This is a genomic window from Legionella sp. PC1000, assembly GCF_014109805.1.
Taxonomy (GTDB): Bacteria; Pseudomonadota; Gammaproteobacteria; order Legionellales; family Legionellaceae; genus Legionella; species Legionella resiliens.
On record NZ_CP059400.1, the window covers coordinates 2,875,212 to 2,932,882 of the forward strand.

The following is a 57,671-nucleotide window of genomic DNA, read 5'->3' on the forward strand; positions in this document are numbered from 1 at the left end:
AATTGATAATACAGTCTCTGTCTTTATGCAGAAAAACAATGTTCCTGGATTAGCATTAGCAGTACTCAAAGATGGCCAACCGATTCTCATAAAGGGATATGGTTATGCCAATATTGAAACAAAAGACCCTGTAAATTCACAAACCCTATTTGGTATTGGCTCCGTATCTAAAGTCATCACTGCTTTTGCACTCATGACGTTAGTCCAGGAAGGAAAAGTAAATTTAAATAGTTCTGTATTGGACTACGTGCCCAAAGCACCGGAACAGTGGCAGAATGTTACCATTCAACAATTACTTTCACATTCAAGTGGTATTCCTCAACATCATGGGCCACATCTCCCTTGGATTAAAGTATGGGACGACTTAGCAAAAAAACCCATGCAATTTCCACCAGGATCTGCAATTACCTATAATAATTTCGCCTATAGCGTGTTAGGACGTGTTATTGAAAATGTGAGCCATCAAACATTAGGTGATTATTTATCAAATACCATTTTTGAGCCGTTGGGGATGAATCATACAGGTTTCCCTAAATCGCTCTTTCCTCCAAATTTGGCAACAGGCTATCAATCGAAAAAAGGTAAAGTAGCTCTTAACCCAAATCAAAACCCATGGAGTCAAATGTGGGGTTCGGGAGGAATCGTATCGAATATCAGTGATATGGCTAAATGGGATAACGCCATGTCTTCCGGGAAAATATTAGCACCAGCAGTCTATCGTCAAATGTGGACACCCGTCTTTTTAAACAATGGAGCGCTTGCAGGCAACAAAAACTGGGCATGGTCTTTAGGATGGCAAGTTTCTTCTATCAATGGTAAACGTCTTGCCTTCAAAAACGGTGCTATAAGAGGCTATAGCAGTTGGATAGAACGTCATATTGATGATCATGTGAGTATCATCATACTTACAAATACGAATCATGTGCCATTAAAACGACTGGCAAAGCGTATTTTCAATCAAATCATGGATGGCACAATAATATCAGTAAAAAAATTCCCTTCTTATACCGTAAATAAGTGATTTTCTAAACCTAGTTAACCTATTGCAAGTACTAATAAAAATCCTTTATTAAGTGCTCAAATAAAACTTTCTTCTCCATAATTTGGATAATGCAGTAGATATTTACTTCTTGATTAAAAAAATTGCGAAGTTACAATAATCTTTTTGTTTTTCGAGCAATGATTATGGGATTTTACTTTAATACCTTCAGACAACAACAAGGCGATAAGGCTTATAATGAACAAAGATATGAAGAAGCACTTATGCATTACTCAGAAGCGTTAAAAACTCTGAATTTGCATGCTGCTTCCAATAGTGTTCGACACAATGATTTTTACGATGCCTTGGTTTATGTACTTTCCGAAATTGTAACAACCAGACTTCAGCTAATCCGTCGTGAAGCTCAAGACTTGCACTTTGATGCCATTGCAAAATATTGGCAAGATATTCCCGGTTTACTGCAAGAAATGGAACTTACTTATAAAGAGCATCTTACCGGACTTACGCATTTTTTTAGCAATAAAGAGCAAGTGATTAAGAAAACTCATAAATTGCTCGCCGTCGTTTGTGAAGAAATAAGTGATGAATTAATGGATCAATTAGAAGATAAGGACGAAATAAATCTTAATTCGCAAGAAGTACGTTCACAAGCGATTGAATGGATGAATCGAGCCATTACCTTTCAGGTAAAAACAAAAGATAGTCCCAAGCTCTCAAGCAGTCTAGGCTATTTAAATTTACTTGAGCAACAGTATAAAGAGACGGAAAGTGAGACCAGCCTTCACGTCATGTCTGAGTTCATAGGTAAATACAAGCTCTTGGAAATGCCTATTCAATCTCCCTTGCGTAAATTGGAGCTGCTAAGCTACGTAGCACGATTAGCGATTTTTAATCTTGAGGATATCAGCGAACTTGTTCATGAATGTAAAGCGCTCTATGACTTACTTTCTGAAGAAGAAAAGGAAAATCCCATTCTCGATGATCTGCAAAGTTTAGTTAATCTAATACCCCAGGAAGAAGAAGAGGAAAAAGAAGAAAATCAACTAACAGACATGGTGCTCACAGAAGAAACGCCTCCTTTTTCAAATTTAGATGAAAACGCAGATTATTCAAAAGAAGTTTCCGTTGCATCAGAAAAATTTAATTTCAGCACTGACCATCTCGATAGTTCGATGGAAGTTCAAAATCCCAGCTCTGAAACCACTCCACTTTTTATTCCCACACTTCCTTCAACAAGTCCATTTGAGACATCAGATCCGGTAATAACACCACAACCTTTGTCAATCCAGTCCAGTAGTCAGGGAAGTGCTCAAACTTCACAAAGTTTTTTTAATACCTCGTCTCAGACATCATCATCAGAAGAGTTTCACCCTTATAGCAAAGCCTTTCAATCAGCCCTGGACAAAATAATCTCTGACACATCCAATCCAAAATTTTTGGCAAATTTACTTTCTCTTATAGCCGATTTCTTCGGTAAATATAAAGCGGCTGGGATTCAAAAACAAAATGCTATTGTGTTAGCTTTTGATCTGTATCAACAAGTACTTAAAATAGATCCTACGCATAATAGAGCCTGTATCAAATTGCAGGAGTCGTCTATTCAACATCGCAGTTTGATTGGACCCTATAAATTTTTTAATGGGGCTCAAAACCATACAGCTGTTGCCACTCAAATATCGGCAGCAAAAGCTTGTTTTAAGCAGACACTCGAAGAATTAACCGTTCAGTTAGAAAGTCTACTAATGAATCAACCTGGCAAGATGCGGATAACAATAGATCTATTAATCTGCTTTATTGAAGAGCAATTAAGGAAAGGCGCGATTACCTTAACACCGAATCTTGAACTGGCAAAAATGCTTACGGACACTTTTGAGATTGAGCTTAAAAATTCAGCCTACCCAGGAGCTATCCTGGAAAAGTTTTAGCAGCTCCAAGTTCATATTTTGGAGTTTAACCCTTTGAAGAGCAATGGTACTATATATTATGGTTGTAGACTTTTACCTGATCTTTACCTGCCCGTTTCGCTGCATAAAGTGCATGGTCAGCAGCCTTTACAATCTCGTCGATAGTGGCACCATGTTTGGGTGCTTCTGCTACACCAATTGAGATGGTAATGTTATGCAATGGATTGCCTTTATAATAAATGGATATCGCTTTTATCTCTTCACGGAGTTCTTCCATTCTACTTACAGCATTGTTCAATGTCGCATTTAACAATACCACAACAAATTCCTCGCCACCGAAGCGAAAAGAAACGTCGCTTTCCCGGAAATTTTCCTTTAGTAATTTCCCTATCGATTTAAGAACTTCGTCTCCGGCTAAATGGCTGTAAGTATCATTAAATCTCTTGAAATCATCGATATCCAACATCGCCACGCATAATGTCTTTTTTTCCCGGGCAATTCGAATCAATTCCCGTGACAAAATATCATTTAAATAACGTCGATTATATAAATTAGTTAATGGATCATGTAATGACAACTCACTCAATGACACGCGCAGATTAATATTGGCAATTGCGAGCTTCACAATATTGCCAAATGAATTTGCCATATCTTGTTGGTGTTGCGTCAACTTTTTACTTTTTGACGCGAGCAAATGGATAACGCCTATTAATTCATTTTGGACCATGAGGGGCAACGCCATATTTCCACCTTGGGGTGGAGCCAGATAATGGGCACAAGGTACTGATTTATTGGGATCATCAACCACATTAGTAGTCGCCTCACGGATTGAAAAACAATCCATGGGGAAGAATGTTTTTGGCAGGAGCTGTTCCTTTCCCCACTGAACTACTGTTTCCATTTGTTTCATTCCCTGATTATAAATGGATAAGCCGCCGCTTAAGTCAGAAAATAAGTCTTGGGCAATTATGTTAATGCGTGGATAAGCCTCTTCTGCTGTGATGCAAATTTGCAGTGAACGGTTTAATTTATTTAATAAGCTTTCATCATGTTCAAGTAATTTTAACTCGTTCAAGGTTTCCATCGTTTTCTCATTCAGTTCTCGCATTTTTTCTTCATTCTGAACGCGATCACTCACATCTTTCATTTGGGTAATAAAATTAATCGGTTCCCCCTGCTCATTCCGGATCAGGGTCGCGCTGACCATTGCCCAGATAATACTGCCATCTTTTCGTACATAACGTTTTTCCATATGTGAAATACGCAATTTGCCCGAAAGGAGTTGTTTCATGGCATCTTGAGTCATAGGTACGTCATCAACATAAGTGATTTCCAGCATATTTTTATTACGCAACTCCTCATCAGTGTAGCCTAGGATCTCTTGTAGCGTACGATTGGCATGGATGCATATTCCTTCAGGTGAAACAATAGCCATGCCAATTGGTGCATTTTCAATAGTATTGCGAAAACTCTCTTCACTACGCCTTAAATCAGATAAAAGATTGGAGCTGTATATTTCCAGATAAACTGATTTCAGTAAAAATCGATTTACTTCTAGGGTGGCATAGATCACAATCGTAACGTAAAGTATTGTCGCAAAAAGCAAGGCAACCGAAAGCGAGGGTGCAATAGATACTGATAAAAAAATCAACATTATCCAAATGGGGATCATAAATGCGGCATAAGCGCTATAAATTGTTAATAACTTAGCTGCAGGCGCCGCAAGCAGACCAATAAGATAGACAAAAATTGCCATGCGATGAAGGGGATCGTCTATATAGAGGAACAATAATCCCCCTAAACTCCATAAAACACCTGATTGCAGGTTATTAACTATAAAATATTTCTTCCAAAAACCCAGGTGAATCAAGGTACCTTTTTTTTTATGACGATGATAATGAATTAAAAAAAGCCCTCTTAGTATGTGATTGAAAACAAACATCACGAGAACCCATATTATTAACAGAAGCTGGTTAGTAACTTGATTCCAAATCAGAATAGAGAAGAAGATCGTTGCAAAAAAATCAGCAATAATCATAACATAAAATTTTTTATATGACTCGCCTATCAGCTTGTTTTCTATTTGAGTGCTCGTCACGCCCGGAAAGTCCATTAAAAATTTCCTATTCTTATAAAGAATCGTCCTATTTATTAAAATAATAATAGTATTATATTGATCTTATTGCACAATTAAAGCTTACCACTATATTAAGTTACTTTGATATGCTCTGAGCAATCTTAGTTAAGATAAGTATCTATTTAATTTACAAAATAAAATTTTTAGGCTACATAATATAAACAAAGGGATTTTAATGTGAGTATTCATGAAAAAATGGATCGGTATCATCATAGCTTTGGTAGTGCTTATTCTTGTTGCTTACTTTGCTATTGGTTTCTCAATTGAGAATACCTTAAGTAAAAATATAAATTCGATTCCTAAAACCTCTTCATTTAGTGTCCATTTAGATAAATACCACCGCGGCTGGTTTTCCTCACAAGCGAACTTAAGATTTAAGATGCATATCCCTGCACAAAATATAACAGATAAAAATGGGATCACTAAAACGGAACCACCAGCAGATTTTGATGTAGACATCCCTATTTATATCAAACATGGACCTTTTATAGCTACAGATCACGGGATTCGTTTTGGAATAGGTCTTGTCACAACTCAACCTGAAACCCATTATGAAGCATTTATTAATTATCTGAATAAAACCATTTTTAGATATACGCTTCCCTCCTTCGCCATAGAGGGTACGATTGGACAAAATGAAGGAGACTTCAAGTTAAATTGGCAGGGCTTATCTTCTTTGCTCTGTGTTTCTTCTAATCTTGATTATATAGATGGTAATTTAAGATTATTGGGAGTCAAGGGAGCTGCTAATAATCCATCCAATGCGAAGAATAATCTTGTCTTCGATATTGGTGAGATCGCCTATGACTATAAATTTAAACGGCATCAGGACTGGTTATGGCTTGGACACGCTCGTTTTGATATTCCTTCTGTTGCAGTCAATCTCGGTGGTCAAAAGGCATTCGAACTCGCAGGATTTGACTTATCGGCCGGTTCTAATGTTCATGATGGTGTAATGAATATTGATTTTAAACTGTCATTACAAAAGCTATTTACTAATAATCAAAATTATGGACCAGGCACTTTTCACTTGAGTTTTAGAAATCTGGATCCAGAAGTTGCAGCGAAAATCAATCAGCAACAATCAAATATGATTCAAAATAATAGCGACCCCAATCAAGTTACGCTTGCGTTCGTAACGGAACTACCCAAACTCCTTGCCAAAGGGGCAGTATTAGAACTTTCGGAAATGGCTTTGAATGTACCGGAGGGGAAAATTACAGGCAATTTTAAAATGTCACTGCCAAAAAACGAAGGAGGGGACTTGTCTCAGATGATGCAAAAGATGAATGGCGAAGGTCACTTTAAAGCGCCGATAACAACTGTAAAAGCACTTGTGACCGCATCACTTAAGAATAACCTTGCCAACCAGACTCAAGCCACTCCAGATGCCCCAGGAACATTGCCTAACGCAACAAGTCCGGCACAAATCCTCACTAATCCGGATAATGAAGCTGCATCCCAAGCGGACAAAATGTTACAAGATTTTGTTAGTAAAGGATTTTTAAAAATTGAAGGTAGTGATTATGTCCTTACTTTCAAGATAGAAAATCAAAAGATTTTTGTGAATGGACAACCTTTTAATCCTGAGATGTTGAAATAATTTTAGAATAGTTTGCACCCACATTAACATCCAATTTTAGGATAGTGCAGAAAAGCCCATATAACGCATTGATATGGGCTTAGAAATTTTATGAGATCATTGGCATTCTACTGGGCGTATCCTTCGGATCCATGCGTTTAACATAAGTCTCAACCAGTTCAGCCAAAAAATCGATCTTATCTTGCGCAGGAAGATCTGTAGCTAAAACTCCTTGGGTAATGCCTTCAAATATTTGTGTCAGTGGAGTTGTTTGTAAGCGTTTTTCTAATCTACCCTTCTGAGAAGAAGGTTGATTCTCTAGAGCATGACTAATTCCTTGAACTATTGAGGAAATAATGCTCTCTTTTTTAGGCACAAACTGCAATACTACGCCATCATCCTCTACAGAGATTATCTCTGTCTTTTGGTTTTCAGGTACTTTTCTAGAAGGAACTATGACGGTTTTGCTTGGGCTGAAAAATGTAATGACACCCCTTTCTTTTGTAGTTTCTTGTTTTGGAGCTTCAACTTCTTGTTTTGTAGTTCCTTGTTTTGTAACCTCTTCTGTTTTTGCAGGTTTATGGCTTCGAGTAAAGTTAACTTCTAACCAATTGACTAAGCGAGAAGGATTCGCAGTGTGAAGACAAAATTTATTATGAGTACACGGGTCTTCGATATTTTTACCTCTCTCAATGCGAGCAACGTGGTTATCAACAATAAAATATTCTCTTGTTGCTTCAAAAGGAGGCAAAATAGCACCTGGATAAATAACAAAATTATAACCTAACTGCGCTGCCAATAGCATAATAGAAGGACTTTCTTCTTTGAGATAACCTCGAGAACGTTCAATCCATACTCCACGATCCTCATCTTGTTTCGCATGACGCTTCACAAAATCAGTAACTGAGTTATCAATAGCCACTCTAAGGCCATTAACTTCGTCATAATAAGGTAAAATCTCTTTTAATGTTTTATCAAAATCACGCTGAGTTACCCACGTATTCCAACGAACGATCTCGAAATTCTTTCCTTGTTCCAAAGCAAGTTGATTGATAATAGAAATTTTTTCATCCGTTGATGCATGAGGAAACTTGCTTTTGAACTCATCAATATTCATACCTAAAGGACCTAGGAAAGCAGCTAAATTTTTCTCAAAATACGCTTCACCTTCATCTAAAGCACGCCTCTTAAGACTCATTTCTTCGGCGGGAATTGGAGTTTTATCCTTAAGATTATGCCAATAAATCTCATCAGCAATTAAAAAAGTTGTTTTACCTTTAGGACCAGAATAATCAACAGGAGTTTGATGAGTTGCAACAGCTTGTTGCACAATAGCTCCTAAATACTCACCAGCGCAAAACTCATTTCCTACAATACTTAAAAGGACTAAATCTTTTGTAGTCTTTAGAGAAGGGAAACGACTTTTACTATTATCTTTTTTATTTGCTGGATCAAAACTTGCGGTAACAATTTTACCGTCTTTGGGACCTCTAACTTTTGGCATCTACATATTTCCTTCGCGTTTATTTTATCACTTCTGTACGCTATCGATTCATTCATCTTTAAAATTATCTAAAATTATGATATTACGTACGTAAATTAGTGTTTTTTAGATTACTAAAATCAAAATCATTAAATTTCCAATCGAAAATAGCTATAGTATAATTCATTTTGAAGAAAAAATAACCATTTTTTTTCATAAATAGTTTATAATATCCTCACATATTATTTATAAGAGACAGCTCATTTGACGGTGTACTATACTCTTCTCAAGGAAGTCCATTATTATACTGTCTACAGAAGTTACAAGAATATTTCTACTTAATAATGCATCATCTCGCTTATTAAGATTATTTATACGGTGAAAAATGGATTCTAAAAAGATAAAAGAATTACACGACATTATTAATCAAAAAAATGCGGAAATTCATCAATTAACGCTTTCTCTCGAAGAGGAAAGATTAAAATTTAATCATGAATTACAAGCTGTTCATGATTATTATGAAAATATAATTGCTTTAATGCCAGGACATGTTTATTGGTTAGATAAGAATAATATATTTTTAGGTTGTAACGACGCACAAGCTAAAAGTGCACGTTTGAAATCAAGAAAAGATATCGTTGGAAAGACCAATTATGACATGCCGTGGAAAGATCAGGCAGAAGAGTTAAATAAACTCAATACGTTAGTAATGGAAACTGGCATACCCCATACGGCTGAAGAATATGCGGTCATGACTAATGGAATGGGCATTTATTATTCCCAAAAAGTTCCTCTACGCAATCAAAAAAATGAGATTATTGGTGTTTTAGGTATTTCGCTTGATATCACAGAGCGAAAAAAAATGGAAGTCGCGTTGCGTCGTGCCAAGGAAAACGCGGAAGTTGCTAACCAGGCGAAAACTGAATTCATAGAAAATATGAGCCATGATATTTATACTCCATTAAGCGGTATTGTTGGGATGTCGCGACTTTTAGAAGAGAAAGCCGAAGATCCTGAAAGAAAACAATATGCACGCTGGATTCATGAAAGTAGTGAACAATTACTGGATTTGCTCAACGGAGTAATGGAGATCGTTACCGCAGATAACCTCAGAGAAAGTGATGTACATGAGGAGTTATTCGAATTACGCAAGAACATTAAAGATATTGCACATCTTGTTCAACCAACCCTGGAAATGAAGAAAATTCAATTGAATATTGAAATTGATGAAACAACGCCAAATAGTTTTATCACTGATGGTACGAAATTACATCGAGTTTTGTTAAATCTTGTAGGAAATGCAATTAAATTCACTGACACCGGTGTCGTTACAATTAAAGTAGAAACCCTTTCTCACGAAAACAGTTATGCACAAATTCGATTTAGTGTAATCGATACAGGAATTGGTATACCTCCTGAATTGAAAAATAAGATTTTTGATCGTTTCTTCCGCGCTATCCCTTCTTATAAAAGCCAGCATAGCGGTTATGGGGTCGGCCTTCACGTGGCCCAAAAATACTTAAGCCTATTAGGTGGAGAAATAAATCTAGAAAGTGAAGTTGGAAAAGGCTCCTCTTTTTATTTTACCCTTACCATGAAAATTGGATACAATGAGAGCAATTCCTCTCTCTATGGGACGAGTGAAGCTAAATTACAGCAAGAGAAAACAGGAGCCAATTCACCGCTAATTTTACTTGTAGAAGATAATATTATCTCCCTGCATATGCTTGAAAATGTTGCAGAGCAAGCTAATTATCCGTTTTACTCAGCGATTGATGGTGAACATGCTTTAGAGTTGCTGGAAACAAATGATTTTGACTTAATCATTACAGATATAGGCATATCCAACAGTGAAGATAAGAACCTCATTCAATGCATTCGCGAGCTAGAAAAACAAACGCAGAGAAATGCTATACCAATCATTGGCCTAACTACCAATACCTCGGGTAAGGTAGAAGATGAACTTTTGCGTTCTGAAATGAATAAAGTGTTGACCAAACCCATTCATTTAAAAATGCTACAGGAAGTAGTCAATGGTCTCAATTTATCCTCTTCAAAAGAAGAAAATAATTTTAGCTAAAAATCTAAAAATGCGGCCCGTATGCAGCACCGAGGCAACATCCAAAATCCTGCGTTATACCCGCCTAGGATCGGTGACACGTTGCAAGATTGACCAAAATGGTGTGATTTTAGCGCACCGAAACCAGCATACATGTAGTATGCGAGTACAGAGCACAACAAATCACACCCTGTTCACCAAGCGAGTAGAATTGTCTACAGGTCTTAGCTTATTTTTATGGGATTACAAAATAATTAGAATCGAACGGATAACAAACCCAAGTCAACGATGAACCATGGTAATTAACTTCAAGTGTTGATGTATCTAAAGCAGATAATTCTGGTTGCTTATCTATATAACACACTTGACGTTTTCCATTTACGCTTACATAGTAATAAGATTGTGTGGATTGATAATCACTGGGCACATAGTAAATATTACCTTGTTTTTCCAAGATAATTGGCTGGCCGGTAATTATTATTTTTTCTGCGAAGGAAACTGCATTAAACAGTGTAAGCGAACAAATGATTAATAATAATTTTTTCATAATAATTTCACTCCATGAAATGATTTGAGTCGCCATGAGTAAGTATAGAACAATAATAGTGTGTCCATAATCTATTTTTCATTCATCATAATCACTGAGCGAAATCGCACTTTATTTGACATCATCGCTTCAAAAGCTTTTTCCGCTTGTGCAAGTGGATACTTTTGAATCATAGGACGAATCCCGACCAAAGCACAAAACTTCAATGTTTCTTCGGTGTCGATTGCGCTTCCAGATGGCCATCCTCTAATCGAACGTCTGTTGCCAATAAGCTGAGTCGATATCACTTCAATTGGATCATTAGAAGCTCCTACAATCAGGAGCTCCCCTTTATTTCCAAGACCATTAATTAAAGGAGCAATCGATTTACCACTTGGTGCTGTTGCCAAAATAGCTCGAGCACCACCTAATTTTTGCAATTCAAGAACCACATCATGCTCATCAGAATTTAAATAAATATGAGCCCCTAACTTTTTGGCAAGTTCTTCTTTGTCAGCCCCTGAGGATAGAGCAACTGTTTTAAAACCCATTTTATTAGCAAATTGAATTCCCAGATGCCCTAGTCCCCCCACGCCCTGTATGGCAACCAAATCCCCCGGACGAGCAACACTATGGCGTAGCGCATTAAACGTGGTTACACCGGCACACATTAATGGCGCCGCATCAGCAAAAGAGAGTTCATCAGGGATTGCAACAAGCGCTTCAACTGGAGCTATCATATACTGGGCATATCCACCATCATAATGTAATCCTGTGATTTGATGGTTTTCACATAGAATAAAATCACCATGGCGGCAGGAAAGACATTGGCCGCATAAAGCACCTGCCCAGCCTACTCCAACACGCTGACCTGGTTTCCATTGAGTAATATTAGTCCCAACCTCATCAATTACCCCTGCCACCTCATGTCCTGGGATTCTTGGGAATTGAAGATTAGGCCACAAATTTTCTTTCACGAAGACATCCGAATGACAGACACCGCACGCTTCAACTTTGATGCGTACTTGCTTTGCTGTAGGCATCACAATATCTTTTTCAATAGACTCCCATTCTCCTGACTTATTTACTTGCACTGCCTTCATCGTTTTCATTGTTCATTTCCTTATGTAGATCCAATGACATTAATCAATAATTAAAAATTCCCCTTTCCAGATTGTAGATGATTCATGCAAAATGTCACAATCAGGTAGGCTTGTGCTGTTTGGTGTTTTATACATTGAGAAAGTTTATAATCCTTTAATCGCGCCGTGCATTCATGACACACTGCCACTTAATTTAAAAGGAATATTATAATGAATACCCTGGATTGGCTGACAAAACTTATCGCCTTTGATACTACCTCGCGTAATTCCAATTTATCTCTAATAGAAACTTTGGCGAATGCTTTGAATGATTATCAGATTAATCCCATTTTAATCCATGACAACAAAGGGCTTAAAGCAAATTTACTCGCCTCTATCCCCGATCATCAGGGTCGACTTGAGGGGGGACTTATTTTGTCGGGTCATACAGATGTAGTGCCTGTTGACGGGCAAACTTGGGCTAGCGATCCATTTCAGGCAACAATTAAAGACAAAAAAATATATGGAAGAGGGGCATGTGACATGAAAGGTTTCATTGCAGTAGTGATGAACCTTATTCCCCAATTGAAAGCACTTAACCTCAAATTCCCAGTGCATTTTGCTTTCTCATATGATGAAGAAATTGGTTGCCTTGGCGCACCGAGTCTCATTGAAAAAATGACGCAATTAAATTATAAACCCAAGGCATGTATTGTGGGTGAACCAACCTCCATGCAACCTGTAATTGGACATAAGGGAATACAATGCTATCGTTGTCAGATTCACGGCGTGGCCGCTCATTCATCACTGACGCCTCAAGGATGTAATGCAATAGAGCATGCCGCATCATTTATTACTTATCTTCGTAACATGGCTCACCAGTTTAAATCTCAAGGAAATCGGGATGAATCATATGATGTGCCTTATACTACGGTATCCACCAATCTCATTCAGGGCGGCAATGCGTACAATACGATTCCCAGTTTGTGTGAATTTGTTTTTGAAATTAGAAATTTAGTGGTTGATAATCCCGAGGATCTTCATCAACAAATAGTTGATTTCATAGATACTGATCTACTCCCTACACTACGTAAAGAGCAATTAAATACGAACGTGATTTTGGAAGCCCTCGCTAAAGCACCTGGATTGGATACGCCCCTCTCAGAACCAATCGTTCGCGCTGCCCAATCAATTTGTCACAATGAAAAAAAATTAAAGGTTGCTTATGCCACTGAAGCAGGCTTATTTCAACAAGCAAAAATACCCACAATTGTTTGTGGTCCAGGCAGCATTGAGCAGGCTCATCGTGCTAATGAATTCGTTGCTCTTGAACAACTGCATCAGTGTGAACAATTTATTATCAAAATGCTGCAATCATCATTCCTTAAGAACTCAGAATAAACCACGAATCGTTACTGGCCATTATGACATGATAATCCTTTATATCCCATTCCATGAAGAAAATGATCTAATGGTCCATGCACTGCAGTGGAAAGAAATACTTAATGATCAAAAGATACTTATTGTACAACATGGTGAGGCAATTAATTATAAATTAATGGAACATGAACACCTCACCATCTATGTACTTGCTCATGGAATCGATAATTTATTGGAACATTTTCATCTGGCAAGCGCTATTACAAATCAATCTACCCATCTGGGTATCGATAAGATAGCAGAGCGCTTTAACTATGATTTTGTCTATCTACATCACAGGATTGGCAAAATAAAGCTTTATTTTTGTAATAATAAAGGAAACCAACAAACCATAGCACAAAAATTTCACAGACATTTAGTCTTATTCGATGCATTTATTGATTATTATGCCGGAACCCTTTTTTCTCCTTCAGCGGATAAAAAAAAATATTCCCATTGCAATGGCAAATGGTATTCCAGCTCAAATGTGCGCACGACACTGCATAAAAATAAAATTTGCCAAGAAGCGTATGACGAAATAAGTATAAAACAACTGAGTATGCTTAATTTTTTAGCAAGCGCAAAACAAAAACGTATTGATTTAATGCTAAATAGACAAAAAAAGGCACGCCAACAACTTTTTATGCAAAGAAGAAATGAATATCAGAAATCAGATAGTGAAGAGGAAGAGATGCAAACCACAGAATCAAAGCAGCTATCCAGTCGCTACAGATAATCCGGCATTTGCATTAATGCCAATTTATTATCAGCACCGAGTACGTTAACTACTTACCCATACTGTGTGCTTGCGGTAGAAAATCATAAAGTTTTTTATGGTTTATTTTTCCGCTATGGGTCAATGGTATCTTTTCAATAAAATATATTTTTACTGGGATTTTATATTTTGCTATAAATTGGGTTAGATATTGGCTAAGTTCTGCGTCGGTCAATTTCTTTCCCTTTTTTAGTACCACAAATGCGACGGGCACCTCCCCTTCATGAGGATCAGGAATACCTATTACTCCCGCTGCTTCAATTGCGGGATGTTGATAAATCGCAGCCTCAACTTCACCTGGCATTATATTTGAAGTGTTCCGAATGATTATATCTTTAATGCGACCGCTAAAATAATAAATTCCTTGGCTATCTTGCTTTGCACTATCACCCGTTTTAAACCAACCGTCTATAAATGCTTTTTGTGATTCGCCAGGATTATGCCAATAATTCAGCATGAGTATATTTCCCCTTACCAAGATTTCTCCATCTTCCCCTTGCGCTACTTCTTTGCCTGATTTATCCACCAAACGCAGTTGTACTCCGGGAAGAGGTTTACCAATACAGCCACTTTTAGGATTCTCCTCTCGGCAAACTGCCATCCAAATACCCTCGGTCATCCCATAACCAACGTGAATTGGCTTGCCGGCACAGGCAATAAATCGCTTTTGAACTGAGTCAGGCAATACATCCCCCCCGGTATACACCCCACGTAGTGAAGCAAAAGTATCTGAGGTACAACGGCCGGAATCCAAAAGTTTCATCAGCGTATCAATGTGGGGGACAGCCAAAGTGGGTCTGTGTTTCGTTAACCCCTCTAAATAACTATCCAATTGAAAACCATCATAGACCAGAACAGTGCCGCCTCGCGATAAAGTAGAAAAGGTTTCCATAAAGCCGCTTATATGACATTGTGGTTCGCACACGATTATTTTATCTTGCGCAGTAATCGTATCTAAAGCATCCGAAGTTGTGTCTAATATTGCCTCTATTGAGTTCAGCGTATGAACTACCCCTTTGGGCTGCCCAGTGGAGCCTGAAGTATAAAAAATAACCGCAGGGTTATTATTGGTAAGCGCGGATACCTGAAACTCAGTCGATGCATTCATAATTTCTTGAAACAATGAGTATTTATTGGGCGTCTTGTTGCCGCCAACAACAAACACCTCTTTAATACGTGTTGCGGCCAAATTAAGGTCTTCCAATAAAAATAATTTTTCCTCTTCAATAATCAAATAATAAGGCTCTGCATCATGAAGCACTCTTTCCAGTTCAGGTTGGGCATAACGGCGATTTATGGGCATTGCAATACAACCCGTCTTAAAACAGCCTAGATAAATAGAAATGATTTCAACGCTATTAGGAAGCATAAACGCGATACGTTCACCCTTAATGTCTTTTTGAGACAAAAAATTGGCAAAGCGATTTGCTGCATGCTCAAGCTCCTCATAGGAAGTATATGTTTTTTCAAATATAAGTGCAGGCTTGTGTCGATAATTTTTTTCTTGAGAATAAATTAGGTTTTTAGAGAACATGCCCATCATTGTATCCATCGCTCTTCAAATACTTCTGTTAATACTATAGGTTAAAATTTATTTACTTGATATGAGAGATGAATTAATTTATAACCGAGTGTAAAATTTTTAGATAAACGTTCATCTTAAGAATTAAGAAAATCCTTGAATTTCTGCTTGTAACGATGAAAAAACGCACGATGGTTAATAAAAACTTAATAAAACTTTTTTAAACTACCGCCATAAAATTTTATAATTATAGGTGTTCATAATGCCAACCATTCGATTCAGAGAAACTCCCTTAATCCGTGAAATTTTAACAATTTATAAAGATTTGCGTACGAAAATCATGGATGTCACTCACACCAGTCTCGTTGAACTCCCTGTAGAGCATCAAGGCTGGGGCTATACGTTTGGTTTAACCTATAAAGAAGGAGTGATTGAAGGATTGGAATATCCTCAACCTGGCGCCTTATCAAGCATGGCCAGGAGAGTACAAGAACAAAATCACTCAAAAGAAATTAAAAGAAACTGTGATTATTTTAACTTTGTATACAATACGTGTTATCAATACATTGCGGATAATCAAAACCGTTATTTTGGTCGCGCCAATTTGAATGATATTTCGCATGGCAAAGTTATCGCCATGATCTTATTGGCTCACCTTTGTCGCCAGGCCCTGGAAAAACCCGTTCAGGAACAAAACAAATACAAAGAGCGAATTCAACTTTTTACTGTTGAATTACTAAAGCATAAAGACATCCAAAGTACTAGCAGCCAAGATGAGAAACTTCTTTCCTGTAAGTCTGCTCTTGATCGTATATTTTCTGCTTCACAATACGAAGATGCCCTGGATCAAGAAAATAAAATTGATGCTTATTATCAACACATTGAGGACACAACACGAAAATTAAATGAATTGCTTGTTGGTATTGATGACCAAATGCTGCCGTTATTTAGCATGCAAAATCAAATTGATGTGACGCATTTGCAGGAGCTGTTCACAAAAGAAGATAAAACGACGTTCACTCTTACAGAACAAAGGGTGATTCATGACCCATTTGTTGCAGAACTATTTGGCCGACCTGCAGCTTCTTTACAAGAAGATAACTACCTCGCACTTTATAAAGGACTTGATTATCAATTGCCCAATGAGGGTAATTTTTTATGGGAACAATTTGAACACGAACAACGAGAAAACTTGATTAAGTTATTAAGGTTGCGAGATAAATTACACGTATTGCAAAATGAATTAAAAAAACTTCACCAGTTCACCGGCGCAAACAAAATCAGCTACTTTAATGATTTTATTAAATTATCCGAACCTTACTTGAAAGACATTCATCATGTCAAAAGTGAATTAAATGTTTGTTTGGAAAAATTTGAAGCAGATTGTGGTAAGGTTTATCGACAACGAAGTAAATCTTCAAGCTCAGCCCGCAGTTTATGGGAACCTTGTTATTTAGATAAACTTCCCTTAGTTAAAGTACGAACTCATTTTATCAGCGCATCCCAACACATTAGTGCAGCATTTGCGAGTATTCCATTTGATTGCTTTGATGCACTAAAAGAATTCAGTAAAGAAGCCAATGAGGTCGTAAAACGCGGACACACTCTATTGGGTGACGAATTTGATATGGCAAGCAGCTCCTTTCAATCGGATATTTCACGCGCACAAGCAAAAGAATTGAATCGACAGGCTGAGCTTATTTTAGTAAAACAAAAAAGTATCTTGGCTGAGTACGATGAACTGATTTTACAAGCACAGCAATCTCAGGATGAAACAATAAATAAACTGATTGATGTCCTGCAACGTAGACGCGCAGTTGTTGCGCAAATGATCCAGGCTCTTGAATTACAAACTCATGATGTTGCTGAAGAAGAAGGTTTTGTGCTTATTGAGAGCAATAATTTTGAAACCAGAATACTCGAAGAAGAACATCAAACTGCCGGTTTTTTTCAAATTATTAGAAACTACTTATCACGCCCATCAGTGAGTACCCTTGAATATACTGCGTTAAAGAGTGAACTTGAAGAATTAGGCGTCGAATTAAGCGACACTAAAAAAGAAAATTTAAGTTTGAAACAACGTAATGAAGAGCATGGAAAAACTCTTTTGCAAAAAGATGAGGAAATTCGATCTCTTACTGATGAAGTACAGAAAAAAGATGGGAAATTGGAGCTTGTCGCAGATGTAGCGAACGCCACGACATTAGATGCACATAATTCTCGATTATTGATGAAGCACATTACAAACGATCAAACGTCCCAAGTAAAAAAATTATTAAGTGTGGTACATAATATTGAGGCGATTATCCAACAAGGAAAAAACTATCAAAAAGCTTATGAGACAAAAGCTGGCCAATACGATAATTCATTCTTTTTTAGTCATAATGATAATGGCAAAAGACATGCACGTAAGATGATGAGTACATGGGAGCGTGGTGCGCACTCAATGATGAATAAAGCGCTTACTCAAGCACTCGAAAAAGGTGAACATATAGATAGAGCAACAATCCAGGAACTTACCCAATCCCTCTCTGAAGCATTAGTGGACTCAATCGACAATTTAATAATTAATGAAGAGTACAGCAGCTACAAACAACATTCTTTCCGTAATTATCTGCGTTATATGCATCAACAACTCATTACCGCCGATGGACATTTAAATGAAGGTTTAACTGCTAAAAGAAATCCAATTAAAGACGTTGATGCAATTTTTACAACAGTCAATAATTCATTTAATCAAACAGAGTTAGAGGAGTTTGAGCAATCGATTAAGGACTATAAATCATTCAGTATCATTTAGGAACATTTCAGTCTGGCATTGGGAAACATGTTTTCTTATCTGGATTAATTGTTAAAATTTTACTATATATATATAGATTATCCCCTCAAGGAATACTGATGAATAAACATAAGGAAGAGAAAAAACACCCAGAGGTCGCTGATATAGAACATATTTGCGATATTACGCCTAGCAATCCGCAGACAGGAGATGTTTGTGATAAAGTGAATAAACATAAAGACTCTAAGCAAAAAATAAAGTCAAATCCAAAAGCTAAAAAAACTTAACACTAGGGCGAAATTAATTTTCTACAATACTATTTGATCAAAAAATAATCTTATCCCAGGCTCCATAAGAAGAGTGGATTTTTCCTCGCGGAATGGATAAGAAGAATAGAAGAACGCCACTAACCAGACTTGCAAAAATACTCCATGCTGATGCATGATAAATAAATGGTGTAATAAACAAAGCGACAGCTAAAAATAAGTTAAGTAGGCGCAAAATACGGACTGTTTCAGCTAATGCTGTTATGGTTATTGTTATGATAAGACAGCCAATGAGATGATCACTATTAGCCATTGGACCCGTTGTCTCCAAAGTAATACGTGTAAACATTAACCAGATACCAATGAGTATGCATCCTATTAAATTCCAAGGTAAAGTGATGCCACCACTCAACATTTCTCGCAGAATTATTTTAGGCGATTGCTCAAAGTCATCCACTCCTTTCCTAGATTGAGCTGTCTCATCATCTCGATCACCAACAAATAAAATTCTCAATAATGGCCTGCCCGCTTTCCATCTTCGCCAAAGAAAAGCACTCGTTGCAATTAACTCATCAAAAGAATAGGGGACTTGAATAAGCATGGCAACTGCAGCGATTAGACATAAGGTACACCATGTATTTAAAAGAATAGGTTGGATGACAATAAAGGAAATAGAGACTATTCCTAATGGTACAATCATAATACCAAACAAAAGCACCAGCCATGGCATCGTACGCCAACGATTTGAGCCTCCAATAATACCCGTTAAAATTTCTAAAATATAAACTGCTGCACCTAGCCCTGCATCTGGGACTGGAAATGCTTTAGATATAGAAGACGTAATAATTTCTTCGGTTCCATTTTTTGCATCAGGTAAATATCCCATAAAAAATGGTTCCCAGACATGATCAATATGACCGAGTTGATAAGCCGTCATATATCGTGAAATAAAAAAACCAATATAAGCCAAAATTATTATCGGCAATCGCTGGAACCAACTTGAAGGCGAAAAATCCCATCCAGGAGGAATGATCGGCCCTTCTAAAGCAGCATTAGGTGCTACACCTAAGTCAGGCCGAACTATTATAGAAAAACCAACAATTAGGGTGCCAATAAGCGTATCATTTAAATACGCAGCAGCAGTAGGTGCCCAAAAAACCAAAGGGGCAAATATTAACCACAGGCCAATTAAAGCACAAACCCATCGAGCTGATGATAAACGCCAGGATAAGCTTAAAAATGCAAAGAAAATAAGGGCACTACCACTAATAATATCACTTAATATTAGAGGATAAGATGTATATCCTAAGGATGCTGGCGAAGTAATTAGCCAGAATCCAAAACCCATATTTAAAAAATGTGCCCATAGGTTTTGCTGGTGTTGTTTGCGGAAGTTACTTTCGTAAAGGGAGCGTATTTTCTCTGGATTATGCTTAATGGCAGCCATCCAGTCTGGTTGGATTACTCTGTTTTTTTTATACCAAATTTCAGGATCAGCCTTCAAAGAGTCGATAATTTTAGGAAGGGTTTCTTCAATTGAATGTTTGGGTTCCCAATGAAGATGTTTTTTTGCTTTAGTAATATCTAAAGCATAATGATCTGAAGCAAGGTCTATCATAAATGAACGAATAAATGGTTTTTCTCCCTGATCAAAATCATCAGGTATCAATGGTTCTGCCTGATGCTCAAGCCAAGCGCCTGCTTTAGCGACAGTATAGGGTACTTTGTAGAGAGAAGATTGTTCCCCATGAATTAATTGAGCTATACGATTTTGCAATTTCCTATAGCTGAGCGTTTTGGGTTCTCCTGCTAAAATAATTTCCTTTTGCGGTAATTCATTACGATAAAAAAGAGCTTTTTTAAAAAGCTCTATCAAGTCTTTCTGATGAATAAATGACTGACCCACATTTAAATCTCCCGCGTATAAATGGCTTTTAATATCCCGTTCATAGGTTCGAGCAATTTGGTTAGCGAGTGTTGGGGCACTGGTCACGTCGTCATATAAACCTGCCAAGCGCAAAATCAGATAAGGTATTTTTCCATGATATTTTTTAATTACTTTTTCCGCTTCTAATTTGGATTTTGGATAGGACCATTTCGGCAGGAGAGGAGCATTTTCATTAATGGTCTCTCCTAAAATACAAGGTTCATGTACGAGCATGGTACTAGCATAGATAAATCGTTCTACCTCAAAATCTTGTAATGCCAGAAGTAAATTTTTTGTACCATTTACATTTACAGCCTGGTACAAAGAAGACTCTTCACCCGTAAAATCAAAATAGGCTGCAAGATGAATCACAGCGGCAATTTTATTTCCATATTTTTCTTTAAATAACCGAAAAGATAAAGCTAAAGAGATATCTGATGTAATATCACAGGGAATCTCACAAGCATCTTTATCTTGGTCAAAACCTACAATTTTATAAGAATTTCGTAATGCACATGCAAGCGCAGTTCCTATTTTGCCACTAGACCCCGTAATAATGACAATGGGCTTATCTGCTTTCTTGACCATATGAAAATTCCTTTTTCATAAAACTAACTCGGTTTAACGATTAATTTAATTAATTCTGCATAGGCTTCATATGAATTATATATGTGTTTCACATCTTTATTAAAAAGTTAAGCACGAGTCAAAAATCTTCTTAATATCTTAATCATAGTACATAGTATTGGATAAGGGTATTAACGAGATTCCCTTGGGCGTCCTTTATCCATTTAATATATAATGACTCAAAGGTACTCTCTACTGTGGCAAAAAAAGTAAAGCCATAATTTTCATAAAGGGACATTAATGAAATCAAAACTATTGAACTTCTTTTCAGAATTACGTGCAAGCTATTGGTATATTCCTCTACTTATGTGTGTGGTTTCTTTATTGCTATCCATTTTAACATTACGCCTGGACTACTTATTTGATTGGAATTGGCTAGAAAGATGGGGCTGGTTTCATGCAAGTAATCCTGAGGGGGCCCGAACTATTTTATCCTCAATTGCCACTTCCATGATTACTGTAGCAGGAGTTACTTTTTCTATGACAATTGTAGCAGTAGCTTTTGCTGGAAGCCAGATAGGTCCTCGTCTCACTACAAATTTCATGAGGGATAGGGCAAACCAAATTACACTCGGAACTTTTATTGCCACCTTCTTATTCTGTCTGTTTATTTTACTGGCTCTTTTTAATGCAAATAAAAATGATATTCCACAAGCTGATGAATTAGTTTTTATCCCTCAGATATCGTTACTTGTTGCTATTATCCTAACTCTAAGCAGTATCCTCGTTTTGATTTATTTTATTCATCACATTCCTGAAAGTATTAATATGTCCAATGTAATTGCTCAAGTAGGTGAAGAACTAAATCGCCAAATAAACTCCCAATTTCCTATGAATATAGGTAATGAAAATGCTAATCTATCAATAAACTTAACTCAAAATACTCTAAAAAAAACGACTGTTGTTGCCCCCAACCAAGGATATATTCGCATTTTAGATGGAAACTCTCTTATTGATATCGCCACAAAAAATGATTTAATTATTCAGTTAGAAGCTAGACCTGGAGATTATATAACTGAAGACTCAACACTATTAGTTATTTATTCGTCTCAAACAATTGACGACTTCATCTGTAAACAATGTATTGATGCATTCGCATTGGGTCATAAACGTAATCAGGAGCAAGACCCACTCTTTCTTGTAGATGAAATGGTCGAAATTATAGCTCGGGCGTTATCACCTGGTATTAATGATCCGTTCACCGCAATGAATTGTTTGGATTGGCTGCAATCGAGTATACAAAAACTATCAAAGATCAATCAGCCTTCTGCGTATCGCTGTGATACAAAGAATAAATTACGATTAATTACAAAGCCAATTACGTTTCCAGAATTTTGTGACCTTGTATTTAACAGAGTTCAACCTTATGTATGTAGAGATAGAAATACGACATTCCATATGATGAAAATGATTGTATCGATACATAAAAACATAACGAATCAACAACATAAAATTATTTTAATATCTTATGCAACATCGCTAAAAGACGTGGCAAATAAAAGCCTTTCTATTGAAGAGGATCATAAAAAACTTTTAAGCCTGTATGAGCAATATTTCCTTAATTAAAAGAATGGGTATATGAAACAGAACTTTTAGATTGAAATATGCAAAGATATCACGTTTAATTAGTTGCTGTTATATTGAGATGACAACTGATTTGACTAGTCTAACTAAAGAATTTTCAGCATCTGATGTTGTATACTCAGTTTATAAAACATGGGTAATATATTGAATAAATATTCGAAACCGATTAGAAATATACTTCTGCTGGCACTAGGATTATTTTCTCAAGATAGAGTACAGAATAATAGATTGGGTAAGAATAATCCAAAAATTTGGCTATGAGATGCTAAGCAAAAAGAATAAAAAAGCTGTGCGTACGAAGAAATACGTGAACATATGAAATTTTCCTTAATTGAAGGACTCGCTATTGTCAACGGAAAAAGCAGGATCGCAAAATGTATCAACCTCTTATTTTGTTTATTATATTAGTTATTACAATAGCTTTATTTGTGTGGGGGTATTGGCGTTATGATTTCGTCGCATTATTTGCATTAGTTTTATCGGTATTAACAGGCATAGTACCAGCAAAACAAGCTTTTTCCGGATTTAGCAATCCCGCTGTCATTACAGTAGGTTGTGTCATGATTTTAACTTACGCTATTACACAATCTGGAGTGTTAAATGTCTTGTTAACCAAACTAGAATTTTTATTTAAAAAACCGCTTCTTCACATCAGTTTATTTACAACCACTATTGCAATTATGTCGGCATTTATGAATAACGTCGGAGCATTGGGACTCATGATGCCAATCGCCATTCAATCTTTTATTAAGCAACAGACATCTCCTTCTATTATCTTAATGCCAATTGCATTCAGTTCAGTCCTCGGGGGATTGATGACCCTCATTGGTACGCCGCCTAATTTGCTGATTTCATCTTACAGAGAAGAAATCATCGGCACCCCTTACACCATGTTTGATTTTTTTCCTGTTGGACTAGCCATTGCATTTTTTGGCATACTGTTTATTTCGTTGATTGGATGGAGACTTGTTCCGTCACGGCAAAAAAATAACAAAACAGATGATTTATTCCAAATGTCAGATTACATGACGGAAATCAAAGTTCTAAAAAACTCTCCATTTTGCGATAAAACTATCAAAGAGTTTCTGGCAGGAACCCAAGCTGATTTTGATCTCATTGCTATGAGTCACAGAGGTAAGAAAAAATTTTCTTTTAGTAAGAAAGACATTATCCGGAAAAATGATATTTTAATCATAGAAGCGTCACCCGATAACTTGGAAAAAATTCTCGAATCAAGCCAGTTCATATTAGCGGGAGATAAACCATTTTCCTCAAAAAAATTATCAGATAGCGACATTATTATCATGGAGGCAGTTGTTCCCCCTGGCTCCAACATGGTAGGTCGCTCTGCGGCCATGGCCAACCTTCGTTATCGTCACTCCATTAATTTGCTTGCCCTCTCAAGAAAAGGTATTTCCTTCAGACAAAAATTAAATGATATTCGATTCGCTGCAGGAGATGTAATACTCTTGCAAGGAAATGTTGAAACCTTACGCGAAACAATTGTCGATCTGGGACTTTTACCCCTAGCCGAACGTGACGTCAAGATTGGATTATCACAAAAGAACCTTTTGCCTTTATTATTTTATGTTGCAGCCATTATTTTAGCAGCGCTACAGGTTTTACCTATTACTATTTCTTTTCTTTGTGCCGTGCTTGCGGTGGTTATTTTTAAAGCCATGCCGCTGCACAACTTATATCGGAGCATTGACTCATCTGTGCTGTTATTATTGGCGGCCATCATTCCAATTGGGGGAGCCATTGAAACCACTGGAACTGCAGACCTTATTTCAAATGCCTTTATTCAAATAGCTGGCCAGCATTCGCCAGTAGTTGCACTGATTGCAGTTTTGATTGTAACCATGACCCTGTCAGATTTCATGAATAATGCTGCAACTGCCATAGTCATGGCACCAATTGCCCTTAATATTGCACGCTCCGCACATGTGAATATAGATACTTTTTTAATGGCTGTTGCAATCGGCGCATCCTGTTCTTTCCTCACCCCTATTGCTCATCAAAATAATACGATGGTCATGGGGCCAGGAGGTTATCACTTTTTTGATTATGCTCGCTTAGGACTTATTCTTGAAATCATTATTGTAGTAATAGGAGTCCCTGCTCTATTGTGGATTTGGCCATTACATTAAAAAATCGATGTCTTATAAAATTCAAAACATATATATTTTAAGTCAACTTATCGACAATTAAACTGGGATTTAGCTGCTAAAAGAAATCCAATTAAAGACGTTGATGCAATTTTTACAACAGTCCATAATTCATTTGATCAAACTGAATTAGAAGAGTTTGAGCAATCGATATAAATCATTCAGTCTCTAGGAACGTTTAATTAAATATTAAAATCAGTCCAAGTCACTTTGGCTTGGCTGGGTATCCCGAAATATCGAATTTAGATCATTTTGATTGAAATGAGTACACAGCTCAGGTATAATTTTCCGGACTTCTTGGAGCAGAGTAATCATGAAATATAACGTCCAAAATAATCAAGCACTGGATTTTTGTATGTCAGTGGAGTTGAGCGACTGTCAGGACATCATTGTATATTCACCACTATATGACAAAAAAGCAAAAGAAATTTATTATAATCAAGCTGATTTCACCAATATAAATTCTAGTAATAACGAATTCTTAGATATCCTTGGTTTTTTTAATGATTCTCGTTCAGCAGTTGCTGTTTTTAAACTGGGTGGGGGTGTATTTCATTACTTTATGATTCAAAAAGAATGTGTAAACAATCAGAACTTCTACCGCATTTTACAAGCTTATGATGAAGAGTACTCCCTGCAAGACTGGTTGCAACCAGCTAGAAAATGGAGCACCACAGCAAAGGAAAAATTTGGGAAAGGGCAATGGCTATCCCAGGAACAAATACAAGAATTCGTTCTTAATTTAAAAAGAATTTGTCAAGACGATGAAGAAGCTTATTTCAGCAATTTTGGAGTAAAAACTACCTTTACGGATTCTGTCTTTATTTCTGTAAACCATTTTTTAAAGAAATTCGATTGCCAGGAACAGATTACTGTTACATTGAATCCTCCCACGCCAGTCTCCTCTGCATTAACGGAAAACAGCATGTTTACAAAACCTGGATTTGAAAACAAAACGGATAATACTCCACGGATAAACCATACGCTGTGAGAAAAAACCGTGACAAAAGGATTGTCGCACTTGGAGTTAAAATGCGCCCCGCGATTATTTTTTATAACTCATTGAGTTTATTGATAGGCCGTATAGGGTTCGAACCTATGACCAAGAGATTAAGAGTCTCCTGCTCTACCAGCTGAGCTAACGGCCCGTTTTTAAAATGAATTGCAAAGAGAATTGTTAACCATCTACCATGTCAACTACACTTAAATAGTAGCTGATATCGATAAATTTTCCAACCCTATCTCTGTACTTAAAATTGTTTTGGATATGGTTGATTTTTAACATTTATTTAGATAAAGGCTGGATTGGACAAGTTCAGCCTGACATTGTTTTTTCTTAATCAGGGCATTCATTCTACTCAGCACGTACAGCTAGTAGATTGAGGGCAATTTTGTCCTGAGGTAACGTCAGCTTTTGACCTCCACTAATTTTTTCGTCTACGTACCGCGCTTAATTTTTTCGCCTACATACCGCACTTATTTCTTCGCCTACATACCGCACTTATTTCTTCGTCTACATACCGCACTTAATTTTCTCGCCTACCTACCGCACTTATTTCTTCGCCTACCTACCGCGCTTATTTCTTCGCCTACATACCGCGCTTATTTCTTCACCTACATACCGCGCTTTATGCGCGGTATCCAGGGGATCTTGCTATAGGAATGCTCAACCGCATCTTAAAATCTCGTTATGGATACCGCGCATAAAGCGCGGTATGTAGAGAAATTTAAACAGTACATAGAGAAATTTAAGCAGTACGTAGAGAAAATTTTAAATAAAAAACTGATGATACCTCAGGTCAAACGACCCAACCTACCTTGCCTTAACTTGGTGACCCTACTGGATAGAGCTTTGATACGGCATATTTCTCTCGATATGCAACGAACAGAAAACCGATAACTCCCATTGCCAGCGTGATCGGGATAACCCCTACCCCGTAAATAAAAGCACTCGCTTCACGAATACCACCATTTGCATTGACTACATAACCAATTACTGTATGGAACGCATAGCCAAAAATCATGATTATCATGTTAGCAATCGCGGTCGTCAAGCCAGCAAGATGCTCAGGAACGTAAGTAGAAACTGTATAAATCGCCAAAATCTGATAAGCGCAACACATTCCAACCAATATAAACGATATGGTAATGCTGGATACTGTTAACATACCTGTAACAAGTGCGGTGAAGACCACGCACATGGTTATTCCAGCTGCAATGATTGTTCCCAGGTAATACCCCGTTTTTTCTGCGATTAAACTTAAAATCGGCGATCCGAAACACATTCCTATAAAGATCATTGAAGGCAAGTAGTTTGCTGTTGATGTATTCAAACCATAGACTTGTTTTAAAAAGCCAGATCCCCATACATCAGAAAAACCTTCAAGAGGTCCGAGCATCAATCCGGAAAAACAGCAAATCAAGATTACTTTTTTATTGGTAAAAACCGTTTTAATATTGGAAAGGACTGATGTGTGATAAGTCGGTTTTTCATCAGGCACAATAAAATAGGTTATGCAAGCCAGTATGAGACCAATAGCAATAAACACTTCAATTACCATTTTATAACCCACTGCCTGACACATGTAACTTACAGGTCCTCCACCATAGACAGCACCGATAAGTCCTATCATCACCGAAAAACTGAGCATCCGGGAAAAATGCTGCTCTTTAAAAGCCATACGTATGATTTTAAATGTTCCCAAAATGGCAGCAGAAGATCCAATACCAATTAATGCCCTTCCTGCAAGCGGATAGAACCAATGATCAGCAAAAATAAGCGGCAGCAATCCAATAACAGGGAGCAAAATGCATATTGTCATTACTTTTCTTGGCCCAAAACGATCCAACATGATCCCAATCGGCAAGTGCATTAAAGAGTAACCAAGATAATAAACACCAGAAAACTGCCCAAAAACCGTCGCATCGATATGAAATTGCGACGTAATATCATTCATCATAATATTGGGCATCACTCTAAGAACATATTGGTATGCATAAAATATTGACGCAATAATCCATACAAACCAGGCAACAACTCGTGATGTAGACATAAAAATCCTCAAAAAAACAAGCAGCTAATATACGCACAATGGCTATAACCTATGCATTAACGCATATTTTAATTCATTTTCTTTGAAATTTTATTGCAAATATAAGTCTTTATTGAATTAATTTGAATTAAAATTTCAATTTTTAATGATTTTTTAGATTTAAATGCTAAAATATAAAAAATTCATGTTATTTTTAAACACTATGGACCGCACTGATAAAAAAATACTTGATATACTTCAATCAAATTGCCAAATCAATAATCAAGAGCTCGCAGACATGGTTGCCTTATCCCCTTCTCCTTGCCTCCGCCGTGTGAAATTATTGGAAGATAATGGATACATAAAGAAAAAAGTGGCTCTTCTTGAACCCGAAAAAATAGGTTTAAAATTAGCCGTGATTGTTTTAGTTGGATTAAATAGTCACCAACCCGCTGTGATGAATCAGTTTGAAGAAGCGGTGCGTTTTCTTCCTGAAATCGTTCAATGTTATTTAATCACAGGTCAATCCGCAGATTACGTATTAAAAGTAATTGTACCCGACCTAAATGCATACCAATCTTTTTTATTAGATAAGCTAACACGTATCAATGGAGTAACGAGTGTCCAATCAAGTTTTATATTAAGAACTATTTGTGAAACAACTGCTCTTCCACTAGATCATCTCGATTAATTATTTGCTTCTTTTGATTAAGGTTAACCAATATTGATCTCATTTTTCAAAGGACCATCATGCTCTGGGCGCTGATTTCACTATTTTTCTTCTGGCTAGTTTACAGAGAACTCACTGGTCACTTACCCATATCCAAAGGCTATCTCACCGTATCGCTGATCTTGGCTTTGTTATTTGCGTGGCCTCCTTTTCATCACTGGCGTTTTGAACATTTTTTAACAGAAATTGCGAGTGAATTAGCCGAAAATCATCCTGCAAAAGTACACTGCAATACTTTATTTGACACACTTTTCGATGAAGAACCAAGAGTTTATGGTCATGCGGACCCCAAAACTGGATATATTGTTATCCAATATCCCAAATGCTCACTCTTGATGGATTATGTGAGTCATCCTGAGCGTGCAACTTTGGATGAAATCATCACGCTAAATATTCTAACCCATGAAAGCATGCACGCACGCGGTGAATATAATGAAGCAAAAACCGAATGTGAGGCAGTACAAAGAAATTATCGCACCGCACGCCTACTTGGAGTTCCAGATAATATCGCCAAACAAAATGCTCTTGATTACTATAATGATGTTTACCTCAAGCGCCGTGATGGTTATTTCTCCAAAGAATGTGCCCCAGGTAAAGCAATGGATGAGCATTTAAGTGATTCGACTTGGAATGAATGAACGCTTAATTAAGTATTCATTATTAGCAATTGTTGACTAACCCTAATCATTTCAAGGAATATAATGAATAACCTTTGACAACATAACCTACTGTAAATAAACATGAGAAATACATTTCTGCTCGAGACGATGATCGATTCATGTTAAAGAAAATACTGTTCTTGATATTCTTGGTAGTAGGATTGTCAAGCTGCAATAAACGTGTTGCACAGCAAATCGTTTTGCCAGCTAAATTTCCTTCCAGTACAAAGGATTACAAACCCATGGCCGATTTACCTTATGTTGCTTGGTGGCAACAGTTCCATGATGTAGAATTGAATCAATTGATTGAAGCTGGCTTGAATAACAACATGGACATTCACATTGCCATAGGAAACTTACAACAAGCACAAGGTGAATTGAAGCAAGTCAAGCTCAGTTGGCTTCCTCTAGTACAAATACTTGCTGGCTACTCTACCAATCCCGCCCTTGGAGCGCCCGGTGCATTTTATGGGATATGGCCCTATTATTTTGTGAACATTATGAAGCTTTGTGCGCAACAGAAGCAAGCCACATACAATGTTCAATTTTACCACGCTGCAATTGAGGGAATGCGCCTGGCATTAATTGGCCAAATCGCATCAGCTTACTTCACCTTAATTGCGCAATTAGAACAATTAAGATTATTGCAACAATTAGATAGTGACTTGAAGTCATTAATTAAATTGAGCCAAGGGGACATTAAAATTGGTTTAGAAAATGAAATTGCCCTAGCCCAGTTGCAAACTGATGAGCGTCTGATTGCCGCACAAATTAAACCTATTTTGCATAACATTGTGCTCAGTGAAAATGCGCTTCGTTATTTGATCAATGCAAATCCTGGCAGGATAAACAATAAAAATAATTTCGCCAAAATAGATTTTTCCCGTTTTAAACCAGGCAGCTTACCCGCTACAGTATTAAACAATCGTCCTGATTTGAAAATGGCACTCTATGCCTTAAAGACCGCTCATGCAGGTATTAAAGTTGCCTACAGTGATTTTTTCCCCGGAATTCAGTTAGATGATTTTATCGGTGAAGTAGATTTGCCAAACAGTACTTTTGCTGACACAACTGATGCTTACGTCAATTGGACGCTTGCCCCCAGTACCTTAGGAAAAATTGCGGCAAGTAAAGGCGCCTATAATGCAAAAGCTGCTGAATTCAATAAAACAGTCAGGCGGATTCTAAAAGAAGTCGATAATGACTATTCTGCCAACAGACGCATGAATGAAAAATTTATGGCTTACTTAGGTGCCGAAAAGGATTATCGCCACAAATACAAATTACAACAAGGATTGTTAAAAACAGGATTAATTTCTTATAAAGAATTATTACAAAGCAAAATCTATTTGGATAACTTGGCGCTCTCAACAAATCTGGCCAAGTTAGAACTTGTTATGTCATTGGTTATTTTATATCAAGACTTGGCGGGTGGATATGCATATACTCAATAGTCACTCTAATAGCTCTTAGGAATAACCTGTGTGCAGCCAGGAATTTGGTTAAGTATGGAATTTTAACGGTAACTTATATTTATGATACATTTACGCAGATATCGTCTACACGTTAAACAGGGATTTGTTCGATTAAAACACTGGTTTACCATAGCCAATGTCGTCATTTTGATTGGTATTGTAACGAGCATTATTTATATTTTTTCTTATTTATTCCCTTTCACAGATAATGCATTTGTCGTCAATAACGTACGCCCCGTCGCAGCGCTTGCGAATGGCTATATCACAGACCTTTATGTGCAAAATGGAGAAATTGTTACAAAAGGACAAAAGCTTTTCACTGTCTTTCAAAAACCCTATATATATGTGGTGGAACAACTTAGTGCGGATTTGGCAGGTGCCGAGGCACAATTAGCTGCGTTAAAAAGCACTTATGAGCGGGATCTCAAACTCAGTGAAAACGAGCAAAAAAGCTACATCAGGCTCAAACAGGATGATCAAAAATATTCTAAAGGCTACGCGTTAAAATCGGTCTCTCTTATTACCTTACAAAATTCCCAACAAGAAACAAAAGCTGCTCAATATAAATGGGATGCCGCTTTAAAACAGTTGGAAATTGTTCAACATCAAATGAAAGCACAAGAAAATGAAATTAAATCCCTTCACGCACGATTAAAAAATGCCAAAGTGAATTTGGAACAAACCAATGTATACGCACAATGTAATGGGATTATTCAAAATTTGTTTTTTAGTATTGGAACACCAGTAAATATTAATCAACCTCTTTTTTCTTTAGTGGATGTAGATAATATTTACATTCAAGCAAATTTTAATGAAACGGATTTGGGGCATGTGCGTAAAGGCGCAAAAGTATTGATATTTCCCAGAATGTATCTGGGAAGAAAAATGTTTCATGGTGTAATTGATTCAGATTATTGGTCGGCTAATCGACAATTAGTAGACAACCGTACTCAGCTACAAAATGTCATCAATGAAAATCAATGGATCTTATTACCACAAAGACTTCCCGTGATCATTCGAATCACCGATCCTGATCCTCATTACCCGCTGCGCCTTGGGACAAGTGCCTATGTCTATATCAAAGTTTAAGCAATGGCTTGATGAAGTTGATCCCTACGCATTACAACGAATTACTCTATATAAGTGTCTCTTTGTTGCGACTATAGAAGTATATGTTTATTGGTTGTTTCAACCTGTCAGTTTCCTTACTTTTTTTGCTCCCTTTCTTTTGGTTGGCATGTATGAAGCCCCAGTACTCACCACTTTTAAAGAAAAAGAGTGGTTGCTGTTTTTTATTGGCATTGCAATTATTCTCATCAGTGTATCCTTTTATCTTGTCTATCCATTTCGTGGCATCTTTTTCTTTTATTCAGTGTTTGCCTTCACAGTAACTTATTTCTGTGTATTAAAATATTTCTATGCACTAAAAAATTTAATCATGTTGCTTATAGCAACTGGAGCTGTAGTTTTGAGCACAGAGCCACCTGCTAACCTTGAAGTCGCATATGGTTTTATTTCATCAACTTCATTAGCGATGATCTTTGTATTCATTAGTTTGAAATGTTTCCCCAATGTCTATTTAATCGTATGGAACAGGGCCATGCAAAAATTTATTCAATACCTTGAGGAAGATATTGATTCTGCCATAAATCAGAATAATAACAGTCCTACAGGAGAGGAGATTCTTCATTTGGGAATGGTACGAAACTATCGACGAATGCTTCCTAAAAAATACATCATGCAAGCGTGTCGTATTTCGGTACACATAAGAAATATCCAACACGCATTAGATAATTTATATTATGAGGCAAAGAATGAGATATTTTGGTACGGTATAAAAAATAATCTCCGTTGGCTTAGGCTCAATATGCAAACGTATACACAATGCGGCACGCCCACAATGCCCATAGAACCAGAAACAAAATTACAGCATTACGTTATGCATTGCTTACAACAAGCATTTATCCGTTGGAATAAATTATGCTTTCTGCGACACAACTGAAAAAGAAACTTGATTATGCACGTTTTACTCAACTGGCAATTATGTTTATGGTTGCCATGTTGATTTATTTATTTTCAACGATACCTCATAAATTTTGGGTTTTACTCACGGTTCTGGTGATTAGCGCAGGAATTGAACCCGGGCTTATTATCAGACGAGCTGTTCATCGTATTGGTGGAACTTTTGCCGCTTTGTTGATTTTGATTCCTTTAATTTATCTAATGCAGTTAAATTATCGATTAATCCCTGTCGTATTTATTATTTGCATCATTGGATTATCTGTTTCAGCATTAAACACACGCCGCTACGATATTAGTGTATTTTTCATTACTGTTGTAGTTTTTTTGCTATTAGCGCAAACTACTGATGCGAATTCACCTGCAGGCCCATTTGAAATGGTAGTGAATCGCGGCATCTGTACCTTAATCGGTATTTTTATTGTTCTAGTAGGTGATTATTTTTTATTTCAAGCTTATCGTTATTCACAAAAACTCTATTTATTTCACCAGATGATTGTTTATAATTTTTTTAACAAAATCGTTAAGGAAATAATTAAGTGTCGGACAGAAAAAATTAATACGTTTATTTTTGTTGAAAAACTACGAAGTCAAGTAATTAAAAATTGTGCCCCCATTGCAATTAGTTCTGAAAATTTAAAACTGGAAGTTAAAATCAGCCCTGAAACCAAAAAACGAATTGATATTTTTCAGGAAACAATTTGGGATATACGCAGGCTCATATTTGCATTATGTGTTTCTGAATTTGTTCTCCATTCCACACCAGCAACTGAGAAACACCTACAACAATTTAAGATCCTTATGAATAAAGCAAGGAACAATTTTATTTATACTCAGGATATTTTAGAGTAGCCTTTCTTCCTATTATTGTAAGTTTGAAACTAAAAACCTAGGGCAAAGTATTCAATAAGCTTGATGAATTATTGAATACTTTCAATCTCGTTTTATTTGTACCTCAAAGAGAACTTAATATCAAAATCCCAATTGATTCATGGTGGGTCCAGGCATGGGTTGTCTCTTTTCTTTGATAACATCATTTAAAATTCTTAATTCAGAAACAGCAGTTCTTTTCTTTTGCTCTAAAACCAGAATAGCATCATTCGCGCGCTTAATTTCATCAGATGTTTTTGATATTTCTTCACTGATACTCCTTTCCTCATATTCATACATCTCCATAGGAGAAATACCCATTGCTTTTAATCCTAGATTTCGATCGGTTTGATTCGTTTCCATGAGCACCTCGTTGCGAGTTGATTGGTATGATTCTTCATGGATTGCGGTTGCTTCATAAGTCTTTAGGTGAGCCTTTTGCCGTCCTATAAAGTAAGCCCTGCGCGTTCCAGCCTCATTCAAAACCTTTTTGAGTTCATCAACTCGATTATCCAGAGACACGAAATGCGGTTCGTAAGAGTGGTTAATTTCGATTAGTTTATCCAAGCTTTGTTGATTAAAGTATCGGCGCAGCTCAGCAGGGGTTTTAAGCGGAAATTTTGACATAATTCATTCGCCTGTATGTGAAAAACTCTGAATAATATCACTCTTTATCCATATAAGAAACTATTCCATCATTGTGTTTATTTCTCACTCTATAGTATTCAGGAGCTATTTAGAATTTTGGGATTGAAGTGTCTCGTTTTACCAAACAATTTAACACGAAAGCATATCTAGCCATCAAGCCTCGCTAAAACATTGAACTCAGTATTAGGAAAAGCATGAAACAGATTAATTTTTATGAGATCTGCCAAAGTTTTAGTTTCCATTTTTCGCATAACATTTGCGCGGTGGACTTCTACCGTAGATATAGATATATCAAGTTCATGAGCTATTTGTTTGTTTAATTTCCCTTCAATGACTAAATCCATAACCTGTCGTTCACGTTTGGTTAAGCGTTCCAGGCGTTGATAGAAATCAGATTGAGACTGGATGGAATTAGTGTGAATTTTTTTAAGGCATTTTTGCGTAATTTCCAGCAAATGCTGGTGATTTACCGGCTTAAGAATAAAATCAGCAGCTCCAGCCTTCATAGCTCGCACAGCCATTGGAATATCACCGTATCCGGTGATCATGATTACTGAGAGTTGAGTTCTTAAAGTATTAATATGTTCCAGTAACTCCAGTCCGCTCATGATAGGCATACGCACATCGATAATTAAACATCCTTTTTGTGTCGCATCATAACTATCCAGAAAGGCTTTGGCATTTTCATAAGTTTTTACTGGGATATTTACTGATTCAAATAACCAACGAAATGACTGGCAAATTTCAGGATCATCATCTACTACAAAAACAGCTACATTAGCAAAACCCATATCAATTCCCTTGGTTAAATAATACTAAAATAATTAGAAAGCACAATGCGGCTATCCCCAATATAAACGGTTAATTTTTCTTAATTAAAGCAATTCCTGCATTACGAAAAACTCTTCGACCACTTTAACAGATTTAACCGCTTTTCTATCCATTTTCGTGAATTTTAGTTTATTAGGGTTTACCATAGCGCCTTCCAAGGTAAAAACTAACTAGTCATATTACGATAAAATTTTGAATAATATCGAAACGCTTAATCTAGCATAAAGAAAGCCAATATCCAATTTCATCGGGAGATTCTATTCATGGATAGAAAAATAGCAGTTGTTACTGGAGGTACAGGAGGAATAGGTACTGCAATTTGCCGTCGTCTCGCAGCGAATTATAAAGTTGTTGCGTGTTACTTTAAAAATGGTAAACATGATGAAGTATTGCAATGGCAAACTGCACAAAAAAAAGCAGGGTATGATATTGAAATTCTTTTTGCAAATTTAATCAATTTTTCTGATTGTGAAACACTCACCAATTCAATTATTGAGCGCTTTGGCCGCATTGACATCCTGATAAATAACGCAGGGGCCACATGCGATGTCAGCTTAAAAAAAATGGAACCTCACCATTGGCAACAGATAATTGATGCAAATTTAACAAGCACTTTCAATATTACACGTAACGTTCTGCCCTTCATGATTGAGAATAATTACGGGCGTATTGTGTGTATTTCATCAATTAATGGTCGAAAAGGACAATTGGGTCAATGCAATTATGCGGCAACAAAATCTGCATTATTTGGATTCTCAAAAAGCTTGGCTCTGGAAGTTGCAAATAAAGGAATCACTGTAAATACCATTTCCCCTGGTTATATTGAAACATCCATGGTCACTACTTTGAAAAAAGACATCCTTGATAAAATCACAAGCAGTATCCCGGTAGGACGACTAGGTAAACCCGAAGAAGTTGCCAATGCAGTTTCATTTTTAGTAAGTGAAGAAGCGGGATTTATTACGGGTTCTAATATAGATATCAATGGCGGTCAATATATGAGTGCTTAATTGAGTTCTGCAATCGCCCATAGCCAAATCACATTCCAGCCAATGATGTGATTTGGTCTGAATTGAATAGAACATATTTTATTTCAAATATAAAATTCATGGCCAATACAGATAATATTGAAGAAATTAAATTAGATCTTTCAACACTCTAACAGTCTACACTTCACTCACTTCTCAAAAACAAGATAAAATAGTGCCTTTTTCTTTCTTTGTGTAATAAGATGGAAATAATAAAGCATTTTTTACTCAAAAATAACTTTAGTATTCAACTGAAAATCAATAACAAATGACATTTATTGAGTTTTTCGTGGGAGATGAATCATGCCAAAGCTTCATCCTAATATTGAGCTAGTAGAGGTAAAAAAAGACGAGTTGCCAGAGAAAATTGCATCCTCTTTATCAAAGGGAATCACGGAAAAAAGAATATTATGCGATCAATTTGGTGCTTATTATCTGATCAAAAAACCGGATCCCCTAACAGTAGAAGATGTATTTAAAGGATATCTTTCTAATGAGGAACTGAAAAATCCTTCATTTGATACAATGGAACATATTTTCTCAATCAAACTTGAAAGTGCTTTTCTTGAGGTTTTAATTCCTCTTATGGCAAAAAAAATGTTTGAGGGTATTTTAGTTGTCCCCGAAAACTATCTTTATGTTGATAAAGATAAGTCAATCGGCGTCATTTCTAAATTCATAAACAGTTTTTCCGAATTTTTAGCAAAAAAAGAAGCAGTCAAATCAGAACCTTTATTCGAACGAGAATATTTACCCAAACGTGCTCATCTATCACTCACATCAGAAGAAGCAAGAATTCTAGGTCAATTGTATGCCGTAGCTTTAGTTTTTAATTTATGGGATTTATTAAATTCTAAATTACTCAACTCTGGCTATTGCATGGATAGTAATGCTGTAAAGCGAGCCGCCATTGTTGATTTTGGTTGTGCAGGTATTCTGAGTTACAAAGGACGGCATGCAGATACTTTAGCATTGGATGATCCTGATTTTTCTCCGGCTAAAAAAATAAGTTACTCATTTTTTGGACAGAACTATCGTGATCATTACCGTCATGGTTTTGCTCTCCCCTTTGATAAATTAGTTGCGCCTCTACTTCCTCATACAGTAATTTCTGATTTATTCAACATGTCTGAAAAAGATCCAATTAGCCGCTCCATGCTTGAAGGTTTTTGTGAGGCAATTACAGTAGCTGAGAAAAATATGAATCAAAACCCTCATTTATTAGAAGAAGCATTAATACAGTCATTCAACGCAATTACTTTAGATTCTTCATTACACGCCGATGAATTGAAATCCCATTTAAATGCTGAGTTTTATGGTAAAGCAGAAAAAAATTCACATTCCCTGGTGGCGCTTCTTCAACAACGTCTTGTCAGCGCCAAGATGCTTATCTATCAATTTAAAGCAGGAAAACCGGCAACCATGATTCATGAGGAAATAAGGGACTGCTATTATTATTCTCAGTGTTGGGGAAACACAAAATGAGAGAATTTGCTATTTTATAATTTTGTGTATATTACTTAATATTGTAATCCACCATTCCAGTTGAATCATCCTAAAATGCGAGGCATGTAAATGTTTAATCCTCTTGATAATCGGTATCTTTACAATATCTACGATTTTAATATGCGTTTACTTCAACCTTACTCAGATTATTTTGACAATATGGCAAAACGCTTTCGCAGAATTTCTGACAACATTAATTTACCTGTTCGCATTCCTTATATGTCAGATGATGAGCAAAGTGGATTGAAAAAAATATTGGATGCAACTTCAGGTCATTTTCGTAGATTATCCGGATATTCTTATATATTTCATATGGTTACCAATGTATATGATAAACCAAAATTTGATATTAACGAAGTTAAAATCAAAGATGAATATTATGATATTCAAGAAGAACTAATACACAAGAAAAGTTTTTGCAATCTGATTCGTTTTAAAAAAGTAAATGGGGAACGGCTGAATTTACCCAAACTGCTCGTAGTTGCACCAATGTCTGGCCATTATGCAACCTTATTACGTGATACCGTGAAAAATTTACTTCCTTTTTATGATGTCTATATCACGGACTGGAAAAATGCGCGCGATGTCCCTTTAATTGAAGGCTCATTTGATTTGGATGAGTTCATCGAGTACATCATTTCTTATTTAAATTTACTTGCACCCAATTTGAATGTTATGGCAGTCTGCCAGCCTACGGTTCCTGTTTTAGCTGCAATTGCGCTTATGTCCACCAATAATTCGCCCAATCTACCGCGTACAGCGATATTACTTGGAGGACCAATTGATACGAATCAATCTCCCACATCAGTAAATGAGTTAGCGTCTTCCAGAGGAGATGACTGGTTCCAACAAAATGTAATTTCGATTGTACCTTCTCGTTTTCCTGGTGCGATGCGTCTTGTTTACCCGGGATTTATGCAACTTGCGGGTTTTATGAGTATGAATTTTCAACGTCATATGGAATCATTGCAAAAAGCGGTTGATCGCTACGGGGAAAATGAAAAGGAGGCAGCTTTCAAGATAATCAAATTCTACCTTGAATATTTTTCTACCATGGATCTGACTGCTGAATTTTATATGCAGACAATAAATACCGTATTTCAAGAAAAACTGTTAACAACTGGTCGATACAAATCGCGTGGTCATAACGTACGTTTACAGGATATACAGAACACCTCTATTTTAGCAATTGAAGGTGAGCGGGATGACATCACAGGCGTAGGACAAACAAAATCAGTGCTGGGTTTATGTAAAAATTTACCGGACTCCATGAAAAAATATTTCCTTGCAAAAGGAGTAGGTCATTATGGATTGTTCAACGGCAAGAAATTCCGTAATATTATTATTCCAGAAATTCATGCCTTCACTAAGGAACATGTTGATTAGAGGTTTTCGTAAGCATTCACGCTATAACGTCGTTACCCCAAACATAGCATAGAGGCTCTAAAGCCCATCAATGCTGCTCCAATGCATAGAGAATGAATAAACGTTTAAGAAATAAAGCATCAAAAGGATACGATTTTTATACTTTTTGTTCTACTATTATTGAAAGCCAATTATCTCCGCATACAAATTTAGAATAATGAGATTTATGGATAACTTTGTATCATACGGGATCGATGAACTTTAATGTCTAAAAAACTATATATACTACTCATACTGTGTGTTGGTGCTTACTTTCTTCTTTTACAGTCCCATGCTGCCTGGTCGTTTATTATTGATGATGTTTATATCCCATTACGTTATGCCAAACATTGGATTAGTGGAAGTGGATTGTTATGGAATCGTGGAGAAGCCCCGGTAGAAGGATATTCCAGTTTTAGTTTTCTTCTGCTGTCTGCTGCAGGAATGGCTTTAAATTTAAATCCTATTCTTTTATTAAAAGTGGCAGGTTTTTTGGGATTGGCGTTTACAACGTGTGCAGTATATTGTTTGTCCCGATTATTATGCTCAATGTGGTTTGCACTTATTCCTTGTTTTTGGCTGTTAATGTATCGGGGGCAAATTTTCTGGGCTGTGAGTGGCATGGAGACAGCAGTTTACCAAGCATTTATTTGCTTTGCCTTGTTTTTTTTATTGCGGGGAATAGGTTATACCCTATTCCCCGCAATACGCACCCAATCAAAACCCTTGTTTTTAGTTTTTTCGGGGCTATTTTTTGCATTTGCCGCATTAACACGTCCTGAAGCCCCTATACTCGCTCTTCTATTTTATATGTTAGCACTTTGGGATCGTCCATCCTTTTTTAAAACATATTACTGGCATCTTTTTTTAAGTGGGCTAGTATTCGCTGGAATTTTTGTGCCCTATTTTTTCTGGAGATGGCATTATTTTGGCCGGTTACTTCCCAATCCCATTTATTGCAAAGGCTTCAGCAATGAGTTTATCTATAAATTAGATTGGTCTTATCTACGTTTTGCCTGGCCTTTTTTACTCCTTGCTGCTGCGGCGAGTTATAAGTCAAAAGATAAACTTCTTTACTTTTTTTGGTTGCCATCACTTATTTATTTGCTGCTTTTATTGAATGCCGATCCTCTTTCAGCATACTTCAATCGTTTATTTCTACCTGCTTTTGCGTTAATTCTTCCTCTTGCTTTACAAGGATTAATGCGCTTTCTTGACAAGTATCTACCAGAAAGGAATGAAGTTTATGCATTTACTTTATATATTATTGCGGGAAATATCGCATTTTTTTTCATCCCAGCAATGAGTTTAAAAGCGTATCGTACTTTTACTATCAATCCCCAACAAGGGGAAGTATTAAGAGAACGTGTTGCAGACTGGTTAGATCGTTATATACCCCAAGGTTCATGGGTGGCATTGGGTGATGTGGGTCTCATTGGTTATCGAAGTAATTTGAATTTTTTAGACTCATATTGTCTTAACAATAAAGCGATGAGCTTCCATCCAGATATGTATCAGTGGCAATGTGACGAGGTGATGAAAATAAAGCCTGAAGTAATCATTCTTCAATCTACGATTGACAAAAAGGGACAGTTATATTACCCGGCAACAGATGCATGTTTACGTGAAAAACTTAAAACCAATTCCAAGTACCATTACAACATCAGTTTAACATTTTGCAGTTTTACTATAGATTGCCATAGCTATACAATATTTTTAAGGAATAGCAAATAGGTGACCTCATTCTTTCTAAGAAAGTGATTGGATTATGCGATATAAAATTACCGAACAATTTGCACGAGGTGAAGAAAAAGTCATTGCCGAGTTTGGGGAATTGAATGACACACGCATCTTTCTTGCGAAAAAATCAGCAAATGCAGATTTGGAAAAACAAAAAATTATTTTCAGGCTCTATGATGATTCTGATTTAGTACATGAAATAAATCGGGAAAATATTTCTGTAGCTTATGCGAAATTTGCAGAAGGTAATGGAGATCTTAATCTTATTCAACTTCCATTCCACGTTATGATTAGGACACAAACTATTTTGGAAAAAAGAGGAATTGCAAACTTTAATGATAAAAATGACGCGAATTTATTCATAATTAGCAAATGTGAATCAGATGAATCCATCCAGGATAATGATCTTTTTTTCTTATTTAAAGGACAAAATCTAATTGATACCCTAACCCGAATTATCAACACCCATCGGGAAAAAGAAGCAACACGCAGCACTAGAAATGAAAAAAAAGCAACATTTCATCCGACACCAATGCCAAGGCGTCCAACGCCTCCTGGAGGTCCAAGTGATTGCTGGATTGAGGAAGAAGAAGATGATGATAATCAATAAGAGTTCAGAATAGAATAGGGAACTACCCAAACAGGAAGCAATCTTTCTTAAACTCGTACTACCGCCCTTGCGCACATTATCTCATCGCGGCATTCAGATACAAAACACGCCAACATTTCCTTAATTTCGGATTGAATTTCTTCTTTAGCTTCGGAGTCTATATTTTTAATAAATTGCTCCGGATGATTTAAAAGAGCATTTAAGGTTACGATCTCGGCAGGAAAGGAACTATTGAAATGTCCATCAATAACAAGATCAATCGCATTAACTAAATTAGGGTCCTTTAGTTTTCTTAGACGATTTAGTATCGTTTGGGTATGGACTTTAAATGTATTGACTTCTTTAAAAAATTTATAATGTTCGCGCATAATATATTTAGTTAACTAAAATTCTTGCCACAAATAACAAAAAGCTGCAGTATTGTATAACAATATATAATTTTATTCTATTTTCATGCACAGCAGATCCGTTTTTTTCACTGTTTCTCCTTATGAGTTTTCATCAATAGATAATTTTGATTCTGTTTTTCGCAAGCTCGTATTATCTGCCTATGCGAACCGCTATAAAAGTGTGGCTGATGCTCGACTTTATTTGGCTATATCCGGAATAGATTTGGAATCTACCGTCAAGATTCTTTTGATCATGGAACAAAATGGACTACTCCATACCTCTATAGCTAATTCCATCTTTGCTCCAGTTGGATGTGGTGATATTGCAAATACGTTTTGTAAAATGATAACAGGGGATGAAATGATTTCCTCCGGGAAAGAAACTTCTTCCCTACTACATCTTATTGAAGAACTGGAACAAGACTTACCCAAAATTATTCGTATCGACATACCAGGACATTCCTATGTCATGCTTGCTTGTGAAAAAACATCCAAGGGTGTTTTAGGATATATCTATCAATCAAATGTAGCCTATGGCATGGAAGATAACTCTTTTTCTCTTGCAGCATGGCTGATGGATACAAAATCATTTAAAACGAATCTTTCAGAACATTTGCACAAGCTGGCTCTCTTAATAAATCCTGCCATTTCCAATTTGGTGAAAGCACATATCTATCTTGAATTATATTCCGCCAACCCTATAGTTGAAGTGAAAATCCCTGCAAACATGCAAGAAATTATTTCATATATTAATGAGAATATTTTTTTCAAATATAAAATCAAAACAATTTGTGCCAAAGACATGCTACTTATTTCAGAGCGAATAAAGAATTTGACCATTCAAAATCCGAGCGAACTGCAGCAATCTTTGGATACCTATATTGCTAAGATGAAAGAAGAATTGAAAGCTTTAGATTATCAACTTCCTGTCGCAGAGCCCCTACAACAATCCTATCCGCAATAAATTGAGTTCGATTTTTCATTCCTGATCGATTATGGTACAATGTGGGCAACATTAGATTGGAATTAACACGTGTTCTTCTCAGCATCTCCAAAGAGTCATCCATGGATAGCCAGTCTTTATTTTTTTCAAAGTATGCCCTATGTGGTAGTCACTTTGATCGCAACCATTATGTATCAACAGTATGGAATGACCAATACCCAGACTGCTTTCTTGACCAGTCTCTTCATGCTGCCTTGGACAATTAAGCCTCTATTTGCTCCTTTTCTGGAAAATCTTGGTACGAAAAAAAAATTAACGCTTTATACTCAAGCGACTGTGACTCTGCTTTTTATAATATTGGCATTTTGTGTTGAAAACCCCAATTTTCTTGTGATCAGTTCATTAAGTTTCGCTGCCCTTGCCTTTATTTCCTCACTTCATGATATTGTCTCCGATGGTATTTATTTACTTAATTTAAATAGTGAAGAACAAAAAAGATATGTCTCTTTACGAAGTTTCTTTTATCAAATGGGACGCTTAATCATTAAAGGAGGTTTATTGGCTTTTATTGGAAGCTTAGCCTTGAATTACGAACTTAAGGTGTGGCCAATGTTTTTTTTCAGCTTGTTTGCTATAGGTTTTGTACTCACCCTGTATCATAAAGCCAGAATTCCAGAGGCCCAGACAAAACAAGAAACAATTAATCCGAATTATCGCCAAGTTTTTAAAACACTTCTTTTTAATACTGCACTCTATCCTATCTTATTTTTTATTTTTTTATACAATTTTTCCGAAGCGCAAATGCAGAAGATTATTCCTCTATTTTTGCTCGATAAAGGGGGATTAGGTTTCAATTTATATCAGGTGGGACAACTATACGGAATTTCTGGGAGTATATCCTTGATGCTGGGTATTTTTGCGTCAGGATGGCTTATTACGCATTTTCTCCTTGAAAAATGCTTAAAAAATGTGACCATATTGTTGCTACTAGGTCATTCACTTTACTTTTTATTCCCCTTATTTCATGCAAATACTCCTCTACTTTATCTTGTTATTTTATTGAATCAATTTTCCGTGGGATTAGCCAATGGGACTTATATGGGATACCTATTGAAGGTTGCCAATGAAAGTGATTATCCGATGTCAATGTATACCGTTTGTACTTCCCTCATGGCTTTAAGTTATGTACTTTTTGGCGCATTAAGTGGCTGGATAGAACACCTATTGGGATATTCCGGTTTTTTTCTTTATATTTTTGCAGCAAATACCGTACTAGTCATTATAACCTGCAGCGTGATGAATAAGTATGATTGATTTCCTCGTTACATTAGAAAATGAATTAGCTCAAGCATCCTCACTGACTGATTGTGATTATGCCTTGAGTTGTTATTTAAATAAAAAAGGTATTACAACATTTTCATTCACTTATTATGCCTACCATCCAAATTCAGCCAATCGCTTAAAATATGATATGTGTTCTGCCAATTTCAAATCCTGGCATCAACATTACCTTGCCGAACAATACCATAACATCGACAGTACACTAAACTTTGTATATAACAACCATTTACCGATTTACTGGAATTTAAAACAGCAATTGGCACAAGCAACCAGTGAGTCAGAGCGTAAAATGCGCAGCGATTCCATAGCATTTGGCGCGGAATCAGGTCTATCAATTCCTATTCATGGTCCCCATAATAATTTTGCAATTCTGTTATTAGTACAAATGCAACATCAACAATGTAATTTACAAAATAGTTGTGCACAATATGAATTCTTTGTTGCAGCACATCACTATTACCATTACATTCAGACTCATCTTTTAGATCAGGTTAGTGAAAAAGAAGCATTTCATTTAACCCAACGGGAAATTCAATGTTTATTGTTGATTGCAGAACAGCATTCCGTTAGAGAGATGTCACAACGACTCGAAATCAGTGAGCGAACCATTAATTTTCATATTCAAAAAATCAATAAAAAATTAGGCACCAAAAATAAATATCAATCTTTAGCTAAGGCATTAGAGCATCAATTATTGACCTTATGATCTCCAGGACCCCTGTCATAAATGACAGTGGTTACTTATTAATTACAAGTATTAAAATTTAACCACTTGTCTATTGGAGAATCATAATGACTTTTTTGAAGAAAATTATGCGATTAACCATGTTTGTTGCCTCTCTTATTCCTGCAGTGACCAATGCAACATTAACCTTATACACCACCAATTGGTCTATGTATGGCCAAAATCCTTATGAATATGATGGCGCTTATAAAAATGGTCGACCTTATGGACAATTAGCCTATGTTTCCAATCCAGAAATGGTTGCTCAATTTAATAAGGCTGATGTCATTGCCTGGAGTTTTTTACAAGTATGGAATAGCAAAGATCCAAACCAGGCACAGTATCAAATCCCTTCCAGTTGGGATGGATTACTGCATTTTGCCGATCTCTGGGGTGAGTTACCTTTAGAAGGATCCTGGATATCACCTTTACCTCCAGAGACTAAAAATTTCCTGGATTTTTGCGCCGCAAATCAAGGTGCATGTACTTCCGTACAAATGAACGGCAACACCGGTCAAAAGGAATTATTTAATTACACAGATCAAAAAGGAGTAGGACAACTCAATAGCTTTGGCGCTTTTATTCATTCCAATAAATATGCCGCAAAACGTATCATTGCGATTGGCGGAGCGAATACGATAGATAATAAAGGAATCAGTACAGCCACATTTGCTGCAATCTTTGCCAATCAGGACAAATTCCTAAATCAATTTAAATCCTGGATGAATCATTTTAAAAATTTAAAGGGAATTGATTATGATTTCGAACCACCTATTGATTTGCAAACTGGTGGCCAATTACCTCCTGATGCAAGCACATTGGCAGACTACAAACATCTTTTTGATTTAGTTAAAGCCAGTCGACACACGTTGGGCAAGGATGCATATATCTCTGTAACCATTACCGTGAATAAGGACTATTTGGAAAAAATCAACCAATCCGTTGATGGCGGTTGGTTTAAACAAATTGCAAATTACGCTGACAGCGTCAATTTAATGACCTATGATTTGCACGGCCCCTGGTCACAAAGCAGTGATCCCTATACCGCAGTTCATGCTTATTTAAAACAACCTGATACTACCCGTAAGGATGAGTTTGCAATCAACTATGCAACCGATTCCATTACAGAACAAGTTCTTGCATACGGAATGCCCAAAGAAAAATTACAAGTAGGTTTAGCTGCCTATGGAAGAGGCTTTTCTGGAGTAGAGTTTGGTGAAAACCCCGCCCTTCCTGGCTTTGAACAACCTTGGTCCGGGGCCAGCCATTTTGCTGCTGAATATTCAATACAGGATGGTCTTTTACCTTATAAAGCCGTAAATAAATTGGTAAATCAACTCAATTATAAAATGTATCACGTGAATGCTTTGGATAAAAATAACAATTCATTCATTACCGGATCCTATCTCTACAATTCAACAGCGAAACAATTTGTGGGCTACCAATCACCTGAAGTAGTTAAAGCGGTATGTAGATTTATCCAGGACAAGCAACTTAAAGGCGCTATTATGTGGAGTGCTGATACAGATTTGCCAGTTTCTAATCCCAATAGTCTAGTTGCTGCTTATAAAAGTCTCTGTAACTAATATTTTATAGTCTTGGCGCAGTAGAACCCATGGCCGTCCAGCTAAGAGTATTTGTTTTATATTGGCATCAATCATGGATGGATTCCTTCCGTCGCAGGAATGACAAGATCCACTTTCTACTTAGCTTGACGGCTATGCAGCAGAACCCGAGAAATGCCTTGCTGCGCCTAGGTTACAAGCGTAATTTTTTACGTATTTTAGCCAGTTAAAATTATCAGTTTGCACTATACTATATATAGGAGCAGGAAATTGGAGGTATAGGATATGAACTCACCTATAGAGAACGATCCCTATGAAGCCATAGTGAAAATAGAGGAAATAGTTATTTCTAAAATAACTGGAAAAAACATCGATGCATTGAAAATACATTTGAGTGATAAATGTGATTTAGAACATTCAGGAGCTGAAGGAACAATTATTGAGCTGGCTACAGGTAAAATCATCTACCGATGTCATAAACAAACCATAATAGACCAATAAATCTCTTTGAAAATCATTCATATTCCCCTATCTTGCTTTTATTTTTTCAACTTACTATAAATATTCAGATCATTTATAATGAAACGCTTACTTAAATTATAGGCATTGGACATACACGCTTTCGCAAAACAAGCCATTTTCCTCATTTGAGAAAGCAGCTACGCGTTAAAGAAACTAAGGCGTGATCGCATCGGACTTTACTTAACACTACAATTTCAGGTAGCAAGGAGCCACCATGAAAATTTATCTCGTTCAGCATGGAGAACATTTAGGGAAAGAAATGGATCCCCAACAATCTCTTAGTAAAAAAGGAACAACAGATATTGAGCGTTTAGGTCATTTTCTAAATGAGAAAAAAATAGAAATTGCTCGCATACTCCATAGCAGTAAGCATAGAGCCGAGCAAACTGCGGCGATATTGGCTTCCAGTTTATCCTCCTCAAAGAAGATTGAATTTCATCAAGGATTGGAACCTCTAGACCCCGTGAGCCCGATCGTAGATGAAATAAATCAGCAACAACACGACATCATGCTCGTAGGGCATATGCCTTTTATGGGTAAACTTATTGGTAAACTCGTTTTACTCAATGAAGACCGCTCCATTGTTGCCTTTGTTCCAGGAACTATCGCTTGTCTTGAACGAACTGATGAAGGAAAATGGCTTATCAATTGGATTAGACGCCCTTAAACTGTTTGCTATGCAGCGAAACCCGGATTCCGCTGCGCTGCATCCAACACTACACCATACGGAGCAATTGGAAACAAGTCTTAGGTTTCAAATTCCAATCCACAGATTAAGGCATTTGCATAGGTATTGCCTGTGCTCAATGGTTCTCTTACTTGATCGTTAAAGGAACTGAAATGGCCTTTCCCTAAATAGAAAAAACGATAACCGCATTCCAACGGCACGCCGCCACGAATAACGTGATTCAATTTTACATGAACTCCCGCGGTTGCACTAAATTGTGCCGTGAGATCTCTAGAAAAGATATTATCAGGAAGTGTCTGGCCGTCAAGTGAATTCTCTTTAAAATTACGAGCATTGATAAGATTAGGACCAGTCCCTACATCAATAATTAACCCATAGTCCGGATTTTTTGTATTAAGTGCAGCGCGAGCCATTACATAAATAGGAAAGTGCTCTACATCATAATGGTATGATAAATTTTGGAATAAGCTCTCTTGGATGACATAACCATTCACTGAAGTTTTAGCGAGATAATAAGCATTTAGTCCATAAGACATATCAAATAATTTAGTTTGGTGGCCATCTACAAAATAAGCCAAACCAACTAAATAATTTTCGTCATTATGATTCGTTACGGTAAAATAATCACCAATCAATCCGTTAATATTAAGATGCTGCGCTTGGCCTTGATGCAACCAATAACCTCCCGCCTGTATCAGTGCGTAACCACTTCTATGTACCGGAGGATGTGTCTGAACGTGACCCGCAGAACTTACTGTTGACGAATATAATCCCAGCAACAATAAAGTATAGTAAATTTCTTTTTGATTAAAAAACATCATTCTTCCTATCGATCATTTAGTCAAAGTATTTTTCAGGGCTTGTAAAACAGACCCTGGTAGTTTCTAACTTATTCCAGCATATCTCCTTAATTTTTTTAATCTACCAATCTCCACTAAGAATTACAACATACTCCTATAACAGCAAAGATATATAATATCAATTATTGCAAGCAAAGCCAGGTCTGTTTCCATTGCGCTAGCTTGAGTCAAAATGGCCTGATTTTTGAGTACCGAAGCGCAGCATACATGAAGTATGTGAGCATCGGAACGCAGATAATCAGGGAAGTTTGGCCAAGGAAGGTAGGGATCTGTTTACCTGAGGTATCTTCAGTATTTTGATGAGAAACCTCCACTAATTTTTTCGCCTACATACCACGCTTAATTTTTTCACCTACATACCACGCTTAATTTTTTCACCTACGTACCGCGCTTAATTTTTTCACCTACGTACCGCGCTTAATTTTTCACCTACGTACCGCGCTTAATTTTTCACCTACGTACCGCGCTTTATGCGCGGTATCCAGGGATCTCGCTATAGAAATGCTCAGCGGCATCTTAAATATCGTTCTGGATACCGCGCATAAAGCGCGGTACGTAGAGAAATTTACAAGTTCGTAGAGAAATTTAAAATGAAAAACTAACGATCCCCCAGGGTCTGTTTCCAATGCGCTAGCTTGAGTCAAAATGGCCTGTTTTTTGAGTACCGAAGCTCAGCATACATGGAGTATGTGAGCATCTGAGCACAGAAAATCTGGACAGTTTGACCAAGATAGTAGAAATGGAAACAGACCCTAATGTATTATTAAATAAACAATTTTACTGGCAAGGAAGTCTCATCTATGTACAAACAAATTATGGTGGCAGTGAATGATACTAAAGCATCCGTTTTAGCATTAAAAGAGGCAATTAAAGTCGCAAAAAGCCAGGGGTCCAAGATATGCGTGATTCATATAATTGATACCTTATATGAAGGTGATGTCGATCGAGAAACATTTGTTGAGCTCACCAGAAAACAAGGACAAGAAGTTTTAGACTCAATGAAAAAAATACTCAGTCGCTCAAAAGTAGAATTTGAAATGAAACTTACCGAACTCACCCCTTCCAAAGCACAAATTGCCGAAAAACTTGTTGATGAAGCAAGAGGATTGTCCGCCGACTTAATTGTTATAGGTACTCAGGGTCGTCGCGGAATCCATCATATACTTACTGGCAGTATTGCTGAGGAAGTCATACGCATATCCAAAACCCCAGTATTGCTGATTAGACATTAGAGATATATAAAATCAATTTATTGTCCATCGTACGATTGATATGGTTGTTTCCGGAGCTAAATGTTCCCCAGTAATTGGTTTAATAAATCACTTATTTTCTTTGATTATACAATTTGATTTATGAAATCATAAAGAATCTTAATAATCACTTCATTAATCCTTAATAATCTTGTGCTATAAATTATTAGCTCACCAATTATACAATTGATACGAATATGCCTGGATTATACTCAAAACAACGAATAAACTTTGATTCGCTGACTGATACAGATCTGTCACGATATGAGTATCATCGTACTTTACGTAGCGCTATTGGTCTATCTGCTACCAGCTATTCACAGCAACAAACCACAGAGGGTGTCATTTATCAATGGGATAATATTGCCCCAGAAATTGCTCTCGTTATTTTTCAAGATGCTAAAAAACAAAAGATTAATATCCAAGACGAAGTGATTCAGCACATAGGAGCTGAGGAGTTCAATAAGGAGCGTTTGAAAAAAGCGATAGAGAAATTACAGAGCAATCCACGTTACGCTTTGTTTGTACAAAAATTGGCATTACATATTACCGCAAAAAAATCTACCAAACTGACCTTGGAACATTTAACCTCGGCAGGAATTTTCACCCTGGAACAATTTGACGAGGTATTCACTCAATTTTTGTATGTACAGAAAAAATTAACCAAGAGTTTTCCTAATTTCGACGAGATAACAGAAGAAGATGATTATTATCAGTTCATTGCTTTTATGGCAAATGAACCATTATATGAATCTTTTCTCCGGTCATATACCGATTATATTGCCTCCGAGTTTAATAAGGGAAGAATAAAAAGTAGCCAAGTAGAAGCGCCTAAAGAAATTGATAGTCAGTCACTTTTAAGTTTTTTCAATGCAATGAGTTATGATTTAAGTTTACAACCACCTAAATCAAGACCACTGCAAACCAATACCTTATATATCACATTACTCCCTGACACATTACACTATACGGTCGTTGATCTAAGCGGCAAAGAAATTAACGCAACAATTAATTTCAGTGAGTGCAATTTTATTGTAAATGAACAAACTACTGAAGAAGAATTAAGAAGCCATTTACCTGAGCTTTTGAAAATCACATCTCAAAGAGGCCATACTGGAGATATTGCACGGAATAATACTGTAGCATTAAGAGATAAAGGAATCGCTTTTTTGGAAAATGATGTGGGGAGCAGCTTATTTTTATCTCATTTACCAGCAGTCGATCTGGTTAAAGATGAAGGATATAAATTTACTCTTTATCAGTGGCTAAATCAGGGAAATCTAGAGCGATTAAAAGATCTTTTGGTTGACGGAGCATGTCAACGTTATAACCAAGTTCTGGATGCTTGGATAAAACAAATGAAAGAGCCAGCAGAAATAAATGAAGAATTTAAAAAAGAGATTGATGCTGTTGGTACTTTAATGAAGGAAATCACTGCACTAATTGCTAGCCTTGATGATAATCCAAATGCAAAAGATAAGGAGTTAGATGAGAAAATAGCTCAGCTGATCATTCATTTAAAAGAAGTTAAAAAATTTTATGGTAGCACTCCACTTCTGCAACCTGGAGAGGAGTTCCCTTCAACAGCCGGCAATTTTGAAAATTTTATCAAAAAAATCCTATTCCTTGCACCCGATGATAAGTTAATTCAATATGTCCCTGACAGTCGGGATGTGGATAGAATTTGGAAATTGAATTTGATCGATTTGGTTAATGGATTAGTGAATGATAGAAATTTTGTTGCTGCTCGTGACGTAAAAAACAAAAACAACCTATCATTTTTAACAAATGAATCGGGTCTTGTTTTACCTCCTTCTCCTATTTTTAGAGAGCAAGTTAAAAGAAAATTGACAACATATCTTAAAAAGGATGTTCACCATTATCATACAGTACAAAGTTATCAAAATGATCACTTAAATATGACGCAAGCCCCTGTTGTTTTTAGAGGGGGGCACCTAACTAACTCGTTAGAAGAAACAGTATTTTTCGCCAAGAAAATGACCCGGACTGGTGAATATTCTGCTGACAGTCATCTATTAGCCGGACAAGAAAATAATGTTAAAAAACATGAAATTCGCTCCGGAACTGCTGTTACCTTGGCAACTACAGGGATTGGGGGGACACGATCAGTTACAGATAAATTTGATGTAGCCCTTAAATTTGGTGGTATGAACGATGTAAAGATTCTCTATATCGTTCGTGGTAAAGAATCATTTCACTCGCAGCCTTTTGCAGAAATTGTAGGTAAGTCAAAATTAGCTGAAATTGCGTATACGCATGTTAATCCTCATGATTATGTCATGACAATCCTTTATAACCGAGATAATGAAATACTTGATGTTATTCCTGGGAATTTAAATGGAGAAATCCAAGGTATAAGTGAATTTACAAAAGAAGTGATTCATGCAGGGATTGAATTTTACAATAAGAAAAATGGCTCCCCCCCTGCATCCAACAAACCTGTAAAGCTCCCAACGCCTCCCAGACAAGAACAGAGGATAGCACTCCATCTGTCTGGGGAAAAGCCGTTACTGGATATTCTTTCCCTTCATAAAACAGAATCGTCTTCATCAGCTAAAAAAACAAATCCTTATGGAAAAAAATTGCATAGCATCCGGATCACGCGTAATACTCGTGAAGGCCATAAAACGCTCTCATTAGAAACATTGCGTCCTGAAGTAGAAGTCATTATGCAACATAGAGAAGAACTGGCTCCACCTGAGGGTGCATTTAAATTAGTTCCTGGAAGATTAAGTAAAGTGAGGGAAACTGCTGTTGAACACTTCAATATGCGACATGTTATAACACTCAAAGGTTTTAATCGATGGAGTCTTCAGGAACGAAAATTACAGGAAACATATAATCGCATATTACAGCCTAATTTTATGGAAGGTGACATTCAGGAACAACTCGCGCATGCCAATGCCGCTCATGAAGAGTGGTTAACTGATGTGCTAGTACCCAAATTACAAACTGCATTGATGCTTCATCTTTCTGCACGATTAATTACAGATTACCGAGTTGATACTGAAGAAGTGAACGAGCTTGCACAGAAATTATTTCATGAAATTTTGAAATCAAGCTCTCATTATTTACAACTCATAACTAATTGGTCAAGAATTTACACTTTACTGGAAGGAGAAGATCTACATCAACGTTGTGTAGAAAATGCACATGCAAGGATGGAAAAAATATATCCCTCCTTGAGTAAAGACAGCTATGAATATCAATTGAAATTCGAATCATGTTTGATCATGGCAAAAAATAAAATCCAAAAGCAATTGGTAAACCAAATGATGTCCGAATTCTTGGATAACAATTTGGACCATTTTACTCAACAATGTAAGCTGCAAAAGAAAACAGTTTATTCACTTGCCGATAATCGTCATTTAGTCTTTTTAGGTCCAGCCGCGAGTGGTAAGAGTACTATTTCCAATCAATATATTAAGCGAGAACAAAGAAAAGATTATGTTTCCTTAGCCACAGATGATTATCGAGGCATATTTATGCCATTTACGGAGATGTTTGAAAAACAGGAAACCGATCAAGTCTTTATCCGTACACAAGATAGCGCTTATTTGATCAGCGAACTCGTTGAAGAGCGAGTTTTATCCCAAAAAAATAAAAGACCGAATGTAATTATAGACGGCGTGACTTATAAGCCCTCACAAAAAGCTTTAATAGAAAAAAATAATAATTCTGTTGTAGTCTGTGCGTGTTTGGATGATATGTCTTTGGCCGTTAAACGCTCTTATGATAGGGCAAAACAAGAGGAAAGTGGTTCGGCAGATAAAGGGCGCTATGTGAACACAACCAGTTTACTTCATATGCATAAGACAGCAAGCATCAACCTACTCATTTCTTGCGCCCCTAATACAACCATTGCATTTTATAATACCAATATACCTCGTGGAGCAACTCCTCCATTGATTGCTACTGTAGATACGCATGGAGAAAAGACGCTAACAATTAATCAGGATAAAGGCTCCTTGATGTGTTTGGCCTCTTTTTTCAATAAAGCACGAGTGAATGTTCAAGCTAAAAGTGATCAACATCTTTTTTTAGACAAATTAAAACGACCTGAATTTCAGATTGATTCATTATTCGCAGTAATGGATTATGGATTTAAAATTGTTTTAAATGGTGAAAATAACAAGCCCTGTTTAACAGTTAAAAAGGAAAAAGGGCAGATAATTATGGAAATCCTCGACTCAGAACAAGTCAAAAGTAAAATACGAGAAAATACAGCTGAAAAACCCTTATTACAAATGTTTTTGTTGTATGGACAACACGGTAGTTTAAAAGCAGTTCAGAAAGAATGTTTGATGCATGAAGATATTGATTTAATGGTTGAACAAATTATTGATTCCCAATCGAGTACACGGCAGATATCAGTAAGCGACAACAGATTATTAAAAGACAACTTGCATCTATAATATATAAAGTGAAAAATTAATGCGATATAAATTATTTATAGATCAAAAGGAAGATACAATGAACGCTCGTTTACTGGAAAAAATTGCGCACGAGAAAGATAAAGTAGAACTGTTTATTGACTCGATGCGCGATATCTTTGAGAGAACCCCTGATGAACTGGAGAAAGCGAAACGTCTTGAGATATTCGATACTTTATTACTTTTAGCAACCTATGCTGAAGCTGAAGAGCTTGAAAATGAATTTCAAATAGCGTTACCTAATAACGAACACAATGATTCAATTACCTATCTGTGCCAACAACTTCGAGAAATCAATGGTTTTTGTCAATGCACCTTTAGCGATGAGCATAACGTGTATCAAGATTTACTTTCTGAGGTGATAACTCCAGAAAAAAAACAAGCTGTGCGTGAACTTTTAAGTAAAACAATTTCTGAACTCATTTTTGAGAAAACAAATACTGGAACACATCGTTTAGGTCTTTAAAAACAGTAGATACCACACTTTAAAAGAAACAATCCATTTTATCCGCTTTAAAATGGATTGTTTCAAAATTACTAACGTAAGTACTTGTTTTGCACTGCAAATAATTCCTATGGGTTAAGAAGTCAAACCATAGCACTCTAATAAAAAATGAGATAAGATGGCGCTCTGTTGTTTTCTCAGGAGAATCATTCTGAGTACCTTTTTTAATGCCACATATACAGCAGCCGCTGCAATTTATGCAGAATTTAAGTTCTATCCTTACTATAATTTTGGCTTTCATCTTGATGCACTTACCAGCTTTTTCTGTCATATATTTCGTGCCCTGTATGACTTGACTGCTTTTTTATTACGTGTAGTTGCTACTCCATTTTTTCTTTTAAATCCCTTTTGTTGGCCCAGTCTACCAAGCCATGCGTTAAATCTTGTCGATGATATAGTAGGTGCTGCGCTCAGTGTAGTCAGTATTGCCATCCATCCTATTCTTTTCATTATCCGTACGTTAAGCTCCATGATTCGAGGCTATGATGAAGGAACAGATTATGATTGGGGTTCCGATCAAGAAGAAGAGGATCTGAAAATGGCGATGGCGATCTGGTAACATTAGGAACGAAAGATAATAGACTTCTGCGGCAAGTCCACTCCAGAGGAGACTTGCTTCGTCGATAGCTCGAATTCTCATGTGACTTCGATATCTCCTGCCACTACTCTTTGAAGAAGTCTAATGAACCGAAGCCTGGCTTTTATGTTTCTTTTCAGGCAGTTTTCATCCACTTTTTTTAGAGTTAGGTCCTGCTGCTACTGGTGCAAAAGTTCCGTTTTTTAAGAAACTCAAAATTAATTGCCTCGCTTTTGCATTATTCATAATAAAAGTATGACTGGAATTAACAATCACTGGCTCATTTTGTCCTAAACGAGCAAATTCAGGTGGTACTTTCGCATCATAGCGTCCTGCGATGATCCCTATTTTAATGTGTGGTACTGATACATGATGTACGTATGAAGCGTGATCAGAACTCAATTCAACCAATGGTTTGATTGGAAAAGTAAGCATGGGAAACAATTCAGTAGAAAGCTTCGCCAGTTTTGAACCTTGATTTGGTGGAGCCAGCATGATAAGACTGCCAATATTTTTTAATTGTTTTGCTGAAAGGCTGGATAGTGCCTCTCGGGTAATAATGCCTCCGAGACTATGAGTAATAAAATTAATTTTAACACCTGGATTTTTTTCTAATAAATTTTTAATAAACTGATTCAAATAAATCCCGTGCTCTTGAATACTGTATTTTGCAGAAGGATAATTATAGGAATAAACCAGATAACCTTGTCTTTTTAGATAAACTTTTAATGGCAACATGCTGAGGGAAGTACGCATCAAACCATGTATTAATACTATGATTTCCTGATTTTGTTTTGGTTTGACCTGAGCAGCAATAGAAGTTGTATTGGATTGCTCCCTGCTCCCAGGAAAAAATGCATAAGCTTGAACCATACAACCTATCCCAATAAAAGCTATGAGAATAAGTCGAGCAAGCAATCGATTTTTATTAAGAATGATTCTGGTCATTATCTCCCTTTAATTTATATTCACCCTCATCATTCTAACTAATTTTCAACGAAGATAGCAGACCGGTTCAAAAAATTTTCCCATAAATAGGGGCTGTATCCAAGGAGTAAACGCTCTATCTCGAGTCTTGCATATTCTGTCATCTATCAGTAGATTAATTTGAGTTATGAACTATTTTGATGGATGGATCCCTGCCTGCGCAGGCAGGGATGACAGAATATGCAAGGGATTACAGCCTTTTAGGCAAAACTGTAGTCTCTAGAAACGTATTTTCCTGTCTCGATTTTGTGAGAAACTGTCAGGATTTGGTGCCCGGCCATTTTGATTCAATGGAAACAGACATTTGTGCTCATTAATTTGCATCATTTTATGCTCATAAAAAACACTATAAATTATCTTTTTTTCTGAATTGATATATTTTTTACCTACCTTATGGTACATGATATCCATATTATGCAGACATTGACGAAACAATGAATTATTCTCTGGTGCCTGTTATAACGAGTAGCCCATCAGTTAAACCCCGATAATAATCCAAAATTAGGAGTTTGTTATGTTGAAAAAAATGATTATGGCCACTCTTTGCATGATTAACTTATCTGCTTATGCAAATGAGGATCTGAGCTGTACAGTTGAAGTTGCTGTGGCCACTCCGCCCGTACAATTTAATCAAAACGTCGCATTTAATGTAACGAATGAATTTGGCTTAAGTAAGTCCCTCACGATGTTCGGTGGAAAAACCCCTCAATTTATCGATAGATTGCCCTGCTCTCCAGCTCCTCTGACAATCAGCGCAACCGTTTATTCAATACCAACTTTGTTTCAAGGACCGGCTATTGGTCAATGTGTTTTAAAAGCAGGGCCCGTTATTTTAAATGGTTCGGGGAACAGTGTTTCAGTAGTATTTCCTTACGATTTTAATTGCCCTTTTTAAATGGAATATTTTGCCTACATTACTCAAATGTAGGCAATACAGTTTGGATATACTTTTTTTAAAGTGAATCATCGTCTTTCTTGCAACGCATTCCCCAACCTGCACCAACACAAGTGAATATAGCTCCCAGGAGAAACAGGACAAAAATTATGAGTGCTCCTGAAGCAAGATTTGTTGGAGTTACATTGACTTCTACTACAGCCTCTTTTTGGCCATTTTTTGTTAAAGAAGAAATTTTGGTTGTACCAACGGGAGTGGAAATTTGATTCACTGTAATTGGAACTGCCACTACTGTGCGAGAAACGGAGTTGGTATAGGTCACTACATATTGACTCAAAAGTCCTATCAGTGCAGCCCCTAAGATTAAAGCCAACACCCATGTCGTAAAACCATAAATGATCCCCAAATTACGTGCAGGACAATACAATCGCCCTAAATAGCCAGCGACATAACCAGCAGCAATCGTGGAGATCGCAACACCGATAATTATTCCCAACAAACCACCCACAACCACGATGACAGATCCATTACTCATCGTTTTAAAGGCACTTAACCCAATAGCGATTCCCAAAAGATTTA

The 57,671-nt window shown here is 36.7% G+C and carries 46 protein-coding genes and 1 tRNA gene (2 of these 47 cut by a window edge); 33 read left to right on the plus strand and 14 right to left on the minus strand.

The annotated features are described in order from the left end of the window. Together FOLKNPGA_RS12555 and FOLKNPGA_RS12560 are read left to right on the plus strand one after the other, a co-directional pair. Positions 1-1,021, plus strand: the 3' portion of a protein-coding gene (locus FOLKNPGA_RS12555) for a serine hydrolase (RefSeq protein ID WP_182350226.1). The gene continues 92 nt to the left of window position 1, outside the view; the window shows 1,021 of its 1,113 coding nt (coding positions 93-1,113); its start codon lies beyond the left edge, outside the window; its stop codon occupies positions 1,019-1,021. Positions 1,022-1,185: 164 nt separating this feature from the next. After that, positions 1,186-2,925 carry a hypothetical protein gene (locus tag FOLKNPGA_RS12560; RefSeq protein WP_182350227.1) on the plus strand — a complete coding sequence of 580 codons (1,740 nt, stop codon included), beginning with the start codon at positions 1,186-1,188 and terminating at the stop codon, positions 2,923-2,925. Positions 2,926-2,974: 49 nt separating this feature from the next. On the opposite strand, the gene FOLKNPGA_RS12565 is transcribed toward FOLKNPGA_RS12560, so the two are convergent. After that, positions 2,975-5,017, minus strand: coding sequence for a sensor domain-containing diguanylate cyclase (locus FOLKNPGA_RS12565; RefSeq protein WP_182350228.1), 2,043 nt, complete (start codon positions 5,015-5,017; stop codon positions 2,975-2,977). 211 nt (positions 5,018-5,228) lie between these two features. On the opposite strand from FOLKNPGA_RS12565, the gene FOLKNPGA_RS12570 reads away from it, so the two are divergent. Beyond that, on the plus strand, positions 5,229-6,644 hold the full coding sequence (locus tag FOLKNPGA_RS12570; RefSeq protein WP_182350229.1) for a YdgA family protein: 1,416 nt from the start codon (positions 5,229-5,231) through the stop codon (positions 6,642-6,644). Positions 6,645-6,732: 88 nt separating this feature from the next. Here FOLKNPGA_RS12570 and FOLKNPGA_RS12575 read toward each other — a convergent pair whose 3' ends face one another. Next, entirely contained in the window at positions 6,733-8,127 is a 1,395-nt protein-coding gene (locus FOLKNPGA_RS12575) for a hypothetical protein (protein ID WP_182350230.1), read from the minus strand. A 364-nt stretch (positions 8,128-8,491) separates the two neighbouring features. On the opposite strand from FOLKNPGA_RS12575, the gene FOLKNPGA_RS12580 reads away from it, so the two are divergent. After that, positions 8,492-10,186, plus strand: a complete 1,695-nt coding sequence (locus tag FOLKNPGA_RS12580) for an ATP-binding protein (RefSeq protein WP_182350231.1) — start codon at positions 8,492-8,494, stop codon at positions 10,184-10,186. Between the two features lie 214 nt (positions 10,187-10,400). On the opposite strand, the gene FOLKNPGA_RS12585 is transcribed toward FOLKNPGA_RS12580, so the two are convergent. Both FOLKNPGA_RS12585 and FOLKNPGA_RS12590 read right to left on the minus strand, forming a co-directional pair. Further along, entirely contained in the window at positions 10,401-10,712 is a 312-nt protein-coding gene (locus FOLKNPGA_RS12585) for a hypothetical protein (RefSeq protein WP_232891218.1), read from the minus strand. Positions 10,713-10,783: 71 nt separating this feature from the next. Then, the gene (locus tag FOLKNPGA_RS12590; protein ID WP_182350233.1) at positions 10,784-11,803 is read right to left on the minus strand and encodes an alcohol dehydrogenase; all 1,020 of its coding nucleotides are present in this window, start codon (positions 11,801-11,803) and stop codon (positions 10,784-10,786) included. 201 nt (positions 11,804-12,004) lie between these two features. Here FOLKNPGA_RS12590 and argE point away from each other — a divergent pair, with 201 nt between their 5' ends. Both argE and FOLKNPGA_RS12600 read left to right on the plus strand, forming a co-directional pair. Continuing rightward, positions 12,005-13,174, plus strand: a complete 1,170-nt coding sequence (argE, locus tag FOLKNPGA_RS12595; protein WP_182350234.1) for an acetylornithine deacetylase — start codon at positions 12,005-12,007, stop codon at positions 13,172-13,174. Positions 13,175-13,244: 70 nt separating this feature from the next. Then, complete coding sequence (locus FOLKNPGA_RS12600) at positions 13,245-13,928, plus strand: hypothetical protein (protein ID WP_182350235.1); 684 nt, start codon at positions 13,245-13,247, stop codon at positions 13,926-13,928. Between the two features lie 49 nt (positions 13,929-13,977). Here the strand turns inward: FOLKNPGA_RS12600 and FOLKNPGA_RS12605 are convergent, their stop codons facing one another. Further along, a complete protein-coding gene (locus FOLKNPGA_RS12605; RefSeq protein ID WP_255465973.1) occupies positions 13,978-15,519 on the minus strand; it encodes a class I adenylate-forming enzyme family protein in 1,542 nt (513 codons plus the stop codon). 232 nt (positions 15,520-15,751) lie between these two features. On the opposite strand from FOLKNPGA_RS12605, the gene FOLKNPGA_RS12610 reads away from it, so the two are divergent. Together FOLKNPGA_RS12610 and FOLKNPGA_RS12615 are read left to right on the plus strand one after the other, a co-directional pair. Beyond that, positions 15,752-18,289, plus strand: a complete 2,538-nt coding sequence (locus FOLKNPGA_RS12610) for a hypothetical protein (protein WP_182350236.1) — start codon at positions 15,752-15,754, stop codon at positions 18,287-18,289. Positions 18,290-18,387: 98 nt separating this feature from the next. Then, the gene (locus FOLKNPGA_RS12615; RefSeq protein WP_182350237.1) at positions 18,388-18,555 is read left to right on the plus strand and encodes a hypothetical protein; all 168 of its coding nucleotides are present in this window, start codon (positions 18,388-18,390) and stop codon (positions 18,553-18,555) included. Positions 18,556-18,592: 37 nt separating this feature from the next. Here FOLKNPGA_RS12615 and FOLKNPGA_RS12620 read toward each other — a convergent pair whose 3' ends face one another. Further along, positions 18,593-21,049 (minus strand): vitamin K epoxide reductase family protein, encoded by a 2,457-nt coding sequence (locus tag FOLKNPGA_RS12620; RefSeq protein WP_182350238.1) that lies wholly within the window; start codon positions 21,047-21,049, stop codon positions 18,593-18,595. A 279-nt stretch (positions 21,050-21,328) separates the two neighbouring features. Here FOLKNPGA_RS12620 and FOLKNPGA_RS12625 point away from each other — a divergent pair, with 279 nt between their 5' ends. The 3 genes from FOLKNPGA_RS12625 (at position 21,329) to FOLKNPGA_RS12635 (ending at position 25,831) form a co-directional block, all read left to right on the plus strand. Beyond that, positions 21,329-22,654: a DUF2254 domain-containing protein gene (locus FOLKNPGA_RS12625; protein ID WP_182350239.1), complete on the plus strand. Its 1,326-nt coding sequence runs from the start codon at positions 21,329-21,331 to the stop codon at positions 22,652-22,654. A gap of 392 nt (positions 22,655-23,046) precedes the next feature. After that, positions 23,047-24,822, plus strand: a complete 1,776-nt coding sequence (locus tag FOLKNPGA_RS12630; protein WP_182350240.1) for an SLC13 family permease — start codon at positions 23,047-23,049, stop codon at positions 24,820-24,822. Between the two features lie 331 nt (positions 24,823-25,153). Further along, positions 25,154-25,831: a hypothetical protein gene (locus tag FOLKNPGA_RS12635; RefSeq protein WP_182350241.1), complete on the plus strand. Its 678-nt coding sequence runs from the start codon at positions 25,154-25,156 to the stop codon at positions 25,829-25,831. 84 nt (positions 25,832-25,915) lie between these two features. On the opposite strand, the gene FOLKNPGA_RS12640 is transcribed toward FOLKNPGA_RS12635, so the two are convergent. Further along, a tRNA-Lys gene (locus FOLKNPGA_RS12640) sits at positions 25,916-25,988 on the minus strand. A gap of 675 nt (positions 25,989-26,663) precedes the next feature. Further along, complete coding sequence (locus FOLKNPGA_RS12645) at positions 26,664-27,893, minus strand: MFS transporter (protein WP_182350242.1); 1,230 nt, start codon at positions 27,891-27,893, stop codon at positions 26,664-26,666. Between the two features lie 202 nt (positions 27,894-28,095). Here FOLKNPGA_RS12645 and FOLKNPGA_RS12650 point away from each other — a divergent pair, with 202 nt between their 5' ends. From FOLKNPGA_RS12650 to FOLKNPGA_RS12675, 6 genes are all read left to right on the plus strand, one after another. Beyond that, a complete protein-coding gene (locus FOLKNPGA_RS12650; protein WP_182352856.1) occupies positions 28,096-28,563 on the plus strand; it encodes an Lrp/AsnC family transcriptional regulator in 468 nt (155 codons plus the stop codon). A gap of 59 nt (positions 28,564-28,622) precedes the next feature. Continuing rightward, entirely contained in the window at positions 28,623-29,240 is a 618-nt protein-coding gene (locus FOLKNPGA_RS12655) for a hypothetical protein (protein ID WP_182350243.1), read from the plus strand. Positions 29,241-29,380: 140 nt separating this feature from the next. Then, on the plus strand, positions 29,381-30,715 hold the full coding sequence (locus FOLKNPGA_RS12660) for a TolC family protein (RefSeq protein WP_182350244.1): 1,335 nt from the start codon (positions 29,381-29,383) through the stop codon (positions 30,713-30,715). Between the two features lie 81 nt (positions 30,716-30,796). Then, positions 30,797-31,825, plus strand: a complete 1,029-nt coding sequence (locus FOLKNPGA_RS12665) for an HlyD family secretion protein (protein WP_182350245.1) — start codon at positions 30,797-30,799, stop codon at positions 31,823-31,825. Continuing rightward, on the plus strand, positions 31,806-32,738 hold the full coding sequence (locus tag FOLKNPGA_RS12670; RefSeq protein ID WP_182350246.1) for a hypothetical protein: 933 nt from the start codon (positions 31,806-31,808) through the stop codon (positions 32,736-32,738). The genes FOLKNPGA_RS12665 and FOLKNPGA_RS12670 overlap by 20 nt, the downstream gene beginning before the upstream one ends. Further along, positions 32,717-33,607, plus strand: a complete 891-nt coding sequence (locus FOLKNPGA_RS12675; protein ID WP_182350247.1) for an FUSC family protein — start codon at positions 32,717-32,719, stop codon at positions 33,605-33,607. The genes FOLKNPGA_RS12670 and FOLKNPGA_RS12675 overlap by 22 nt, the downstream gene beginning before the upstream one ends. A 120-nt stretch (positions 33,608-33,727) precedes the next feature. On the opposite strand, the gene FOLKNPGA_RS12680 is transcribed toward FOLKNPGA_RS12675, so the two are convergent. Both FOLKNPGA_RS12680 and FOLKNPGA_RS12685 read right to left on the minus strand, forming a co-directional pair. Next, entirely contained in the window at positions 33,728-34,252 is a 525-nt protein-coding gene (locus tag FOLKNPGA_RS12680) for a hypothetical protein (RefSeq protein WP_182350248.1), read from the minus strand. 167 nt (positions 34,253-34,419) lie between these two features. Beyond that, positions 34,420-35,064, minus strand: coding sequence for a response regulator transcription factor (locus tag FOLKNPGA_RS12685; protein WP_182350249.1), 645 nt, complete (start codon positions 35,062-35,064; stop codon positions 34,420-34,422). A 303-nt stretch (positions 35,065-35,367) separates the two neighbouring features. Between FOLKNPGA_RS12685 and phbB the strand changes: the two genes are divergently transcribed. The 5 genes from phbB to FOLKNPGA_RS12710 all read left to right on the plus strand — a co-directional run bounded on the left by phbB (position 35,368) and on the right by FOLKNPGA_RS12710 (position 41,392). Next, entirely contained in the window at positions 35,368-36,114 is a 747-nt protein-coding gene (gene phbB / locus FOLKNPGA_RS12690; protein ID WP_182350250.1) for an acetoacetyl-CoA reductase, read from the plus strand. 321 nt (positions 36,115-36,435) lie between these two features. Next, positions 36,436-37,617 carry a hypothetical protein gene (locus FOLKNPGA_RS12695; RefSeq protein WP_182350251.1) on the plus strand — a complete coding sequence of 394 codons (1,182 nt, stop codon included), beginning with the start codon at positions 36,436-36,438 and terminating at the stop codon, positions 37,615-37,617. 90 nt (positions 37,618-37,707) lie between these two features. Then, entirely contained in the window at positions 37,708-39,024 is a 1,317-nt protein-coding gene (gene phaZ, locus FOLKNPGA_RS12700; RefSeq protein WP_182350252.1) for a polyhydroxyalkanoate depolymerase, read from the plus strand. A 243-nt stretch (positions 39,025-39,267) separates the two neighbouring features. After that, the gene (locus FOLKNPGA_RS12705; protein ID WP_182350253.1) at positions 39,268-40,776 is read left to right on the plus strand and encodes a protein LphB; all 1,509 of its coding nucleotides are present in this window, start codon (positions 39,268-39,270) and stop codon (positions 40,774-40,776) included. 34 nt (positions 40,777-40,810) lie between these two features. Further along, positions 40,811-41,392 (plus strand): hypothetical protein, encoded by a 582-nt coding sequence (locus FOLKNPGA_RS12710; protein ID WP_182350254.1) that lies wholly within the window; start codon positions 40,811-40,813, stop codon positions 41,390-41,392. A 47-nt stretch (positions 41,393-41,439) separates the two neighbouring features. Here FOLKNPGA_RS12710 and FOLKNPGA_RS12715 read toward each other — a convergent pair whose 3' ends face one another. Next, positions 41,440-41,760, minus strand: coding sequence for a hypothetical protein (locus tag FOLKNPGA_RS12715; RefSeq protein WP_182350255.1), 321 nt, complete (start codon positions 41,758-41,760; stop codon positions 41,440-41,442). 85 nt (positions 41,761-41,845) lie between these two features. On the opposite strand from FOLKNPGA_RS12715, the gene FOLKNPGA_RS12720 reads away from it, so the two are divergent. The 6 genes from FOLKNPGA_RS12720 to sixA all read left to right on the plus strand — a co-directional run bounded on the left by FOLKNPGA_RS12720 (position 41,846) and on the right by sixA (position 47,543). Next, positions 41,846-42,745: a hypothetical protein gene (locus FOLKNPGA_RS12720; protein ID WP_182350256.1), complete on the plus strand. Its 900-nt coding sequence runs from the start codon at positions 41,846-41,848 to the stop codon at positions 42,743-42,745. Positions 42,746-42,814: 69 nt separating this feature from the next. Continuing rightward, a complete protein-coding gene (locus tag FOLKNPGA_RS12725) occupies positions 42,815-44,038 on the plus strand; it encodes an MFS transporter (protein ID WP_232891229.1) in 1,224 nt (407 codons plus the stop codon). After that, complete coding sequence (locus FOLKNPGA_RS12730; RefSeq protein ID WP_182350257.1) at positions 44,031-44,771, plus strand: LuxR family transcriptional regulator; 741 nt, start codon at positions 44,031-44,033, stop codon at positions 44,769-44,771. The genes FOLKNPGA_RS12725 and FOLKNPGA_RS12730 overlap by 8 nt, the downstream gene beginning before the upstream one ends. Positions 44,772-44,857: 86 nt before the next feature. After that, positions 44,858-46,375, plus strand: coding sequence for a glycoside hydrolase family 18 protein (locus FOLKNPGA_RS12735; RefSeq protein WP_182350258.1), 1,518 nt, complete (start codon positions 44,858-44,860; stop codon positions 46,373-46,375). A 264-nt stretch (positions 46,376-46,639) separates the two neighbouring features. Next, positions 46,640-46,855: a hypothetical protein gene (locus FOLKNPGA_RS12740; RefSeq protein WP_182350259.1), complete on the plus strand. Its 216-nt coding sequence runs from the start codon at positions 46,640-46,642 to the stop codon at positions 46,853-46,855. Between the two features lie 235 nt (positions 46,856-47,090). After that, entirely contained in the window at positions 47,091-47,543 is a 453-nt protein-coding gene (sixA, locus tag FOLKNPGA_RS12745) for a phosphohistidine phosphatase SixA (RefSeq protein ID WP_182350260.1), read from the plus strand. A gap of 80 nt (positions 47,544-47,623) precedes the next feature. On the opposite strand, the gene FOLKNPGA_RS12750 is transcribed toward sixA, so the two are convergent. Next, the gene (locus FOLKNPGA_RS12750) at positions 47,624-48,385 is read right to left on the minus strand and encodes a hypothetical protein (RefSeq protein ID WP_255465974.1); all 762 of its coding nucleotides are present in this window, start codon (positions 48,383-48,385) and stop codon (positions 47,624-47,626) included. 839 nt (positions 48,386-49,224) lie between these two features. Here FOLKNPGA_RS12750 and FOLKNPGA_RS12755 point away from each other — a divergent pair. The 4 genes from FOLKNPGA_RS12755 to FOLKNPGA_RS12770 all read left to right on the plus strand — a co-directional run bounded on the left by FOLKNPGA_RS12755 (position 49,225) and on the right by FOLKNPGA_RS12770 (position 55,192). Then, complete coding sequence (locus FOLKNPGA_RS12755; RefSeq protein WP_182350261.1) at positions 49,225-49,656, plus strand: universal stress protein; 432 nt, start codon at positions 49,225-49,227, stop codon at positions 49,654-49,656. Between the two features lie 215 nt (positions 49,657-49,871). Beyond that, entirely contained in the window at positions 49,872-54,110 is a 4,239-nt protein-coding gene (locus FOLKNPGA_RS12760; protein ID WP_182350262.1) for a zeta toxin family protein, read from the plus strand. Between the two features lie 58 nt (positions 54,111-54,168). After that, positions 54,169-54,594 carry a hypothetical protein gene (locus FOLKNPGA_RS12765; RefSeq protein ID WP_182350263.1) on the plus strand — a complete coding sequence of 142 codons (426 nt, stop codon included), beginning with the start codon at positions 54,169-54,171 and terminating at the stop codon, positions 54,592-54,594. Positions 54,595-54,751: 157 nt separating this feature from the next. After that, positions 54,752-55,192 (plus strand): hypothetical protein, encoded by a 441-nt coding sequence (locus FOLKNPGA_RS12770; protein ID WP_182350264.1) that lies wholly within the window; start codon positions 54,752-54,754, stop codon positions 55,190-55,192. Positions 55,193-55,357: 165 nt separating this feature from the next. On the opposite strand, the gene FOLKNPGA_RS12775 is transcribed toward FOLKNPGA_RS12770, so the two are convergent. Further along, on the minus strand, positions 55,358-56,158 hold the full coding sequence (locus FOLKNPGA_RS12775; protein WP_182350265.1) for a triacylglycerol lipase: 801 nt from the start codon (positions 56,156-56,158) through the stop codon (positions 55,358-55,360). 553 nt (positions 56,159-56,711) lie between these two features. Between FOLKNPGA_RS12775 and FOLKNPGA_RS12780 the strand changes: the two genes are divergently transcribed. After that, positions 56,712-57,092 carry a hypothetical protein gene (locus FOLKNPGA_RS12780; protein ID WP_182350266.1) on the plus strand — a complete coding sequence of 127 codons (381 nt, stop codon included), beginning with the start codon at positions 56,712-56,714 and terminating at the stop codon, positions 57,090-57,092. Positions 57,093-57,150: 58 nt separating this feature from the next. Here the strand turns inward: FOLKNPGA_RS12780 and FOLKNPGA_RS12785 are convergent, their stop codons facing one another. Then, positions 57,151-57,671: the 3' portion of a hypothetical protein gene (locus FOLKNPGA_RS12785; protein WP_182350267.1), read on the minus strand. The gene runs 115 nt beyond the window's last position; 521 of the gene's 636 nt are visible here — the last part of the coding sequence; the start codon falls outside the window, past its right edge; it ends in the stop codon at positions 57,151-57,153.

Excerpts from the sequence above, each read along its gene's own strand:
- FOLKNPGA_RS12655 (WP_182350243.1), top strand. The coding sequence starts at position 28,623 with ATGCTCTGGGCGCTGATTTCACTATTTTTCTTCTGGCTAGTTTACAGA.
- FOLKNPGA_RS12660 (WP_182350244.1), top strand. The coding sequence starts at position 29,381 with ATGTTAAAGAAAATACTGTTCTTGATATTCTTGGTAGTAGGATTGTCA.
- FOLKNPGA_RS12730 (WP_182350257.1), top strand. The coding sequence starts at position 44,031 with ATGATTGATTTCCTCGTTACATTAGAAAATGAATTAGCTCAAGCATCC.
- FOLKNPGA_RS12665 (WP_182350245.1), top strand. The coding sequence starts at position 30,797 with ATGATACATTTACGCAGATATCGTCTACACGTTAAACAGGGATTTGTT.
- FOLKNPGA_RS12685 (WP_182350249.1), bottom strand. The coding sequence starts at position 35,064 with ATGGGTTTTGCTAATGTAGCTGTTTTTGTAGTAGATGATGATCCTGAA.
- FOLKNPGA_RS12645 (WP_182350242.1), bottom strand. The coding sequence starts at position 27,893 with ATGTCTACATCACGAGTTGTTGCCTGGTTTGTATGGATTATTGCGTCA.
- FOLKNPGA_RS12635 (WP_182350241.1), top strand. The coding sequence starts at position 25,154 with ATGAAATATAACGTCCAAAATAATCAAGCACTGGATTTTTGTATGTCA.
- FOLKNPGA_RS12570 (WP_182350229.1), top strand. The coding sequence starts at position 5,229 with ATGAAAAAATGGATCGGTATCATCATAGCTTTGGTAGTGCTTATTCTT.
- FOLKNPGA_RS12600 (WP_182350235.1), top strand. The coding sequence starts at position 13,245 with ATGGTCCATGCACTGCAGTGGAAAGAAATACTTAATGATCAAAAGATA.
- FOLKNPGA_RS12755 (WP_182350261.1), top strand. The coding sequence starts at position 49,225 with ATGTACAAACAAATTATGGTGGCAGTGAATGATACTAAAGCATCCGTT.
- FOLKNPGA_RS12575 (WP_182350230.1), bottom strand. The coding sequence starts at position 8,127 with ATGCCAAAAGTTAGAGGTCCCAAAGACGGTAAAATTGTTACCGCAAGT.
- FOLKNPGA_RS12585 (WP_232891218.1), bottom strand. The coding sequence starts at position 10,712 with ATGAAAAAATTATTATTAATCATTTGTTCGCTTACACTGTTTAATGCA.
- FOLKNPGA_RS12695 (WP_182350251.1), top strand. The coding sequence starts at position 36,436 with ATGCCAAAGCTTCATCCTAATATTGAGCTAGTAGAGGTAAAAAAAGAC.
- FOLKNPGA_RS12565 (WP_182350228.1), bottom strand. The coding sequence starts at position 5,017 with ATGGACTTTCCGGGCGTGACGAGCACTCAAATAGAAAACAAGCTGATA.
- FOLKNPGA_RS12625 (WP_182350239.1), top strand. The coding sequence starts at position 21,329 with ATGAAATCAAAACTATTGAACTTCTTTTCAGAATTACGTGCAAGCTAT.
- FOLKNPGA_RS12620 (WP_182350238.1), bottom strand. The coding sequence starts at position 21,049 with ATGGTCAAGAAAGCAGATAAGCCCATTGTCATTATTACGGGGTCTAGT.
- FOLKNPGA_RS12720 (WP_182350256.1), top strand. The coding sequence starts at position 41,846 with ATGCACAGCAGATCCGTTTTTTTCACTGTTTCTCCTTATGAGTTTTCA.
- FOLKNPGA_RS12760 (WP_182350262.1), top strand. The coding sequence starts at position 49,872 with ATGCCTGGATTATACTCAAAACAACGAATAAACTTTGATTCGCTGACT.
- FOLKNPGA_RS12675 (WP_182350247.1), top strand. The coding sequence starts at position 32,717 with ATGCTTTCTGCGACACAACTGAAAAAGAAACTTGATTATGCACGTTTT.
- FOLKNPGA_RS12750 (WP_255465974.1), bottom strand. The coding sequence starts at position 48,385 with ATGATGTTTTTTAATCAAAAAGAAATTTACTATACTTTATTGTTGCTG.
- FOLKNPGA_RS12680 (WP_182350248.1), bottom strand. The coding sequence starts at position 34,252 with ATGTCAAAATTTCCGCTTAAAACCCCTGCTGAGCTGCGCCGATACTTT.
- FOLKNPGA_RS12740 (WP_182350259.1), top strand. The coding sequence starts at position 46,640 with ATGAACTCACCTATAGAGAACGATCCCTATGAAGCCATAGTGAAAATA.
- FOLKNPGA_RS12560 (WP_182350227.1), top strand. The coding sequence starts at position 1,186 with ATGGGATTTTACTTTAATACCTTCAGACAACAACAAGGCGATAAGGCT.
- argE (WP_182350234.1), top strand. The coding sequence starts at position 12,005 with ATGAATACCCTGGATTGGCTGACAAAACTTATCGCCTTTGATACTACC.
- FOLKNPGA_RS12670 (WP_182350246.1), top strand. The coding sequence starts at position 31,806 with ATGTCTATATCAAAGTTTAAGCAATGGCTTGATGAAGTTGATCCCTAC.
- phaZ (WP_182350252.1), top strand. The coding sequence starts at position 37,708 with ATGTTTAATCCTCTTGATAATCGGTATCTTTACAATATCTACGATTTT.
- FOLKNPGA_RS12580 (WP_182350231.1), top strand. The coding sequence starts at position 8,492 with ATGGATTCTAAAAAGATAAAAGAATTACACGACATTATTAATCAAAAA.
- FOLKNPGA_RS12765 (WP_182350263.1), top strand. The coding sequence starts at position 54,169 with ATGAACGCTCGTTTACTGGAAAAAATTGCGCACGAGAAAGATAAAGTA.
- FOLKNPGA_RS12615 (WP_182350237.1), top strand. The coding sequence starts at position 18,388 with ATGAATAAACATAAGGAAGAGAAAAAACACCCAGAGGTCGCTGATATA.
- FOLKNPGA_RS12710 (WP_182350254.1), top strand. The coding sequence starts at position 40,811 with ATGCGATATAAAATTACCGAACAATTTGCACGAGGTGAAGAAAAAGTC.
- FOLKNPGA_RS12780 (WP_182350266.1), top strand. The coding sequence starts at position 56,712 with ATGTTGAAAAAAATGATTATGGCCACTCTTTGCATGATTAACTTATCT.
- FOLKNPGA_RS12630 (WP_182350240.1), top strand. The coding sequence starts at position 23,047 with ATGTATCAACCTCTTATTTTGTTTATTATATTAGTTATTACAATAGCT.
- FOLKNPGA_RS12775 (WP_182350265.1), bottom strand. The coding sequence starts at position 56,158 with ATGACCAGAATCATTCTTAATAAAAATCGATTGCTTGCTCGACTTATT.
- FOLKNPGA_RS12610 (WP_182350236.1), top strand. The coding sequence starts at position 15,752 with ATGCCAACCATTCGATTCAGAGAAACTCCCTTAATCCGTGAAATTTTA.
- FOLKNPGA_RS12715 (WP_182350255.1), bottom strand. The coding sequence starts at position 41,760 with ATGCGCGAACATTATAAATTTTTTAAAGAAGTCAATACATTTAAAGTC.
- FOLKNPGA_RS12590 (WP_182350233.1), bottom strand. The coding sequence starts at position 11,803 with ATGAAAACGATGAAGGCAGTGCAAGTAAATAAGTCAGGAGAATGGGAG.
- FOLKNPGA_RS12705 (WP_182350253.1), top strand. The coding sequence starts at position 39,268 with ATGTCTAAAAAACTATATATACTACTCATACTGTGTGTTGGTGCTTAC.
- FOLKNPGA_RS12605 (WP_255465973.1), bottom strand. The coding sequence starts at position 15,519 with ATGGATACAATGATGGGCATGTTCTCTAAAAACCTAATTTATTCTCAA.
- FOLKNPGA_RS12770 (WP_182350264.1), top strand. The coding sequence starts at position 54,752 with ATGGCGCTCTGTTGTTTTCTCAGGAGAATCATTCTGAGTACCTTTTTT.
- sixA (WP_182350260.1), top strand. The coding sequence starts at position 47,091 with ATGAAAATTTATCTCGTTCAGCATGGAGAACATTTAGGGAAAGAAATG.
- phbB (WP_182350250.1), top strand. The coding sequence starts at position 35,368 with ATGGATAGAAAAATAGCAGTTGTTACTGGAGGTACAGGAGGAATAGGT.
- FOLKNPGA_RS12650 (WP_182352856.1), top strand. The coding sequence starts at position 28,096 with ATGGACCGCACTGATAAAAAAATACTTGATATACTTCAATCAAATTGC.
- FOLKNPGA_RS12735 (WP_182350258.1), top strand. The coding sequence starts at position 44,858 with ATGACTTTTTTGAAGAAAATTATGCGATTAACCATGTTTGTTGCCTCT.